The sequence below is a fragment of the Nocardia sp. NPDC049526 genome (assembly GCF_044465765.1).
GTDB lineage: Bacteria > Actinomycetota > Actinomycetes > Mycobacteriales > Mycobacteriaceae > Nocardia.
In genome coordinates, this window is record NZ_JBITMA010000005.1 from 627,160 (window position 1) to 679,882 (window position 52,723).

General features: G+C 65.9%; 52 protein-coding genes and 1 pseudogene (1 of these 53 cut by a window edge). 20 read left to right on the top strand and 33 right to left on the bottom strand.

The window, feature by feature from the left end; genetic code table 11:
• From ACIBW7_RS19480 to uraD, 17 genes and pseudogenes are all read right to left on the bottom strand, one after another.
• Positions 1 to 620, bottom strand: the 5' portion of a protein-coding gene (locus ACIBW7_RS19480) for a DMT family transporter (protein ID WP_397048019.1). 307 nt of this gene lie to the left of the window's left edge; only the first 620 of its 927 coding nucleotides appear in the window; the start codon lies at positions 618 to 620; its stop codon lies beyond the left edge, outside the window.
• Positions 621 to 729: 109 nt separating this feature from the next.
• On the bottom strand, positions 730 to 1,896 hold the full coding sequence (alc, locus tag ACIBW7_RS19485; protein ID WP_397048021.1) for an allantoicase: 1,167 nt from the start codon (positions 1,894 to 1,896) through the stop codon (positions 730 to 732).
• Positions 1,893 to 3,272, bottom strand: a complete 1,380-nt coding sequence (gene allB / locus ACIBW7_RS19490) for an allantoinase AllB (RefSeq protein ID WP_397048024.1) — start codon at positions 3,270 to 3,272, stop codon at positions 1,893 to 1,895. The genes alc and allB overlap by 4 nt, the downstream gene beginning before the upstream one ends.
• A 19-nt stretch (positions 3,273 to 3,291) precedes the next feature.
• Complete coding sequence (locus ACIBW7_RS19495) at positions 3,292 to 4,602, bottom strand: glycerate kinase (RefSeq protein WP_397048025.1); 1,311 nt, start codon at positions 4,600 to 4,602, stop codon at positions 3,292 to 3,294.
• A gap of 6 nt (positions 4,603 to 4,608) precedes the next feature.
• Positions 4,609 to 6,384, bottom strand: coding sequence for a glyoxylate carboligase (gcl, locus tag ACIBW7_RS19500; protein ID WP_397048027.1), 1,776 nt, complete (start codon positions 6,382 to 6,384; stop codon positions 4,609 to 4,611).
• 2 nt (positions 6,385 to 6,386) lie between these two features.
• The gene (locus ACIBW7_RS19505) at positions 6,387 to 7,316 is read right to left on the bottom strand and encodes an NAD(P)-dependent oxidoreductase (RefSeq protein WP_397048032.1); all 930 of its coding nucleotides are present in this window, start codon (positions 7,314 to 7,316) and stop codon (positions 6,387 to 6,389) included.
• Positions 7,313 to 8,113 carry a hydroxypyruvate isomerase family protein gene (locus tag ACIBW7_RS19510; RefSeq protein ID WP_397048034.1) on the bottom strand — a complete coding sequence of 267 codons (801 nt, stop codon included), beginning with the start codon at positions 8,111 to 8,113 and terminating at the stop codon, positions 7,313 to 7,315. The genes ACIBW7_RS19505 and ACIBW7_RS19510 overlap by 4 nt, the downstream gene beginning before the upstream one ends.
• Positions 8,110 to 8,490, bottom strand: coding sequence for a gamma-glutamylcyclotransferase (locus ACIBW7_RS19515; RefSeq protein WP_040699294.1), 381 nt, complete (start codon positions 8,488 to 8,490; stop codon positions 8,110 to 8,112). The genes ACIBW7_RS19510 and ACIBW7_RS19515 overlap by 4 nt, the downstream gene beginning before the upstream one ends.
• Positions 8,491 to 8,678: 188 nt before the next feature.
• On the bottom strand, positions 8,679 to 9,746 hold the full coding sequence (locus ACIBW7_RS19520) for an XdhC family protein (protein WP_397048036.1): 1,068 nt from the start codon (positions 9,744 to 9,746) through the stop codon (positions 8,679 to 8,681).
• Positions 9,747 to 9,750: 4 nt separating this feature from the next.
• Positions 9,751 to 11,192, bottom strand: a pseudogene (locus ACIBW7_RS19525) (NCS2 family permease).
• A 133-nt stretch (positions 11,193 to 11,325) separates the two neighbouring features.
• Entirely contained in the window at positions 11,326 to 13,659 is a 2,334-nt protein-coding gene (locus tag ACIBW7_RS19530) for a xanthine dehydrogenase family protein molybdopterin-binding subunit (RefSeq protein WP_397048038.1), read from the bottom strand.
• Positions 13,656 to 15,056, bottom strand: coding sequence for an 8-oxoguanine deaminase (locus tag ACIBW7_RS19535; protein WP_397048040.1), 1,401 nt, complete (start codon positions 15,054 to 15,056; stop codon positions 13,656 to 13,658). The genes ACIBW7_RS19530 and ACIBW7_RS19535 overlap by 4 nt, the downstream gene beginning before the upstream one ends.
• The gene (locus ACIBW7_RS19540) at positions 15,053 to 15,523 is read right to left on the bottom strand and encodes a (2Fe-2S)-binding protein (RefSeq protein ID WP_397034238.1); all 471 of its coding nucleotides are present in this window, start codon (positions 15,521 to 15,523) and stop codon (positions 15,053 to 15,055) included. Before ACIBW7_RS19540 ends, ACIBW7_RS19535 begins: the two co-directional genes overlap by 4 nt.
• Complete coding sequence (locus ACIBW7_RS19545) at positions 15,523 to 16,398, bottom strand: FAD binding domain-containing protein (RefSeq protein WP_397048042.1); 876 nt, start codon at positions 16,396 to 16,398, stop codon at positions 15,523 to 15,525. Before ACIBW7_RS19545 ends, ACIBW7_RS19540 begins: the two co-directional genes overlap by 1 nt.
• 2 nt (positions 16,399 to 16,400) lie before the next feature.
• A complete protein-coding gene (gene pucL / locus ACIBW7_RS19550; protein ID WP_397048044.1) occupies positions 16,401 to 17,276 on the bottom strand; it encodes a factor-independent urate hydroxylase in 876 nt (291 codons plus the stop codon).
• Positions 17,277 to 17,279: 3 nt separating this feature from the next.
• Positions 17,280 to 17,579, bottom strand: coding sequence for a hydroxyisourate hydrolase (gene uraH, locus ACIBW7_RS19555; RefSeq protein ID WP_397048046.1), 300 nt, complete (start codon positions 17,577 to 17,579; stop codon positions 17,280 to 17,282).
• Positions 17,576 to 18,088 (bottom strand): 2-oxo-4-hydroxy-4-carboxy-5-ureidoimidazoline decarboxylase, encoded by a 513-nt coding sequence (uraD, locus tag ACIBW7_RS19560; RefSeq protein WP_397048048.1) that lies wholly within the window; start codon positions 18,086 to 18,088, stop codon positions 17,576 to 17,578. Before uraD ends, uraH begins: the two co-directional genes overlap by 4 nt.
• 194 nt (positions 18,089 to 18,282) lie before the next feature.
• Between uraD and ACIBW7_RS19565 the strand changes: the two genes are divergently transcribed.
• The 8 genes from ACIBW7_RS19565 to ACIBW7_RS19600 all read left to right on the top strand — a co-directional run bounded on the left by ACIBW7_RS19565 (position 18,283) and on the right by ACIBW7_RS19600 (position 26,811).
• A complete protein-coding gene (locus ACIBW7_RS19565; protein ID WP_397048050.1) occupies positions 18,283 to 19,752 on the top strand; it encodes a PucR family transcriptional regulator in 1,470 nt (489 codons plus the stop codon).
• Positions 19,753 to 19,760: 8 nt separating this feature from the next.
• The gene (locus ACIBW7_RS19570) at positions 19,761 to 20,585 is read left to right on the top strand and encodes an alpha/beta fold hydrolase (RefSeq protein WP_397048052.1); all 825 of its coding nucleotides are present in this window, start codon (positions 19,761 to 19,763) and stop codon (positions 20,583 to 20,585) included.
• Positions 20,586 to 20,738: 153 nt separating this feature from the next.
• Positions 20,739 to 21,344, top strand: a complete 606-nt coding sequence (locus tag ACIBW7_RS19575) for a hypothetical protein (RefSeq protein ID WP_397048054.1) — start codon at positions 20,739 to 20,741, stop codon at positions 21,342 to 21,344.
• A gap of 149 nt (positions 21,345 to 21,493) precedes the next feature.
• Complete coding sequence (locus tag ACIBW7_RS19580) at positions 21,494 to 22,192, top strand: helix-turn-helix transcriptional regulator (RefSeq protein ID WP_397048056.1); 699 nt, start codon at positions 21,494 to 21,496, stop codon at positions 22,190 to 22,192.
• Between the two features lie 99 nt (positions 22,193 to 22,291).
• On the top strand, positions 22,292 to 22,669 hold the full coding sequence (locus ACIBW7_RS19585; RefSeq protein ID WP_397048058.1) for a VOC family protein: 378 nt from the start codon (positions 22,292 to 22,294) through the stop codon (positions 22,667 to 22,669).
• Between the two features lie 224 nt (positions 22,670 to 22,893).
• A complete protein-coding gene (locus ACIBW7_RS19590) occupies positions 22,894 to 24,522 on the top strand; it encodes an NTF2-like N-terminal transpeptidase domain-containing protein (protein WP_397048060.1) in 1,629 nt (542 codons plus the stop codon).
• A 70-nt stretch (positions 24,523 to 24,592) separates the two neighbouring features.
• Positions 24,593 to 25,309: a response regulator transcription factor gene (locus ACIBW7_RS19595; protein WP_397048062.1), complete on the top strand. Its 717-nt coding sequence runs from the start codon at positions 24,593 to 24,595 to the stop codon at positions 25,307 to 25,309.
• Positions 25,306 to 26,811, top strand: coding sequence for a sensor histidine kinase (locus ACIBW7_RS19600; RefSeq protein ID WP_397048064.1), 1,506 nt, complete (start codon positions 25,306 to 25,308; stop codon positions 26,809 to 26,811). The genes ACIBW7_RS19595 and ACIBW7_RS19600 overlap by 4 nt, the downstream gene beginning before the upstream one ends.
• Here ACIBW7_RS19600 and cqsA read toward each other — a convergent pair.
• Positions 26,805 to 28,037, bottom strand: a complete 1,233-nt coding sequence (cqsA, locus tag ACIBW7_RS19605; RefSeq protein WP_397048066.1) for an alpha-hydroxyketone-type quorum-sensing autoinducer synthase — start codon at positions 28,035 to 28,037, stop codon at positions 26,805 to 26,807. The genes ACIBW7_RS19600 and cqsA overlap by 7 nt on opposite strands.
• Positions 28,038 to 28,186: 149 nt before the next feature.
• Here cqsA and ACIBW7_RS19610 point away from each other — a divergent pair, with 149 nt between their 5' ends.
• On the top strand, positions 28,187 to 28,843 hold the full coding sequence (locus ACIBW7_RS19610) for a response regulator transcription factor (protein ID WP_397048069.1): 657 nt from the start codon (positions 28,187 to 28,189) through the stop codon (positions 28,841 to 28,843).
• On the top strand, positions 28,840 to 30,024 hold the full coding sequence (locus ACIBW7_RS19615; protein WP_397048071.1) for a sensor histidine kinase: 1,185 nt from the start codon (positions 28,840 to 28,842) through the stop codon (positions 30,022 to 30,024). The genes ACIBW7_RS19610 and ACIBW7_RS19615 overlap by 4 nt, the downstream gene beginning before the upstream one ends.
• A gap of 17 nt (positions 30,025 to 30,041) precedes the next feature.
• On the opposite strand, the gene ACIBW7_RS19620 is transcribed toward ACIBW7_RS19615, so the two are convergent.
• Both ACIBW7_RS19620 and ACIBW7_RS19625 read right to left on the bottom strand, forming a co-directional pair.
• On the bottom strand, positions 30,042 to 30,434 hold the full coding sequence (locus tag ACIBW7_RS19620) for a hemophore-related protein (RefSeq protein WP_051182880.1): 393 nt from the start codon (positions 30,432 to 30,434) through the stop codon (positions 30,042 to 30,044).
• Between the two features lie 90 nt (positions 30,435 to 30,524).
• Positions 30,525 to 31,160 (bottom strand): class I SAM-dependent methyltransferase, encoded by a 636-nt coding sequence (locus ACIBW7_RS19625; protein WP_397048074.1) that lies wholly within the window; start codon positions 31,158 to 31,160, stop codon positions 30,525 to 30,527.
• A gap of 60 nt (positions 31,161 to 31,220) precedes the next feature.
• Here ACIBW7_RS19625 and ACIBW7_RS19630 point away from each other — a divergent pair, with 60 nt between their 5' ends.
• On the top strand, positions 31,221 to 31,721 hold the full coding sequence (locus ACIBW7_RS19630) for a GNAT family N-acetyltransferase (protein ID WP_397048076.1): 501 nt from the start codon (positions 31,221 to 31,223) through the stop codon (positions 31,719 to 31,721).
• Here ACIBW7_RS19630 and ACIBW7_RS19635 read toward each other — a convergent pair.
• Together ACIBW7_RS19635 and ACIBW7_RS19640 are read right to left on the bottom strand one after the other, a co-directional pair.
• On the bottom strand, positions 31,718 to 31,996 hold the full coding sequence (locus tag ACIBW7_RS19635; protein ID WP_397048078.1) for a hypothetical protein: 279 nt from the start codon (positions 31,994 to 31,996) through the stop codon (positions 31,718 to 31,720). The two genes, ACIBW7_RS19630 and ACIBW7_RS19635, sit on opposite strands and share 4 nt — an antisense overlap.
• A gap of 5 nt (positions 31,997 to 32,001) precedes the next feature.
• Positions 32,002 to 32,139: a hypothetical protein gene (locus ACIBW7_RS19640; protein WP_397048080.1), complete on the bottom strand. Its 138-nt coding sequence runs from the start codon at positions 32,137 to 32,139 to the stop codon at positions 32,002 to 32,004.
• Positions 32,140 to 32,642: 503 nt separating this feature from the next.
• Between ACIBW7_RS19640 and ACIBW7_RS19645 the strand changes: the two genes are divergently transcribed.
• Positions 32,643 to 33,932 (top strand): helix-turn-helix domain-containing protein, encoded by a 1,290-nt coding sequence (locus ACIBW7_RS19645; RefSeq protein WP_397048082.1) that lies wholly within the window; start codon positions 32,643 to 32,645, stop codon positions 33,930 to 33,932.
• Positions 33,929 to 34,516, top strand: a complete 588-nt coding sequence (locus ACIBW7_RS19650) for a GNAT family N-acetyltransferase (RefSeq protein ID WP_397048084.1) — start codon at positions 33,929 to 33,931, stop codon at positions 34,514 to 34,516. Before ACIBW7_RS19645 ends, ACIBW7_RS19650 begins: the two co-directional genes overlap by 4 nt.
• A gap of 344 nt (positions 34,517 to 34,860) precedes the next feature.
• Here the strand turns inward: ACIBW7_RS19650 and ACIBW7_RS19655 are convergent, their stop codons facing one another.
• Entirely contained in the window at positions 34,861 to 35,886 is a 1,026-nt protein-coding gene (locus ACIBW7_RS19655) for an NADP-dependent oxidoreductase (RefSeq protein ID WP_397048086.1), read from the bottom strand.
• A gap of 384 nt (positions 35,887 to 36,270) precedes the next feature.
• Between ACIBW7_RS19655 and ACIBW7_RS19660 the strand changes: the two genes are divergently transcribed.
• Positions 36,271 to 36,669 carry a DUF4870 domain-containing protein gene (locus ACIBW7_RS19660; protein WP_397048088.1) on the top strand — a complete coding sequence of 133 codons (399 nt, stop codon included), beginning with the start codon at positions 36,271 to 36,273 and terminating at the stop codon, positions 36,667 to 36,669.
• A gap of 169 nt (positions 36,670 to 36,838) precedes the next feature.
• Here ACIBW7_RS19660 and ACIBW7_RS19665 read toward each other — a convergent pair whose 3' ends face one another.
• The 3 genes from ACIBW7_RS19665 to ACIBW7_RS19675 form a co-directional block, all read right to left on the bottom strand.
• A complete protein-coding gene (locus tag ACIBW7_RS19665; RefSeq protein ID WP_397048090.1) occupies positions 36,839 to 37,633 on the bottom strand; it encodes an SDR family NAD(P)-dependent oxidoreductase in 795 nt (264 codons plus the stop codon).
• Between the two features lie 175 nt (positions 37,634 to 37,808).
• Positions 37,809 to 38,192 carry a hypothetical protein gene (locus tag ACIBW7_RS19670; protein ID WP_397048092.1) on the bottom strand — a complete coding sequence of 128 codons (384 nt, stop codon included), beginning with the start codon at positions 38,190 to 38,192 and terminating at the stop codon, positions 37,809 to 37,811.
• A gap of 176 nt (positions 38,193 to 38,368) precedes the next feature.
• Positions 38,369 to 39,271: a LysR family transcriptional regulator gene (locus ACIBW7_RS19675; RefSeq protein WP_397048094.1), complete on the bottom strand. Its 903-nt coding sequence runs from the start codon at positions 39,269 to 39,271 to the stop codon at positions 38,369 to 38,371.
• A 150-nt stretch (positions 39,272 to 39,421) separates the two neighbouring features.
• Here ACIBW7_RS19675 and ACIBW7_RS19680 point away from each other — a divergent pair, with 150 nt between their 5' ends.
• Positions 39,422 to 39,733, top strand: a complete 312-nt coding sequence (locus ACIBW7_RS19680; RefSeq protein ID WP_397048096.1) for an EthD family reductase — start codon at positions 39,422 to 39,424, stop codon at positions 39,731 to 39,733.
• A 422-nt stretch (positions 39,734 to 40,155) separates the two neighbouring features.
• Here the strand turns inward: ACIBW7_RS19680 and ACIBW7_RS19685 are convergent, their stop codons facing one another.
• A complete protein-coding gene (locus tag ACIBW7_RS19685) occupies positions 40,156 to 40,344 on the bottom strand; it encodes a VOC family protein (RefSeq protein ID WP_397048098.1) in 189 nt (62 codons plus the stop codon).
• On the opposite strand from ACIBW7_RS19685, the gene ACIBW7_RS19690 reads away from it, so the two are divergent.
• Positions 40,343 to 41,614 carry a hypothetical protein gene (locus ACIBW7_RS19690; RefSeq protein ID WP_397048100.1) on the top strand — a complete coding sequence of 424 codons (1,272 nt, stop codon included), beginning with the start codon at positions 40,343 to 40,345 and terminating at the stop codon, positions 41,612 to 41,614. The genes ACIBW7_RS19685 and ACIBW7_RS19690 overlap by 2 nt on opposite strands.
• Before the next feature lie 436 nt (positions 41,615 to 42,050).
• Positions 42,051 to 42,965: a tyrosine-type recombinase/integrase gene (locus ACIBW7_RS19695; RefSeq protein ID WP_397048102.1), complete on the top strand. Its 915-nt coding sequence runs from the start codon at positions 42,051 to 42,053 to the stop codon at positions 42,963 to 42,965.
• A gap of 114 nt (positions 42,966 to 43,079) precedes the next feature.
• Here the strand turns inward: ACIBW7_RS19695 and ACIBW7_RS19700 are convergent, their stop codons facing one another.
• Complete coding sequence (locus ACIBW7_RS19700; RefSeq protein WP_397048104.1) at positions 43,080 to 43,973, bottom strand: NmrA/HSCARG family protein; 894 nt, start codon at positions 43,971 to 43,973, stop codon at positions 43,080 to 43,082.
• 112 nt (positions 43,974 to 44,085) lie between these two features.
• On the opposite strand from ACIBW7_RS19700, the gene ACIBW7_RS19705 reads away from it, so the two are divergent.
• Complete coding sequence (locus ACIBW7_RS19705; protein WP_397048106.1) at positions 44,086 to 44,655, top strand: TetR/AcrR family transcriptional regulator; 570 nt, start codon at positions 44,086 to 44,088, stop codon at positions 44,653 to 44,655.
• 594 nt (positions 44,656 to 45,249) lie between these two features.
• Here the strand turns inward: ACIBW7_RS19705 and ACIBW7_RS19710 are convergent.
• A complete protein-coding gene (locus ACIBW7_RS19710) occupies positions 45,250 to 45,975 on the bottom strand; it encodes a TetR/AcrR family transcriptional regulator (RefSeq protein ID WP_397048108.1) in 726 nt (241 codons plus the stop codon).
• A gap of 95 nt (positions 45,976 to 46,070) precedes the next feature.
• Here ACIBW7_RS19710 and ACIBW7_RS19715 point away from each other — a divergent pair, with 95 nt between their 5' ends.
• Together ACIBW7_RS19715 and ACIBW7_RS19720 are read left to right on the top strand one after the other, a co-directional pair.
• Positions 46,071 to 47,195, top strand: coding sequence for an FAD-dependent oxidoreductase (locus ACIBW7_RS19715; RefSeq protein WP_397048110.1), 1,125 nt, complete (start codon positions 46,071 to 46,073; stop codon positions 47,193 to 47,195).
• Between the two features lie 196 nt (positions 47,196 to 47,391).
• The gene (locus ACIBW7_RS19720) at positions 47,392 to 48,195 is read left to right on the top strand and encodes an LLM class flavin-dependent oxidoreductase (protein WP_397048112.1); all 804 of its coding nucleotides are present in this window, start codon (positions 47,392 to 47,394) and stop codon (positions 48,193 to 48,195) included.
• A 194-nt stretch (positions 48,196 to 48,389) separates the two neighbouring features.
• On the opposite strand, the gene ACIBW7_RS19725 is transcribed toward ACIBW7_RS19720, so the two are convergent.
• The 4 genes from ACIBW7_RS19725 to ACIBW7_RS19740 form a co-directional block, all read right to left on the bottom strand.
• Positions 48,390 to 49,595 (bottom strand): glycoside hydrolase family 76 protein, encoded by a 1,206-nt coding sequence (locus ACIBW7_RS19725; protein WP_397048114.1) that lies wholly within the window; start codon positions 49,593 to 49,595, stop codon positions 48,390 to 48,392.
• A gap of 216 nt (positions 49,596 to 49,811) precedes the next feature.
• A complete protein-coding gene (locus ACIBW7_RS19730) occupies positions 49,812 to 50,576 on the bottom strand; it encodes a MerR family transcriptional regulator (protein ID WP_397048116.1) in 765 nt (254 codons plus the stop codon).
• 65 nt (positions 50,577 to 50,641) lie between these two features.
• Entirely contained in the window at positions 50,642 to 51,544 is a 903-nt protein-coding gene (locus ACIBW7_RS19735; RefSeq protein WP_397048118.1) for an alpha/beta fold hydrolase, read from the bottom strand.
• Positions 51,545 to 51,614: 70 nt separating this feature from the next.
• A complete protein-coding gene (locus ACIBW7_RS19740) occupies positions 51,615 to 52,307 on the bottom strand; it encodes a GtrA family protein (protein WP_397048120.1) in 693 nt (230 codons plus the stop codon).
• Positions 52,308 to 52,723 lie beyond the last annotated feature (416 nt).

Here is a 52,723-nt window from a genome sequence, read left to right on the forward strand (position 1 = left end):
GTGACCAGTTGCCAGGAGAACGGCAGACACGCGACGGTTCCGATGACCGAGCCGAAGGTGACCACCTGCAATGCGGAGGCGCTGACGAGCGCCGGTTTCTGCGCGATGGTCGATGCCGCCCAGACGACGGCCGCGAGCAGGCACAGCACGATACCGAGCACCGCCGCGCCGCCGCCATCGGAGGTCGACAGTCCGACAACGATGGTTCCGGCGAACGACACGACCAGCCCGACCATCAGCCGGGCCGGAAACCCTTCCCGCAGGACCAATCCGCCGAGCACCGCGATCAGCACCGGACCGATGCCGACGACCATCGCCGCGGTCCCGGCGTCGACATTCCGCTCACCCCAGTTCAACGCCACCATGTAGACGCCGAACCACAGCACCCCGGAGATGACGATGCCCGGCCACGCGGCCCGCGGTGGCAGGCCGTCACCGCGGATGACCAGCACCGTCACCAGGGTGATCGATGCGGCGAGCAATCGCCCGAGTGCCAGCGCACCCGGGGAAAAGTCATGTCCCGCACTGCGGATGAAGACGAAGGCCGAAGCCCACAGGACCACCGTCACGACGGCGGCGACAATGGCTTGCCGCTCGACCGATCCCTCCGTACGCATCATGGGCCGAACGTAGATCAGTCGGTCGACAAGTGCCAGCGGTTTTCGGACGCGGGCCGAGCCGGTCGGCCGGACAATCGATGGGGGCTCCGATCGCCCGGCCGACCAGCGGCTACAACGCGAGCAGCGCGTCGATCACGGCCGACGGCACCGCCTCGGGGCTCGCAAAGGGCCGTTCCGCGAGCAACTTCCGTGCTTCGTCACGGGACAGCCCGCCATCGATGGTGAGCACCTGCAGCGCGTGCGCTTCGGGCAGGGCGCCGAGCCAAGCGACAGTGTTGCCGACCAAGGTCTCCGGATCGATCTCGCCGTGGACCCGCAACCGAGCCACGCCGCCGTCGGGGTACACATCGAGCCGCACATGGGTGATCGGCGCACCGGCCCCGATCCGGAAGAAGTGACGGGCATCCGGCTGCAGCCGCGTGCGTGGCAGCAATTCGGTCCAAGTCGACGGATCATCCAGATCCGCACCGGAATCGGCATCGGCCCCGCGCAGCACCGCCCAACCCGGCGCATTGCCGACATAATTCGAGGTGTCGATTTCCACGCGCCGAATCGCCCCGCGCGCACCCAGCCGCACCGTGACGTGATCATTGCCCGCATCGCGGCGGCGCGCCCCCTCCCAGCCCTCGTCCATCTGCCGCGACCGACCGGGCAGCAGGATATTGGTCGGCGCGGAGAAGAACATATCGGAGCAGTCGACCACATCGCCGCCGTGTTCCAGAGCCGCGAGATCGACTGTGCCACTGAGGAAACGGGGATCCGGCAGCGGGGTCCCGTGGACGCGGAAGCGGGCGACGCCGCCGTCCGGGTAGATCGATAGCCGGATGTGGGTGAAGCGGCGCTCGTCGGTGACCTCGAAGAAGTTGTCGGTACCGCCCGCGATATCCGACTTCGCGACCAGCGTGACCCATTCGGCCTGCTGGAGTTCGGCAGACGACGGCTGGCCCTCCACACTGGTCGCCTCGACCGAGGCGAAGGGCGGATAATTGCCGATGAACCAGGAGGTGTCGATGACGACACCGTGCACCCGCCCCGGCACACCCAGCCGGACAACCGCATAGTCATTGCCGGTTTCGCGACGCCGTCGCGTTTCCCAGCCGTCGTAGGTCTTACCCTTGTGGCCGAAGTCCTCGGTGCTGAAAACCGCACGGCCGGGCCGGATCAGATTCTCCCGCTCGGCGAACAACTCGTCATTGGCGTAGACCACACTGCCCGCGAGCGCGCGGGAGGCGAGATCGGGCAGTCGGGTGAAGTCGGGGGCGGATTGATCGGTCATACTTCTCCTCGGGCCAGGAGCCGCCCCTGCGGCTCGTTGTCGATATCGATTCGGTTGCCGCGCAACCAGGTACCGCGGACCGCGCCCGCCAGTGGGCGGGCCGCGTACGGTGTGACGGCGTTCTTGTGGTGCAGGCGATGCACGTCGACGACGAAGGCGTCATCGGGGGCGAAGACACAGAAATCCGCGTCGTAGCCGACCTCGATGGCACCCTTGCGCCGCAGGCCCGCATGTTCGGCGGGTGCGCGGCTCATCCAGCGCGCGACATCCACCAGGCTGAAACCGCGCAGTCGCGCTTCGGTCCAGACGGCCGAAAGTCCCAGCTGCAGTGAGGAAATGCCACCCCAGGCGCGGGCGAAGTCGCCGGTGTCGAAGCACTTCAGGTCGGGCGTCGATGGGGAGTGGTCCGAGACCACCATATCGATGGTGCCCTCACGCAACCCTTCCCAGAGCAATTCCCGATTGCCGCTCTCACGGATCGGCGGGCAGCATTTGAATTGTGTTGCACCGTCCGGAATTTCCTCTGCTGCGAACGACAGGTAGTGCGGACAGGTCTCGGCGGTGATCCGGACGCCGTCGCGACGGGCCGAGGCGATCATCGGCAGCGCATCCGAACTCGACACGTGCAGAATGTGCACGCGACAGCCGGTCCACCTGGCCAGTTCGATCACCTGGGCGACGGCCAGATTCTCCGCACCGCGCGGGCGCGAACGCAGGAAGCCGGAGTACTTGTCCCCCTGCGGAATCGGTGCGTGTTCGATGGCGTGTGCGTCCTCGGCGTGCACGATGAGCAGACCGTCGAACAAGCGGATCTCCCGCATGGCCAGCTCTAGCCGGCCCGCGTCCAGTGCCGGGAATTCGTCGACACCGGAGTGCAGCAGGAAGCATTTGAAGCCGAATACACCTGCGTCTTGCAGCTGCCGCAGATCCGCCAAATTTCCGGGGATCGCTCCGCCCCAGAATCCGACGTCGACATGCACCCGGCCCTGCGCGGTCTTGCGCTTCACTTCGAGCGCCGCGAGATCGCAGGTCGGCGGAATGCTGTTGAGCGGCATATCGATAATGGTGGTGACACCGCCCGCCGCGGCCGCCTTCGTCGCGCTGGGGAAGCCCTCCCATTCGGTGCGGCCGGGATCGTTGACGTGCACATGCGCATCCACAACGCCGGGCAGCAGCACCTCGTCGGCGGTCAGTTCGACGACCGTCTTCGCGGTCAGGATGGAGTCCAGCGGCTCGATCGCCACGATCCGGCCGTCGCGCACGCCGATCGAGCCACCGGTCTCCCCTGTCGTCCCGATGATCCGCTCCGCACGGATCACCAGGTCCAGGTGTGCGGGGACCGGCGAGATCGTCTGGATCTCGGAGTTCTTCCGCATCACACAACTCCATCGCACATCATCGGAATCTCCCGTCGAATGTCCTTGCGGCGCCGCTGCTTCGGGAGGCGGCGGCGACAATGTCATCGGCCAGGTCCGCGACGCCGCGCTCCAGCGTGGCTGCCTCGGCGGCGTAGCTTGCCGCCCCTTGGCCTGCAGCGGCCTGCGGCGACTGGTGCCCGGCAGGCGGCCGCTCGACCGTGGGATCCGGCGGCAGATGTTCGGCGGCAATCTGCATCCCCAGCCGCTCGAGTAGCAGCTCACCCTCCGCGAAGCAGCGCGCGACATCGGGTTCGATATCGGCGAGGGCGTATGCGGCCGAGAACCCCGCCTCATGCAATCGCTCGAGGGGCAGCGTATTCCGGCCACAGACAGCGATGACCGGCACGCCCGCGAACCCGGCGGCAGTAGCGACACCGGCCGGTGCCTTGCCGTACAGGGTCTGCTCATCGAGCATGCCCTCCCCGGTCACCACCAGATCCGCACCGGCCACCTGCTCCGCGAAACCGACCAGCTCCAAAACCAATTCGATCCCGGGACGCAGCCGAGCACCGAGCACCGCGACAGCCGCGAACCCGACCCCGCCCGCCGCACCGGCACCCGCGCGATCACGCAGATCGTTGCCGGTGGCGACCGCGATGCAGTCCGCCCAATGGGTCAGCGCCGCATCGAGCACTTCCACTTGGTCACCGTCGGCACCCTTTTGCGGACCATAGACGGCGGCCGCACCGCGCGCACCGGTGAGCGGATTGTCGACATCGCACGCGACGGTGACCTCGACGCCGCCCAGCCGTTCCCGCACCGGCGCAAGGTCGATCCTGTGCAGTCGAGCCAATGCCGCACCGCCGTCGACGATTTCGGCCCCATCGACATCGAGCAGTCGCGCACCGAGCGCCGCGAGCAGCCCGGCACCACCATCGCTACCCGCACTGCCGCCGATGCCGAGCACCACCCGCAGGCAACCCGCATCGATCGCCGCGGCGATGACCTCGCCTGCGCCCCGGCTGGTGGCCGTCATCGGTGCGAACTTCCCGCCCGGTAGCCGAACGAGCCCGGATACGTCCGCCAGTTCCACGACGGCGATATCGTCGCGGCGGGCATACGCCGTGCACACCGGCTCGCCGGTGGGGCCGGACGCGGTCACCAGGACCGCCTCGAAACCCGCGGCCAAAGCGGCGGCGACGGTGCCGTCCCCGCCGTCCGCGATCGGCACCACCGACACCTCGGCACCGGGCCGGACGCGGTGGATACCGGCGCGGACAGCGGCACCGACCTGCGCGGCGGTCAACGACCCCTTGAACTTGTCGGACGCGATCAGGACTCGAGTCATGTCGGGTCAGTCCAGCTGGGCGGTCGCGGTCGGGACGTCGGCTGCGGACTGCGCCAGTTCCTCGAATTCGACGATATTGTCGATCTCCAGTCCCATCGACACATTCGTCACCCGTTCGAGAATGACCTCGACGATCACCGGCACCCGGAACTCGGTCACCAGCTTCTTCGCCTCATCGAGGGCCGAACCGATCCACGCCGGATCGAATACCCGAATCGCCTTGCAGCCCAGCCCTTCCGCGACCTTCACGTGGTCGACGCCGTAGCCGGCGAGCTCTGGGCTGTTGATATTGTCGAAGGCGAGCTGCACGTAGTAGTCCATGTCGAACGCGCGCTGCGCCTGACGGATCAGGCCCAGGTACGAATTGTTCACCACGACATGGATGTACGGGATATTGAACTGCGCGCCGACCGCCAATTCCTCGATGAGGAACTGGAAGTCGTAATCACCCGAGAGTGCAACCACGGTGGCATCGGGATCGGCCGTCGCGGCACCGATGGCCGCGGGTACGGTCCAGCCCAGCGGCCCGGCCTGGCCCGCATTGATCCAGTGCCGCGGCCGGTAGACGTGCAGCAGCTGCGCCGCCTGGATCTGCGACAGACCGATGGTGCTGACGTAGCGCACATCGGGCCCGAATGCCTTGTTCATCTCCTCGTAGACGCGCTGCGGCTTGATCGGCATATCGTCGAAGTGCGTCTTACGCAGCCCAACCTGTTTCCGGTTGCGGCACTGCTCGGCCCACACACTGCGATCGGGCAGCTGTCCGGCCGCATCCAGTTCGCGCGCGACGTCGACGAAGACGCGCAGCGCGGCACCCGCGTCAGAGGTGATGCCGAACTCCGGTGCGAACACCCGGCCGATTTGGGTCGGCTCGATATCGACGTGGACGAAGGTGCGGTCCTTGGTGTAGGTGTCCACACCGCCGGTATGCCGGTTGGCCCAACGGTTTCCGATGCCGAGCACAAAATCGGATTCGAGCAGGGTGGCATTGCCGTACCGGTGTGAGGTCTGCAATCCGACCATGCCCGCGTGCAGCGCATGATCGTCGGGAATCGTGCCCCAGCCCATCAGCGTCGGCACCACCGGCACACCGGTGAGTTCGGCGAATTCGACCAGCAGCGCCGCGGCATCGGCATTCACGATGCCGCCACCCGCGACGATCAGCGGCCGCTGCGCCGCATTCAACATCTCGATGGCCTTGACCGCCTGCGCCCGGGTCGCGGCCGGGCGGTGCACCTCGAGCGGCTCGTAAGTCTCGATATCGAACTCGATTTCGGCGAGCTGCACATCGATCGGCAGATCGATCAGGACCGGCCCCGGCCGACCCTCCCGCATCAACTGGAAGGCCTTTTGGAAGGTCCCGGGTACCTGTGCGGGCTCGAGCACCGTCACCGCCCACTTGCTCACCGGTGCGGCGATCGAAGCGATATCGACGGCCTGGAAATCCTCCTTGTGCAGCTTGGCCACCGGAGCCTGACCGGTGATGCACAGGATCGGAATCGAATCCGCGCCGGCGGAATACAGGCCGGTGATCATGTCGGTGCCCGCGGGCCCCGAGGTGCCGATGCAGACGCCGATATTGCCCGCGGCCGCCCGGGTGTACCCCTCGGCCATATGCGAGGCGGCCTCGACGTGGCGGGCCAGCACGTGCTTGATACCGCCGTGCGCGCGCATCGCGCTGTAGAAGGGGTTGATCGCGGCACCGGGCAAGCCGAACGCTTGTGTCGCACCTTCCTTTTCGAGAATCAGAACCGCAGCATCTACGGTGCGCATCCGTGTCATGGTCAGTTCTCCCGACCCGACAGCGCCTCGGTCACCTTCAGCAGGCCCGAGTGGTCCAATGAGCCGTGACCCATCGCGCGGGCTGCCGCGATCAGCTGCGCGGTCAGCGCGCCCATCGGGATCGACACCTCGGCGTCGCGGGCCGCTTGCAGGATGATGCCCATATCCTTGTGGTGCAGGTCGATCCGGAAGCCGGGCTTGAAGTCGCGCTTCAGCATGGATGCGCGCTTGAGTTCGAGGATCTTGCTGCCCGCGAGCCCGCCCGCCAGCACGTCCAGCCCCTTCTCGGCGTCCGCGCCCAGGTTCTCCATCAGCAGGATCGCCTCGGCCACCAGGGCATAGGTGCCGCCGACGACGAGCTGGTTGGCGGCCTTGACCACCTGACCGGCACCATTCGGTCCGACCAGTGCGAAGGTCTTGCCGACCGCCTCGAAAATCGGTGTGGCCGCGGCGAAGTCGGCCTCGTCACCGCCGACCATGATCGACAGCGCGGCATTGATCGCGCCCGGCTCACCACCGGAGACCGGGGCGTCGAGCACCCGCAGCCCCTTCTCGATGCCCCGCTCCGCGGTCGAGCGCGCGGTCTTGGGCGTGATGGTGGAGAAGTCGATGTACAGCGTCCCGGGCGCGGCATGCTCGAGCACATCGGCGAAGACCGCCTCGACGTGCTCGTCCTGCGGCAGCATCGTGATGACGATGTCCTTGTCCCGCACCGCTTCCGCGACACCGGACGCGGCCGAACCACCCGCCGCCTTCAGCTTCTCGAGTCCGGCCGGGCCGATGTCGTAACCGGTCACCTCGTGCCCGGCGGCCACGAGGTGACCCGCCATCGGGCTGCCCATGATCCCCAAGCCGATAAAACCGATCCTGCTGACGGCTCCGCCGTGCCCAAGGGGCGCTGTGCCTTTGATTCGCTCGCTGCGCTCGCTCATGCCATCCACTTCCAATCCAGCTCGGGGTCTTTGTATTCGAGGCCGATCCAGCCGTCGTAGCCGCTCTCGGCCAGGGTTTCGAAGAGCGCGGCGAAGTCGAGTTCGCCGGTGCCGGGACGGCCGCGGCCCGGATTGTCCGCGATCTGGACGTGGCCGAGCTGCGCCGCGTGCGTGCGGATCACCGAGTGCAGACCCTCGCCCATACGGGCCAGGTGGTACAGGTCGCAAAGGAACCGCACATTGGGCTCACCAGTCTGCTCGATGATCCGCACGGCGTGCGCGGCGCTCACGACCGGATAGTCCGGTGACTCGAAGGAATTGAGCGCTTCCAGCAAGACGGTGGCACCGATGGCACCGGCCGCCTGTGCGGCGAGACTCAGGTTCTCCAGGGCGAGTTCGTCCTGCTTCTGCGGACTCTCGCCCTCGACGCGATTGCCGTAGAGGGCATTGAGCGCGCGGCAGCCCGTCTCCTCGGCGATACCGACCGCGACATCGATATTGTCGCGGAACCGGGTGACCTCACTCGGAACGGAGACCAGACCGCGCCCGCCAGCCGGGATCAGGTCGATGAAGTTCAGCCCGACCAATTCCACACCGGCATCGCGGATCGCGCGCACGAACGCATCGATCTCCTTGTCCCCCGGCATCGGATTCTCGCCGAACGGCCACCAGAATTCGACGGCGTCGAATCCGGCCTGCTTTGCCGCGGCGGGACGTTCCAGCAGCGGGAGATCGGTGAACAGGATCGAGCAATTGACATCGAATTTCGGGGCGACGCCCCGGGCCTGCTTACTCATTCAGCTCCTTGACGGTATTTCTTCCAGCTGCCGATGGCGGTGATATCGATCAGCTCCGGATACGAGGTCGGCGCGCGGCGCAGCAGCATCGATAGGACCGAACGGCCGTCTTCGAGTTCGATCGCGCCGAGTTCGAGTTCCGGTGGTTCGGCAGGCAGCAGCCGCTGTCGCAGTACTTCCATGGGGATATCGAAGAGTTCACCGGAGATCGAATCGCCGCCGTCGGCGACGGGATCCAGCCCCGGGAACCTATCGCCGACCGAATAGAAACGGTAGCGCGGCGCGGTTTTCGCTTCGCCGGCGAAAGGCGCGCCGTCGAGCAGATGATTGAGTGGTTCGCCGCGCATGGCGGAACCGTTCAGAAATATCAACGGCATTCGGTGAATCCTTTGTTCGCAATTTCGTCAATTATGTGAGCCGACCGCAGTGTCGGAATAGCGGCGATTACCCCGAAGCCGATCGGATATCCCGAAGTCGATTTCGTAGGATGCTCCAGCCGCCGACGCGGTGCCGAAACCGCGCGCCCCGCGTACCAGGTGTACAGATGCACGGCGAGGTGCGCGGCTCACCAGACCGGGAGCAGGTCCCGGTGGATCGGTCCGCCGGTGGCGGTCAGCGGTTGGGCCGAGCCGCCGCGGCGCACCGCGACGATCTCGGCGGCGATGGAGACCGCGGTCTCCGCTGCGGTCCGCGCGCCGAGATCCAGCCCGATCGGTGAATGCAATTGGGCCAGTTCCGATTCCGTCATACCGGCGGCGCGCAGCCCGGCCATGCGGTCCTCGTGGGTGCGACGGGAACCCATCGCGCCCACATAGGCCACCGGCAGGCGCAGCGCCACCTCGAGCAGCGGAATATCGAATTTGGCGTCGTGGGTGAGCACACACAGCACGGTGCGCGAATCGACCTGTGTGCGTGCGAGATAGCGGTCCGGCCACTGCACGACGATCTCGTCGGCATCGGGAAAACGCGCACGCGTCGCGAACACCGGACGGGCATCGCAGACGGTGACGTGGTATCCCAGGAAGCGGCCGATCCTGGTCACAGCGGCAGCGAAATCTATTGCGCCGAAGACGATCATGCGCGGCGGAGGTACATACGATTCTACGAAGATGTCGACTTGGCTTGCACCACAGCCGATCTCGCGCACTCCGGTGGTGCCGGTATCGAGCATGGCTCTGGCCTCGGCCACGACGACCTCGTCGAAGGCGGCGCCGACGGTCCACCAGGACCCGATCGCCATGGCAGCACCGGTTTTCAAGTCCCGTATCAGCGCGACCGCCTCGTCGGTGCGCAGGATCGCCTCGATCGCGACCCGCCCGACCGCGGTGATCCGCTGGACGAAGACCTCGAGTTTTCCGCCGCAGGTCAGCCCGACCGCGAAGGCGTCGTCATCGCTGTATCCGAAGGTTTCGCGCACCGGCTGCCCGGTACGCAGGACCTCACGGCAGAGTTCGTAGACCGCGCCCTCGACACAGCCACCGGAAATGCTTCCGATCACAATGCCGTCGGCGTCGACCGCCAGCGCCGCGCCGGGCGGCCGAGGGGCACTTCCGGTGACGCCGATGACGGTGGCCACGGCGTAATCCTTCTCCGCCGCATGCCATTTCCGCAGTTCTGCCGTGAGGTCGCGCATGGTGCTATCCGCCCAGGAGTAGTTCGATGGCCGAGATGCCGAAGTAGCCGGCGAAGACGAGGCTCACCACCCCGATCAGCCAATGGATTTCACGGAATTTGCCGCGCGCCAGCTTGATCACCACGTACGCGATCAGGCCCGCGCCGACACCGTTGGTGATGGAGTAGGTGAACGGCATCAGCACGATCGTCAGGAAGGCGGGCACCGCCACCTCGAGGTCGTTCCAATCGATCTTGCGGGCCTGGGTCATCATCAGCGCACCGACGATAACCAGCGCCGGGGCGGCGGCCTGGATCGGGACCACGGCCGCGAGTGGGGTGAAAAATACTGCGAGGCAGAACAATCCACCGGTCACCAGGCTGGTCAGTCCGGTGCGGGCGCCCTCACCGACACCCGTCGCGGATTCGACGTAGACGGTATTTCCGGCGCCGCCGCTGACACCACCGATGACCTGCGAGATACCGTCGATGGTCAGCACCTTGCCGATACCCGGCATGGTGCCCTTCTCATCGAGCAGTCCGGCCTCGTCGCAGACGCCGAAAACCGTTCCCATGGCATCGAAGAATCCGGTCAGCACCAGGGTGAACAGCACGACCCCCGCGACCAGCCCGCCCGCCTCGGCGAAACCGCCGAAGAGGTCGATATTCAGCGCCAGCCCGAAATCGGGTGCGGCGAAGAATCCCTTCGGCTTTTCCGGCACCACCGGCCCCCAGGCCTGCGGGTCGATCTTCGCCAGCGCGTTGACGACAATGGCGAGCACGGTCGAGATGGCGATGCTGATCAGAATCGCACCGGGCACCTTGCGGATGAACAGTGCCAGCATCACCAGCAGGCCGACCGCGAAAATCACTACGGGCCAACCGGATAGGTGACCTCCGGCCCCGAGGGTGACCGGCGGACCGGTCTGCGCGCCATGTCCGACCACCCCGGCCGAGACCAGTCCGATCATCGCGATGAACATCCCGATCCCGACGCCGATCGCATTCTTGAGACCGAGCGGGATCGCGTTGATGATCATGGTCCGCAGGCCGGTCGCGGCCAGGATCACGATGATCACGCCCATCAGGACGACCAGACCCATGGTCTGCGGCCAGGTCATATGCGGTGCCGCCTGGAAGGCGACCACCGGAACCACACCGAGTCCGGCGGCGAGCGCCAACGGCACATTGCCCGCCACGCCCATCAGGATCGTGCTGAGTCCCGCGGAAAACGCGGTGGCCGTGGTGAGTTGAGCGATGCTCAGCTTGTCACCATTGACATCCGCGACGCCGCCGAGATCAGCGGCACCAAGAGAATGACGTATGCCATGGCGACGAAAGTGGTAATGCCGCCACGGATTTCGCGGGACACGGTGGTTCGGCGTTCGCTCAGCCGGAAGAACCGGTCGAGCGCAGACCTACCTGCTACCGGCTCTGGTGTGCTGGGCTTGGTCTGAATCTGGGTCATTGGCGTGCCCTCCTCGGGGCGTAGCCGACCTACGGTCCGGCGGCTGTCCTATTGGACCGGGGCCGGACCGCACGGTTCGGGTACTGCTGTTGTGGAGTCTCTCCGGCCCATTGGAACCGGCTGCCCCTGTTGATCAACTGCTCCGGATGATGTCTTCCGGTCGCACCGGCACTCGGTTGATGTGCCCGTTTCCACCCCGTGATCGGCAGGCGTCACGGATCGCCGCGGCGATCGCGGGGGTGGAGGAGAGCGTGGGCGGCTCTCCGGCGCCGCGCAGCCCGTAGGGGGCGTGCGGATCGGCATTTTCGAGAATCTCCAGCCGCTGTGACGGCGTATCGAGAATCGTCGGGATCAGGTAGTCGGTGAAGGACGGGTTGCGCACCTTACCGTCTTTTACCTGGATTTCCTCCATGACCGCCAGGCCGAGCCCCTGGACGGAGCCGCCGTGGATCTGCCCCTCCAGGGACAGGCGGTTCATGATCTTGCCCACGTCCTGGACCGCGTCCAGGGAGACGACCTTGACCAGGCCGAGGTCTGTGTCCACGTCCACCACCGCGCGGTGTACGCAGAGTGCCAGTTGGGTGTGGCTATTGCCTTGTCCTGTAACGGGATCCATGCCGGTGGTCGGCCGGTGGTGGTACTCGCGGGTCTCCTCGATAACCCCCTCATCCAGGACATCGACGATCGCCGCGAGCACCTCCCCGGTGCGCGAAACCACCTTGCCGCCGACCAGTCGCAATCCCGACATGGCACCGAACTCGGCCTGGGCCAAGGCGAGTACGCGCTGGCGCACGGCCTCACAGGCCGCCTTCACCGCGCCACCGGTCATATAGGTCTGCCGGGAGGCGGACGACGAACCCGAGTCGCCGACCTGGTTGTCGGCCGGGTGAATGGTGACCCGTTCGATGCCGAGTTCGGTGCGCGCGATCTGCGCCTCGACCGTCACCAGGCCCTGACCGACCTCGGCGGCCGCGGTGTGCACCAGCGCAACCGGTTCTCCCGCAATGACTTCCAGCCGCACCCGAGCCGTCGAGTAGTCGTCGAAGGCCTCGGAGAAGCAGATGTTCTTGATGCCGACGCCGTAACCGACACCACGCACCACGCCCTCGCCGTGCGTCGTCTGCGATGCGCCGCCGGGCAGGTTCCGGATATCCGATGCGTCCAGTTCCGGGGGCATCGGCATATCGCGCAGTTGTCCGAGCATTTCGGCCATCGGCGTCGGCGCGTGCAGCACCTGGCCGGTCGCCAGCTTGGACCCCTGCGACACCGCATTGATCTGGCGCACGTGCACCGGATCCAGATCCAGCGCCTCGGCGACCTTGTCCATCATCGACTCGTGTGCGAAACAGGCCTGTACCGCGCCGAATCCGCGCATCGCACCGCACGGCGGGTTATTGGTGTAGATGCCGTACGCGTCGATCTCGATATGCGGAATCTCGTACGGCCCCACCGCGAGCGAGGATGCGTTGCCGGTGACATTCAGCGTCGCCGAGGTGTACGCGCCACCGTCGAGGACGATGAGAACCTTTGCGTAGGTGAGCTTTCCGGCATCATTGGCACCGTATTCGTAGAGCATCTTCGCCGGGTGCCGGTGCACGTGCCCGAAGAACGACTCCTCGCGGTTGTACATCATCTTGACGGGCTTGCCGGTGCGCATGGCCAGCATGCCCGCGTGAATCTGCATGGACAGGTCCTCGCGGCCGCCGAAGGCACCGCCGACACCGGCCATGGTCATGCGGATCTGGTCCTCTGCCAGGCCGAGACACGGCCCGATCTGGGACAGATCGTTGTGCATCCACTGAGTGGCGACGTAGAAGTCGAGTCCGCCGTCCTCGGCCGGAATCACCAGGCCGGATTCGGGGCCGAGGAATGCCTGGTCCTGAATGCCGACCTCGTATTCCTCGGTGATCACCACGGTGGCCAGCGCGCGGCCCACGGTGATATCTCCGACGCGCACCGGCTGATGCCGGGCGATACCGCCGCGCTCCTGCACCGCGAGCCGTTTCGGGGCGGAGAGCACCGCCATCGGATCGGTGATGGGTTCCAGTACCTCCCAATCGATTTCGATGGCATCGAGGGCGCGCCGGGCGATCTCGGGGTGGTCGGCGGCGACCAGGGCGATGGGCTCACCGTGGTGGCGCACCTCGCCGATGGCCAGGACCGGCTGATCCCAGGTGTGGTCGAGGCCGTACATCTTGCGGCCGGGCACATCCTCATGGGTGAGTACGGCGTGCACACCGGTCATGGCCAGTGCGGGCGCGATATCGATGCTGCGGATGATCGCGCGCGGATGCGGGCTGCGCAGGGTCGCACCCCAGAGCATGCCGTCCATCCACAGATCGGAGGCATAGGCGAACTCGCCCTTGACCTTCAACGTGCCGTCGGGGCGCAGCGGGCTCTCCCCGATGCCGCCCTTCCCCGGCGCGGCGACCTCTTCGGGGAAGCGGGTGGTCCGTGGAACAGTCATCGTGCCTCCTGTCGCATCAACCGTTTCCGGGCCGCAACACCCGCCCGGCCGACGACATCCTGTGCGACGGTGCGCAATTCGTCGTTCTCCACGACGGTGCGCCCGCCGACGAGCAGCCGGGTAAGTGGCGGTGTCGGTCCGAAAACCAAGGAGCAGACCGGATCCTCGATCGCCGAGCGGAAGCCGTCGACGCGCCAGATGGCGAGGTCGGCGAGTTTGCCGGGTTCGATACTGCCGATCTCGTGGTGGCGGCCGAGATTACGGGCGCCGCCAAGGGTGCCGATCTCGAGCGCCTGGCGGGCGGTGAAGGCGGTCGGCCCGTTGACCGCGCGCTGGAACAGCATGGCCTGCCGCATTTCGCCGGCCAGGGAAGTCAACTCACTCGACGCGGCGCCGTCCACGCCGAGTCCGACCGGCGCACCGGCGGCCACCAGATCGCTGACGCGGGCGATACCCGCACCGAGTCGGGCGTTGGAGCTGGGGCAATGGGCCGAGCCGCTGCCGGTTTCGGCGAAACGCCGGATATCGGCGTCGTGCAGGTGCACCGCGTGCGCGAACCAGACGTCCTCGCCGAGCCAGCCCAGCTTTTCCATATATTCGACCGGGGTGCAGCCCATCTGCTCGATGCAGTGCTCTTCCTCATCGAGCGTTTCGGCGAGATGGGTATGCAGCCGAACACCTTTGGCGCGCGCCAGTGTCGCGGAGTCGATCATCAGCCCCTCGCTCACCGAGAACGGCGAGCACGGGGCGACCGCGACCCGCAGCATCGAATCGAACGACGGATCGTGGTACTTATCGATGACTTCGGCAGTGTGGGCGAGGATTTCGTCTCGACTCTCGACCACCTCGTCCGGCGGCAGACCACCGTCCTTCTGCCCGCGGTCCATGGAACCGCGGCACGGATGGAAGCGCAGGCCGATCTCGCTCGCCGCGCGCACCTCGGCCTCGAACAGGTCGCCGCGCCCCTTGGGGAAGATGTAGTGGTGGTCGCTGCTGGTGGTGCAGCCGGTCAGCGCCAGCCAGCCCAGGCCCGCGGCGGCCGCGCCGTAGACCACGTCGGCGTCCATCCGCGCCCAGGTGCGGTAGAGGCCGGTCAGCCATTCGAACAGGGTGGAATCCTGGAACAGGCCCTGGCTCGCCCACTGATAGAGGTGGTGGTGGGTATTGACCAGGCCCGGGGTCACCAAACAGCCTGTGCCATCGATCTTTTCGGCACCCGGCACGATCGGAGCCGGTCCCGCGCCGAGGGCTTCGATGCGGCCGTCGGAGATGACGACATATCCGGACGCGATCTCGTCACCGACCACCGGTGCGATATAGGCGTTCTCGATAACGGTCTGCCTGCCAGTCACCCGGCCACCGCACCGCACCGAATCGCTTCGCGATGCTGTACTCATCGGCCCGCCTTACGTGCCGCGGCCAGTCGTACCGCGTCGAGGATCTTCTCGTATCCCGTGCAGCGGCAGAGATTTCCGGCGAGCGCCTCGCGGATCTCCACATCGGAGGGATCGGGATTGCGTTCGATGAGATCGTGCGCCTGCACGATGAGTCCCGGTGTGCAGAAACCGCATTGGACCGCACCGGCCTCGACGAATGCCTCCTGCATCGGATCGAGTTTCGCGCCGTTGGCCAGCCCCTCGACGGTGCGCACCGAGCGATCCTGCACCTGACCCGCGGCAACGAGACAGGAACACACCGGCGTACCATCCAAATAAACTGTGCACGAACCACATTCGCCTTGCTCACAGGCGTTCTTGGAGCCGGGCAGGCCCATGCGCTCGCGCAGCATATAGAGGAGGCTCTCGCCTTCCCACACATTATCGACGGTCTCTTGCGAGCCGTTCACGTCGAAGGTCACACGCATCAGGCTGCCCTCCTTCTTTCTGCTAGGTAGTCCGTCCACGCCCAGGACAGGGTGCGGCGGGCCAGTACCGTCAGGGCGTGCTTGCGGTATTCCGCGGTGCCTCGAATGTCATCGATCGGCTTGGCGGCGGCCGAGACCAGCTCACCGAATTCCCGGACGACATCGAATGGCAACGGGACCGGGTCATCCCAGTCCAGCGCATCGGCGAGGAACTGCTCGGCCGATGTCGCGCGCAGCGGCGTCGGTCCGGCGGATCCGATGCCGGTACCGACCGTGCGGGTGTCGGGTTGCAATGCGATCGAGAACGCGCAGACCGCGATGACCATGGCATTGCGGGTGCCGACCTTGGAGAAGTACTGGGGCCCGGTGGCGGGCTGGATCCGGATGGCGCGGATCAGCTCGTCGGGCTCCAGGGCGTTCTTCTTCACCCACACGTAGAAGTCATCGATCGGGATCAGGCGGGTGCCGCGCGCGGCAGACTCCACCTCGATCACCGCATTGCCCGCCAGCAGCGCGGGGTGGGCGTCACCGGCCGGGGACGCCCCGCCGAGATTGCCCCCGACCGTGCCGCGATTGCGGATCTGCGGCGAACCGACCGTGCGCGAGGCCTGCGCCAGACCGGGCAGTTGGTGGTTGAGCCGGTTGATGATGCGCACATACGGGACGCCCGCGCCGATCCGGATCCAGCCGTCGGGCTCGGTCGAGTAATCGAACAGGTCGCGACAGCGGTTGAGATCGAGCAGTGCCGCCGGACGGCCGTGGTCGAAGTTCATCTCGACCATGACATCGGTGCCGCCCTGGATGGGTTTGGCCGCCGGATCAGCGGCCTTGAGCTCGAGCGCCTCGGCCCAGGTATCGGGTCGTAGGAAATCCATCGTCACTCCCAGGCCGGTCCGGGCGCGGGGGCGTCCTCGGTGAGTACGGTGCCCTCGATCAGGCCGTAGGGGCGGTCGGCGGCGAAGAACACCTCGTTGTCGTTCTCCAGTCCGAAGCCGGACAGATCCACGACGAAGTGGTGCTTGTTGGGCAGCGACAGCCGGACCTCACAGACCTCCGGGACCGCACCGATCACCCGGTCGCCCATGGCGTAGAGGGTCTGCTGCAGCGAGTAGCTGTAGGTATCGGCGAATGCCTCGAGCAGCGCACCGCGAATCTCGCGGTAGGCCTTGTCCCAGTCCCCGGGCTCAGTCGCGAAACGCCACTCCGCATTGACCTCGGTGGCCAGTACGCGGTCGTAGGCCTCCTGCAGTGTCGTGTATCTGTCCTTGATGTAGCCGTGGAACTCCGAACCGGTGGAGTTCAGCACCACCAGACCCGTCAAACCCGAGACCACCCAGGCGTTTTCGCCGTCGTAGTGCACCCGCGAGGTGCGCGTCTCCTGGCCGGCGCGTACGAACGAATACTGCTTGTCGCCGGGTCCGACCACGATGCGCTCCCAGGCGTACTCCTCCAGGGAGACCCGAGCGTGGTGGATGGGCGGCTGGGAATCGACGAAATGCCGTGCCAGCAAAAGACCGAATGCTTCCGGCGAGGTGATGCCGTGTTCCTTGGCGAAGGCGAATACGGTGTTCTTCTGGGTGTCGGTCGGCAGGACTGTCGCGTTGTCACCGGTCAGGTGGACCTCGTCCATATCACCGGATAACGCCACACCGACGTTCAGATCCCGGATCTCGTGGACGCCACCGGTTTTCGTCACCCGGACGACCCGGCTTTCCGCTTTGCCGTATCTATTCGGCCCGAGCTTGATCGACATGGTTCAGCTACCTCGGTAGGTCGAGTAGGAATAGGGACTGAGCAGCAGCGGCACGTGGTAGTGCTCGGCTGGGTCGGTGACGCGGAAGTCGATGGTCACCGACGGGTAGAACGGACTGAGGTCACCGGTTTCGAAAATCAGCCGGTGGACACCGATTTCGGGCGCGGGCAGATCCTTGATGCGCCCGTCGTCGTCGGTGCGGCGCTCGGCGAGCACGGAGCCGTCGGCCTTTTCCAGCCGCACCGGCAGCCCCGCCGCCGGGCGACCGGATGCCGCGTCGAGCACGTGAGTAGACAGACTCACCTGTCCTCCAACAGCTTTCGGATCCGCAGCCGGGTGATATCGGCGAGTTCGCGTTGGGTCGCGATGCGCTCGCCCTCGGCGGTATTCGCCAGGCGCCTGCGCAGTTCGGCGCGGATCTGCTCAGCGGAGCGGCCGGCGGCGCGAATCAAGAAGACGTGTCCGAACCGCTGCTCGTAGGCCAGGTTGCCGGCGGCGATGTCGTCGAGTGTCTGCCGGTCGGCGCTCGCGGTGCCGGACTGCTCACCGGCCGACCATTCGGCCTCGCGCTCGTGCGTGCCGGCCTTCGCCCGGTCACCGATGCGCGGATGCGCGGACAGCGCCTCCTCGATATCGGGCCAACTCAGCTCCCGTACCCCGGCGACCGCGGCGGCCATCAGGCTCGTGATGTCCACGTAGGGCCGGTGCGCCGCCACCTTCTGCGCCCAGACATAGGAGGCGCAGCAGGTCAGCAGTTCCGCCTCGGCCTGGTCTGGAGGCAGCGAGTTGAGCCATCCGATCTCACCGGACATCCGATCTCCCATCGAGCTTGTTCTGGTGCTGGGAGTAAGTACACCCGCCGTTCATCTGCGCTGCTAGGACCCAGAAATCCGAAGTGTGCGTCAGTTCACAAGGGCTCGTTTGTGTGAATATCCAAAGCGTCGCCGGGAGTGCGCGACCTGGGCTGTTAGCCTCGGCAACTGTGCGACTTAGATCACTTCTGACCATGAACCTCGGTCTCGAGCTCGTCACCGGCGAAGAAGAGCTCGACCGCTTCGTGCGCTGGGTAGTGACCACCGACATGCTCGATCCGAGTCGCTACCTCTCCGGCGGTGAGCTCGTCCTGACCGGGCTGCAATGGCGACTTTCGCCGCAGGACAGCGAGATCTTCGTGCGCGCGCTGGCCCAGGCCGGAGTCGCCGGACTCGCTGCCGGTGACGCCCGTTACGGCGGCGCTCCGCCCGACGTCGTCGAGGCCTGTGAGCGGCATCGGATACCGCTGTTCCGTGTCCGCGAGGATATCGCATTCGCCCAGGTCACCGAGACATTGACCCGCAATCTGTCGACCGGGCGCGCTGCCGACCTGACCGCCATCCTCGACCGCCACCGTCAGCTCGTTTCGGGTACCGGGCTGGGCTCGGTGCTCGAGCTGATCGAACGTGATCTCGGGATGCGCTGCTGGGCCGTCGCGTCCACCGGACGCGTGGTGGCCGGACCCGCCGCACCGCCGCCGGTCGAGGTCACGGCCGCGTTCCTGAACGCTCGCCGTCTCCCCCACGTGCTGGTCCAGGACAAGGCGCGCTACTCGCTGTTCGCCGTCGACGAGCACAGCACCTCCCGCGCCGCCGACTGGTTCCTGGTCTTCGAAGGCGACTTCAAAGACTGGCCGGAGGAACGTCGCGCACTGACCGGCGAGCTCGCCGCGGTCGTATCGCTCGAACGCGCCCGACTCGACGACCGCCAGAGCGCCGAGGGCCGCCTCGCCCAGGAACTCATCGAACTGATCGTCTCCGATGCCAAACCCGCCGAAATCATTTCCCGCCTCGAGCTGACCGGCCTCGGTCCCGCCGAAACCTATATCGCGGTGGCGGCTGGAGCAGATGCCTTGCGCCCCGGCGAATTACGCGTTCTACTGCGCGAAATCCTCTACGGTAAAAGGCCGGCCGCTGGTGTGGTCGACGGTGAAGCCATCGCCCTCATCCCTGCAGACGGCTCCGTCATCAGCGAAATCCACCGCGCCGTAACCGCTTTGGAGCCCGGACTACAGGGGGCTCACCTCTCGATCGGTGTCAGCGGCATCGTCGACGGCGAAGGTCTGCGCGGTGCGGTAGAAGAAGCCCGCTACGCCCGCCGCCTGGCCGCCGACCGCCCCACCCCCACCACCGTCGTCGGCCACGACGAACTCGCCACCCATATGCTCCTGCTGGCCAGCGTCCCCGACGAAGTCCGGCGCATGTTCCGCCTGCGCCTGCTCGACCCGTTGAGCAGCTACGACCAGGAAAACCGCGCCGACTTGGTGCACACCTTGGAAACCTTCCTCCAGGTGTCCGGCTCGTGGACCAAATGCGCTGAGCTACTTCACGTTCACGTGAATACCTTGCGCTACCGTATCCAACGCATCGAGGAACTGACGGGCCGCGATCTGTCCCGCCTCGAAGACCGCGTCGACTTCTTCCTCGCCCTCGCCCTCCGCTGAAGGAACCCATGGACAGCACGGATCTATACATCCCGACTCGGCTCGGAACCTTGCACGTCGTCACAACCGGGCACGGCGATCCGCTGGTGATGTGGCCGAGCCTGCTCATGGACGCCGGGCTCTGGGACGCTCAGATCGCCCACTTCGCCGAGAATTACCTGACCATTGCGGTGGACCCGCCCGGCCACGGAAAATCCGGTCCGCTCACCCGCGGCTTCACCTTCGACGACTGTGCGGGCTGTGTGGTCGACATCCTCGACCACCTCGAACTATCGCGGACCCACTTCATCGGAAACTCGTGGGGCGCCATGATCGGCGGCACCTTGGCCGCTGAATATCCGGACCGCGTCCGATCCGCCATCTTGATGAACGGCACGGCCTCACCGGCTCCGAGCAGTCAGAAACTGCAGTACAGGGCGCTGCTGATCATCGTCCGCATCCTGCGCGGCATCCGCCCGCCGCTGACTCGATCGGTAGTGAGCGCCTTCCTCGGGCCGACCACCGAAGCCACCCGCCCCGATGTCGTGCGCCGGGTCCTCGATACCGCACGCCGCAATGATCCGAAATCGGTCGCTCACGCCGTGCGATCCGTGGTGATCGAGCGCCCGGACCAACGCGATCGCTTCGCCGCGATCACCTGTCCCACGCTGGTCGTCGGTGGCCGCGAGGACCGCACCTTTCCGGTACCCGAACTGGAGACCATGGCTCGGTCCATTCCGGGCGCGGAGCTGGCGGTCATCGAGGATGCCGCGCACCTTGCCGCCGCCGAGGTTCCCGAGGTCGTCAACCAACTGGTCGAAACCTTCCTGCCGAACTGCGCCGAGGCGCACTGACTCGCGCCGGTCTTGCGTACCGCCGCGCTGCGGCGAACTATTAGCTGTGCGGTGGCCGTGTTCGCGGGCCGTGCGGTCCGAGCACCCTCGGTGGACCACGACGCGTCAGCCTCGCTTCAGAGCGGAGTGATTCCTCCGCACTAGGAGGACTCGATGTTCATCCAAGTTATTCAAGGAAAGGTTTCCGACGCCGATCGGCTACGTCGGTGTATGGATCGGTGGACCGAGGAATTGCAGCCGGGAGCCGTCGGCTATCTCGGGACGACCAGCGGGTTGTGCAATGACGGAACGTTCATCGCATTGGCGAGGTTCGATTCCGAAGAAGCGGCGCGCCGCAATAGCAATCGCCCGGAGCAGGGCGCGTGGTGGGCCGAGACCGAGCAGTGCTTCGACGGACCGGTGCAGTTCATGGATTGCCCCGAGGTAACGCAGTGGCTGGGCGGTGGCTCGGATCAGGCCGGGTTCGTCCAGGTCATGGAGGGCCATACCCGCAATCCGCGCCGCATGCGCGAACTGCTCGCCGAAGGCACCGAGCGCATCCACGAACTGCGCCCCGAAATTCTCGGCGGCACCCTGGCGACATATGGCAGCGACGGGTACGTCGAGGCCGTCTACTTCAGCTCCGAGGCCGAGGCCCGCGCCCACGAAAAGCTGGAGATTCCAGACGATCTGCGCACCCTGTTCGAGGAGGAAAGCGATCTCATGGGCGAAGTCGAATACTTCGACCTACACGAACCGATGCTGGTCTCCCGCCGCTGACCCGAGCCGTCGCATATCCAGTGATACCCGCGCACGGGCCGCTGTGCGCGGCGCCCACTGGCTATGCGACACCCTCAACCGATGCCCGCATTGCGCCAAGACAATTCGGGCAGGCGTTCGATGTCGGTGGTCGGCGCTAGCGTGGCGGTGTGAACCGTACGGATCGGCTGTATGCGATCGTCGAGGAGTTGCGGGCGGTGGCGCCGCGGATGCGGACCGCGCGGGAGTTGGCGCAGCGTTATGAGGTGAGTGTTCGCACGATCGAACGCGATATCGCGGCCTTGCAGCAGGCCAGTATTCCGATCTACGCGGATGTCGGCAGGCGTGGTGGGTACGCGTTGGAGAAGAGCATGTCGCTGCCGCCGCTCAACTTCACGGCGGCGGAAGCGGTCGCACTCGCCGTGGCTTTGGCGCGCAGCGAGGCGACGCCCTTCGAGGAGGCGGGGCGCAGCGCGCTGCGCAAGATTCTCGGCGTGATGTCCGAGCGCAATGCGGCCGCCGCGCGCGACCTCGCGGCGCGGGTTCGGTTGCTGGATCCGGTGGATGCGCCACCCGTCCAGGCCATTCCGTCGGTCATCGGGCAGTCGATCGAAGCGGGACGGGTGCTGCGGATCAGCTATTCGGATCGCTTCGGCGCGGTCAGTGAACGGGAGGTCGAGCCGACGGCATTCCTCAACGGATCGCACGGCTGGTATCTCATCGCGTGGTGCCGGTTGCGTGCGGAGTCGCGCTGTTTCCGGCTGGACCGCATTCGAGCGGTGACCATGACAGACACGCCGATCTCGCCGCGCCCGCTCACCCCTTCGGATATTCCGAAGGACCTCGAACTCCGAATCGTCGCGCTGTGAGACGAAATCGGCGGGAAACACCGACAGGGGGTTGTCGCCGCGCCGGGTGATCGTGATCGGGCAAGACACACCGATACCCGAACGCGAGGAGACGACACGGTGAGCACTCCCCCTTTCAACACGGTTGCCTGGTTCCAGGTCGGCAGCGATAAGCCGCAGGAGGTCGAGAAGTTCTACGGCGATCTGTTCGGCTGGAGCTTCGCCGCCGATCCGAATGCCGATGGCTACAACTTGGTCAGCTACCCCGCGAGCGAGGCGCCCAGCGGCGGCATCTCGCACACCCCCGACGCCTCGGCCAATCACGCAACCTTCTTCGTACTCGTTCAGGATGTGCCGGCTACGGTCGCCGCCGCCGAAAAGCTGGGCGGAAAGGTGTCGGTCCCACCGGTCACCGGCAAGGACGGCCTCGTCTTCGCGCACATCCTCGACACCTCCGGAAACGACTTCGGCATCTTCAGCCCACCGCCGCAGTCGTGATCCGACGGGACCTCGGCCATCGGCCGGGGTCCCTCGGTCGGCTCGAACTTTGTTGTGGGGAGCCAATATAAGGCCACATCTCGAGTCCATCGCAATTCGGCAGCTATCCGGCTTATCGAATGGATAGCTGCCGAATGCGCGGGCTAGCCTCGAAGTCCATTGCGCTGCGCTATCGGATGCTGACGACCATCAATCGCGGTTGAACTCGAGAATCGAGGATCCCGATGAGCAATTCCCCGGGCTTCGGACCGCACGTGAGCCGCACACGATGGTCGGCGGCACTCGGCGCAGTGATTCTCGCGGCGGCCCTCAGCGGGTGCGCCTGTTCATTCGACGAGTATCCGGATGACGCGAGGGTGGCGGTCGAACAGTTCACCGAGCTGCTGAACAAGCGGGATGCGGATAGCGCCGCGAAATTGACCTCCCAACCGAGCAATGCCGCCACATCGCTGCGACAGGTTTTCGAGGGATTGGGCCCTGGCGCTCCGGACTTCCGTTTGTCGCAATTCATCGCATTGGATTCCGGGGAGGGCATCTTCGCCTTGCAGGGCGCGTGGGCATTCGGACGCGATCGAAACTGGATATATGACGCGCAGGGCACGGTCCGAAAGTTGGCTACCGGCTGGCGAATCTCCTGGGACCCCACCATCGCCATGCCACAGCTGGACAACACTCGCAAGGTCCACCTGGTAAAGGCCTACCCGACGCCGCCGCCCGTGGTGAAGGACAGTCTCGGACAGGCGTTGATGACCGAGCAGATCATCGCTGTAGTCCGGCTCGATCCCGCCCGCATCACCGATCCGGTTGCCACCACCGACGCGCTGGCGAAGGCCATCGAGCCGGTCGCCCCGCTGATCACCGGCGCGTCCTTGCGCGCGCAACTCGCCGCCGCCAAAGGTCAACCGGTCGTCGCGGTGAATCTGCGGCAGGACGACTTCGCGGTTCTCGAACCGGACATCACGCCGATTCCCGGGGTGGTGGCGCAGCCGCAGCCCCGGCTGATCTCTGCCGACCGGCGCATCCAATCCCCCATGCTCGACGCACTGCGCACGGTGTGGCAGGACAACCGGGACCGGACCGCGGGCTGGGCGGTGCAGCTATCGGGATCCGACGGGCTTCCGATCGCAAACATCGCCGGACAGCAGGGCACACCGGCGCCGGATGTGTCCGCGACCCTGGATCCGTACTGGCAGCGCGCCGCCCAGGATGCGGTCAACTACCTCGGGAATCCGGCGGCCGTCGTCGCGATCCGACCCGCGACCGGAGCCATTGTCGCCGCCGCCGAGAACAATGCGGCCGGCACGAACGAACCGGTGGCCTTCGCCGGGCTCGCCCCGATCGGCGGCACTTCCGAACTACTGCGGACGGCCGCGGCCACCATCGCGCACAAACCGCCCCAGAACGTATCCCTCGACGAGATCACCCAGGCCGCCCGCGCGCTCGGCCTCGGGGTCGATTTCGAGCTGACGGGTCTGGACAAGGTGAGTTCGCGAATCCCGGCCCCGGGGACCGAAGAGACCCGACGCGGCGGCCGGGCGAGCGAAATCCAGGCCAGTCCCTACGGCATGGCGATTCTCACCGCCGCCATCGCCAATGGACGCATCACCCCACCCATGATCGAAATCGGCCGCCCGGCAGCGACTTCCGCTGAATCGAGTCCCCTGCCCGCCGCGGTGGTCGACCAACTCCGCGGCCTGATCGGCGGCGGCGGATATGTCACCACAGCGGGCGGACAGGGCTGGCTGCTCGCCAATACCGGCGAGTTGGTCTTCGCGCTCCATGTCGAGGATCCGGACAGCAGCACCAGCCTTCGGAAAGCGGCCGAACGCATTTTCCATCCGGACCTCGGATAGGTCGACGGCTCACAGCCAACACCCAGCTTGTCCTGAGCTGCGACCTGGCTCGGCCCGTCACGCTAGTGGAATGAGCAGAGCAGAGCCGGAAGCACGCATTCTCGTCATCGATGATGAGCCGATGATTGTCGAGCTCCTTGCGGTGAGTCTGCGATTTCAGGGGTTCGAGGTGGTCACCGCGATCAGCGGGACCGACGGGCTGGACAAGGCACGCCGGTTCCGGCCGGACGCGCTGATCGTGGATGTGATGATGCCGGGCATGGACGGGTTCGGGCTGTTGCGGCGGCTGCGCGCGGACGGGATCGATGCGCCGGTGCTGTTCCTGTCCGCGCGCGACGAGGTCGACGACAAACTCACCGGACTGACCCTCGGCGCCGACGATTACGTCACCAAACCGTTCAGCCTCGAAGAGGTGATCGCCCGGCTGCGGGCCATCCTGCGGCGGTCGGGCAGGGATGCCGTAGCCGACCTTTCCTCCCGCATCGCGGTGGGCGATATCGAACTCGACGAGGACAGTCACGAAGTCTGGAAAGCCGGTGTCCCGGTGGCATTGTCGCCGACCGAGTTCACGCTGCTGCGGTATTTCATGGTGAATTCGGGCAAGGTGCTCAGCAAGGCGAAGATCCTGGATCACGTGTGGCGCTACGACTTCGGCGGCGATGCGGGGGTGGTCGAGTCGTATGTGTCGTATCTGCGGCGCAAGGTCGATACCACCGAGCCGAAGCTCATCCACACGCTGCGCAGCGTCGGCTACGTGCTGCGCGCACCGCAGCCGAGTCGGATATGAGACTGCGCGAATCACTCGCCCGGCGGGTGTCGGCCATCCCGCTGCGGGTGGGACTTGTTGTCGCCCTGGTCTTCCTGGCCGCCATGGTGCTGCTCGCCACGGGCATCGCGGTGACCTCCGCCTTGAGTCGATCGCTGACCGCGCGCACCGACGAGCAGCTCTACGATGCCGCTCGCTCATGGGCCGAACCACGCGAAATGAAGCAGGTCGTCACGAATGACGGTGCGACGGTGTGGGTTCCGGCCGACCTGCCGCAGGCGCCGACACCTCGGCTGTTCACCGATCAACCCCGCCGCTTCTACGAGTTGCACAAAGGCCCTGAGGGACAGACCTATCCGGGCACCTCGGTCACGGTCGCCGGCATCGGCACCACACCGGATATCGACGGAAAAACGGCATCGGTCCCCACGACCGTCGGCTCGACCGACGGATCCGAGGTGCGGTGGCGCGCCCTGACCACCAGCAACCGGTACGGCTCGACGACCATCGCGCTGCCGCTCACCGATAACCAGGAGACAGTATCGCGCTTGATCTACTTCGAACTCGGCATCGGTGCGGCCGGGCTGATCGCGCTCGGTGTGGTCGGGTATTTCGTCGTGCGGCGCAGTCTGCGGCCGCTGCGCAATGTCGAGAAGACCGCGGCGGCGATCGCGGGCGGCGATCTGCACCGGCGCGTTCCGGTGCGTGATGTCGATACCGAGGTCGACCGGTTGGCTCGGTCGTTGAATGCGATGCTCGCGCAGATCCAGCACGGCGTCGCAGCCACCGAGGCCTCCGAAGAGGACGCACGGCGCTCGGAACGCCGGATGCGCCAGTTCATCGCCGACGCCAGCCACGAATTGCGCACTCCGCTCACCACGATTCGCGGTTTCGCCGAGCTCTACCGCCAAGGCGCGAGCACGGATGCGTCCATGGTGGTCGGCCGCATCGAGGGCGAGGCCGAGCGCATGGGCCTGTTGGTCGAGGATCTGCTCATGCTCGCGCGGCTGGATGCCAAACGCCCACTCGACCGCCGCCAAGTGGATCTGCTGGCGCTCGCCGGCGATGCGGTGCACAATGCGCAGGCCATGGCGGCGCGGCAGCAACCTCGACGTCCGATCACCCTGGAGGTTCGTCCCGGCGTCGGCACCATGGACGTGACCGGCGACGAACCGCGATTGCGGCAGGTGCTGGCCAACCTGCTCGGCAACGCCCTGGCCCACACTCCGGCCACCGCCGCGATCACCGTGCGGCTCACCCCGTCCACGGATGACGTGCGCATCGATGTCATCGACACCGGCCCCGGCCTGACACCGGAGGCCGCCGCCCGCGTCTTCGAACGGTTCTATCGCACCGACGATTCGCGCACCCGGGCCAGTGGCGGAACGGGTTTGGGGCTATCGATCGTGCAGGCCCTTGTGGCGGCGCACGGTGGTCGGGTGAGCGTAGACAGCGAGCCGGGCAACGGCGCGACCTTCACGGTGATCCTGCCGCGTGCGACGGCCCCCCAGGTAGCTCACTGAGTCGGCACGAGTTGCGCTGGAGTCGGTGCGGGCCTCGGCCTTTCGTGAGGCAGCGGCGCCATCGCGCCGAAGTTGTTGCGAACCTCGGTGCACACCTGGATGAGTCGATCCACCTGCATATCGGTGAGCCCCGCGTGCAGCGAGAAGCGGATGCGCGCGCGGTCGGGCGCGGTAGCGGGCCAGCACAGGACCGAACCGAAAACGCCATGGGCCTCCAGGAAGTCGCGGATCGCGATGGTGCGCTCATCCGAACCGGTCTGCAGCGCGACGATGTGGCTGGCCGAACCCTCCAGATCGAATTCCAACGCCATCAGCGCACGCCGCACGACAGCGGAGATCTCGCGCAGCCGGACCCGCCGCCACTCGTCGATGCGAATCACATCGAGCGTCGCGGCCAGACCGGCGATATCGTGCGGCAGCAGTGTCGCGGAGAAGACCGCGGGATCGGATTCCATCTTGAAGTAGTCGACGAAATCGATATTGTTCGCGGCGACGAATCCGGCGCGTCCTGCGAAAGCCGTTGCGAGGCTGGCGATCCGGAATGGCACCCGGTCGGTGAGGCCGAGCGCGACCACCATGCCCGCACCGTACGGCCCGTCGGTGCCGAGCGAATGCGATTCGTCGACCACCAGCACACTGCCGGTTTCATCGGCGACATCGCAGATCTGGGTCAGCGGACAGCGACTCCCGTTGCTGCTGTAGATCGAATCCACCGCAACGATGCCGGGCCCGTGCTTGCGGATCTCGTCGCGCAGATGGCCCGGGAAATTGTGCCGGAACGAATATACCGGCGCGCCAGCGGTTTTCGCGCCGTGCCACAGCGACATATGCGCAATGTGATCGACATAGACCGGCGTATGCGAGTCGGCGATCGACTGCATCAACCCGGCATTCGCATCCCAGCCCGACTGACACAGAATTCCGCCCGCCGCCCGCATATGTTCGGCAAGCGTCGTTTCCAGCGCGATCTGCGGATGGTCGGGGCCGTGCAGGAAGACGCCCGACGGCGGCGCTCCCCCGCTCGCGTACTGCAATGCCGCGCACATCGCGCCGACGATATGCGGCTCGTGAGCAAGCGCGAGATAGTCATTGCTGGTCAGCACGACGTCACCCGGCCTCGGCTTACGGCCGTGCAGAATATGCCGTCCGCCCCATGCGATCGCGACCCGTTCCCTATGGAATCGGTTGACGCGAAGGAATATGCGGTCGGCGACCGACATTGTCATCCGAACTCCTTTCACTGCTATCAGCTACTACAGAGCACACCGAGCAGATTGAATCACTCCGCATGGCCGGATGAGCCGAAATCGCCAACTCGACGCGGGTTCTGTCGCACTAACAGCGGCCTAACAGCGACAACAGGCACGATGGTCGGGTGCGGGTACTGGTGGTCGAAGACGAGCAGTTGCTGGCCGACGCGATAGCCGATGGGCTGCGGCGGCATGCGATGGCGGTCGATGTGGTGTATGACGGCGCGGATGCGCTGGAGCGGGCCGGGGTGAACGACTATGACGTGATCGTGTTGGATCGCGATCTACCGACGGTATCCGGAGACATCGTCTGCACCTCGCTCACCGAGGCAGGCAGCGACGCCAGGATTCTGATGCTGACCGCCGCCGCGGCGGTGGCCGAGCGAGTCGCGGGGCTCGGTCTCGGCGCCGACGACTACCTGACCAAACCGTTCGCATTCGCCGAATTGGTGGCCCGCATTCAGGCGCTGGGACGGCGCGCGCGTCCCGCGACACCGCTGGTGCTGGAGCGGGCCGGGATTCGGCTCGACCCGCATCGGCTGACCGTCACCCGCGACGGTGAGCCGGTTTCGTTGTCGCGCAAGGAGTTCGCGGTACTGGCCGAATTATTGCGTGCCGACGGCGGGGTGGTCTCGGCGGAGCAGCTACTGGAGAAGGCATGGGACGAGAACATCGATCCGTTCACGGGGGTGGTGCGGTACACGATCATGATGGTGCGCCGGAAATTGGGCGATCCGCCGGTGATCGAGACCGAGGCGGGCGTGGGGTACCGCGTCCGATGAGGGGCCGCACCATTCGGCTCCGGCTCACCCTGCTGTATGCGGGCGCGTTCTTCATCGCCGGGGCGATTCTGGTTGCGCTGATGTATTTCTACCTCGATCGGTCGCTGGATCGGCGACACGGCATGGGTGCCCAGATCCTCGTGCGCGAATACCTGGCCAAACGGAACCGGCCGATCGTCACCGAGGAGTTGTACACGGCGCTGACCGCGCAGGCCGCCAAGGAGCGCCGCGACACCTTGGAGGCGATGCTTGTCTGGTCCCTGGTCTGCCTGGGCGCGATCGGGATCGTCGCGGGCGGACTGGGTTGGCTGCTGGCCGGGCGGGCCCTGCATCCGCTGCAGCAGATCACGGCGACCGCGCGTCGGGTGGCCGATCGCAGCCTGCACGAGCGGATCGCGCTGACCGGACCCGATGACGAAATCAAGGATCTGGCAGACACTTTCGACGCCATGCTGGAACGGCTGGATCGCGCCTTCGACGGTCAGCGGCGCTTCGTCGCCAATGCCTCACATGAACTGCGCACACCGTTGACTATCAATCGCACGTTGATCGAAGTGGCGCTGGACGATCCCGACGCACCCGAATCGACGCGCCGGCTCGGGGCAACGCTTTTGGAGGTCAATAATCGGCACGAGCGGCTGATCGACGGATTGCTGGTGCTCGCGAGCAGTGAGCAGCGGCTCATCGAGCGCAGTCGGGTCGATCTGGCCGAGGTGGTCCGTCGGGTGGTCACTGTCGCGGGTGATGCCGCCGACCGGGCCGGTATCGAGATCCGCACCGATATCGAGGCGGCTCCGGTCTCCGGCGATCCGGTGTTGCTGGAACGGCTGGCACAGAACCTGGTGGACAACGCGATTCGCTACAACGTCAGCGAAAAAGGTTGGGTCTCGATCAGATCGGTGAGCACCGAGGGCAATGCCCAGCTCGTTGTCGAGAACATCGGGCCGGTGGTGCCTGCCTTCGAGGTCGACGGACTCTTCGAACCGTTCCGCAGACTGGCTTCCGGCGAACGGGTCGCCGAATCGGCGCACGCACCGAACAGCCGGGGCGCGGGGCTGGGCCTGTCGATCGTGCGATCGGTAGCGCACGCCCACGGTGGCGAGGTCCGGGCGACCGCGCGGCCCGAGGGCGGACTCACCGTCACGGTCACCATCGAGAACCGAACGGGCGACGCCGGATAGCGCCGCCCGCGTTCGACTCAGTAGTTGTGGCAGGTGTTCGCGATCTGGCGCAGCTTGTCGATCTTCTGCTGGCCCTCGGGCGAATTGCGCTTCTCCTCGATCTTGGTCCGCGCATTCGGGTGGTTATCGATCCACTGCTGGGCGCGCTGCTTGCGCTGCTCGACCGGCAGCCCGAGGAATTCCTGCAGCTTCGCCTTGCGATCGGGATGACTGTCCAGGCGTTCGGCGAGCTTGGGCGCCTCGGCGTGAATGGCCGCGTCCACCTGCGCGAAGCTGCATGTCGTCTCGATCAGTCCGCCGCCGATGCCCGGTTGCGCCGAAGCGGTTCCAGGAACCAGTAGCGCCCCCGCCGCGAGCAGACCGCCGAGTGCAACAGCGGTTCGCACGAATCCGGTACGGGTGTATGTCATGACGAATGACCCTTTCCATTGGCGATCGGATCACGGCAGGCAGTGTCGCGACCCGATGCACAGTCCATCAGGCAGGGTGTTTGCACAGCGCTAGGAACGGCGCACGCGGGCGAGCCAAGCTGCCTCATCGACAATGCTGCCCGGGGTGAGGTCGAGTTCCTGTGCCTCGACGACAGCCTCGCTGACGCGTCCGCGATACCGTGCGGGCTTCAGTTCTGCCAAATCCCAGCCCGCGCCGAACGCGTCGGAGATCGCGGTGCGGCTGATGCGCGGACCGAAGCCGGGTTCGGCATCCGAGAGCGCGAGGAGGTGGAGGTACCCGCCGGGCTTCAGAACCCGGTGCAGGCTGCGCAGATAATCGGTCGGATCGCCGTTGTCGTGGGCGAAGACATGGAACAGCGCACTGTCGAGAATGGTGTCGTAGCGCGGCTCGTCCCCCAGATTCAGCGCATCGGCCACCTCGAACCGCGCGGCCACACCGCGCTCCCGCGCATTGGCCCTGGCGTATGCGATCGCACTCGGCGCGAGATCCACTCCGAGCACGTCATGGCCGAGCTCGGTCAGCCGAATGGTGTGCTCACCTGCGCCACACCCCACATCGAGCACCGCACCCCGAATCCACCCCTGCTCGATCAGTTCGAGCACCGCGGGCTGCGGCTCCCCGATCACCCACGGCGCGGACCCGTTGTCATAGACGGCATTCCAGAATTCAGGCGGTCGATTCATATCCCCAGCCTTCAACCTCAACCAGGGTTCATGTCAACCCCACCGGGCTACATTGCGTTGATGACCGATTCCCCATATCTGCGCCCCGCCCGCCCTGAGGACGCCGAACCCATCGCGACCATCTGGTACGAAGGCTGGCGCGACGCCCACCTCGGCAATGTCCCCAACGAACTCATCGCCGTCCGCCCTCAGGAATCGTTCGGCGTTCGCGCAGCACAGCGAATCGACGACACCACTGTGGCGATCATCGATAACGAGGTAGCCGGTTTCGTCATGACCCTCGACGACGAAGTCGACCAGGTCTACCTATCCCGCCACCACCGCGGCACCGGAGTCGCCGCAACCCTGCTCTTCGCCGCCGAGCAGCGCATACATGCAAACGGGCATCCCCGCGCCTGGTTGGCTGTAGTTCCGGGCAACACCCGTGCCCGCGCCTTCTATGCCCGCCACGGGTGGATCGATGCGGGCCTGTTCAACCACCAGGCCCCCGGACCCGATGGCCCGGTGTCGGTTCCCGCCCACCGCTACGTCAAGCAGGTCGGTTTCTCGCCGAAGAACTAGACGAGACCGTCCGTCCCGAGCTGTGGTTCGCCAGATAGGTCCGGACGCATCGGGCTCCGGCTGTCCTCACCCGTGACCGCGGCGCTCTTGTCCAAGTCGGCGTCCAGGAGCCAGCCGTCTTCGCCGACTCGACACAACCAGCCATCGACTGCGCGCTCGTAGATCGGCATGCTGTGGACGGGGGCGAGGTCGAGCTTGAAATGGGTTTCTTCGTGAAAAGCGGCGAGCAGCGCGCGCACAGACGGAGCGATCGCGCCCCGAGGAATCTCGGACATCTGCCCTATGCCTCCAATGAGTTCGGCAGGCCATTCGAATTCATGAGCGCCCCCCAGTAGTCGTCTCGAAGCGCGTCCCACAGATCACTGTGCTTGGGCAGCAACTCCCGAGCGGCGGCCAAATCGAGATACGGATCGAACATGACCGTTCCGGGTTGAACTCCCGTCAGCGGCGCGCGCGACGGCAAGCAATACGCAGCGAACGATTCCGAAGTGAGTTGCACGCACAACACCCGCGCGGAGCACCCGACCAATTGCCACACCGCAACCTTGCGCCCGTCTCGAGTTTGCGTGGTACGCAACCGATCTCGTCGCATCACAGCGCCTCACGATGCGCAGCTGCCGGGAACTCGATACCTCGGCGCTCCGTTTGCCCAGACTGTCCAGCCCACTCGCGAACGGCATCCGCGAACCGCTCGACCACATCGGCCGTAGCACCGCTGTACGCGACTGGCGGCCCGACAATCGGATACCGCTGCGGCAGTTTCGAATTCGTCACGATCCCTCCCCTTGACTGCGGTCGACACCCGAGACCTCGGATGCCCATAAAGCGTCGCCGACCAGCCACTTCGATCCCAGCCACAAAACCGCACGCAAGTAATACGCTTCCGATACCGAGCGTTGTGGACGCGAAACAGGGGTGGCCATGATCGTCAACAGGTGGACGGGTGTGGAGGTGAAAGCTCTTCGCATGGCGGCACTGCGGATGACGCAGGACGAGTTCGCCGCGCAGGTCGGCTACGAGCCTCCGACAATCAGGAAGTGGGAGAAGGCGACAGCATCCCGCCCGGTACGAGGGAAGTCTGCCCAGGATCTGGACTCCGAACTTGCCCGTCTAAATGATCAGCAGGCGCAACGGTTTCGGGCAGCGGTTGCCGACGATAGCCTGACGATGGGTGCACCGCACATTGCACGGGAAGTCGAGGGCGACGAAGTGAAGCGCCGGGAGTTCGGAGTCCTGCTCGGGACCGCGATTGTACTTCCTGCCGTGAATTCCGCCCCGTTCCCGAGTCGGATCGGAATTGCCGACGCGCAGCGACTCGCGGCGAACGTCGAGGACATTGCCCAGCGCGAGCAGATCGTGGGTGGCACAGCACTGGTGCAGACAGCCGTGGACGAACTCGAACGGGCGAAGGCCGTCCTGGAGACATGTGCCTTCGAAGAACAAGCGGGCAAGGCTTTCATGCGCGCGGCGGGCGAGCTCGCAACAATCGCCGGTTGGTTGGCCTACGACTCCGAGATGCACCCGCTCGCGCGCCGCTGTTATGCCGATGCGTTCGCATTGGCCAACCAGGCCGGCGACGAAGAACTAACCGTCCACGTATGTTTGAACGCCGCACATCAGGCGACCACACTGTCACGCTCCGGCCAAGCGAACCCGCACCGCGCGCTCGGGCTCATCGGACGTGCGCAGGATCTGAGCCGTGGTCGCCCGCCAGGCCGCGTCCATGCTTTGATGGCCATCCGTGAAGCCCAGGCATACGGCGTCCTCGGTGACCGCACCGGATTCGGCAAAGCCGTTGCCACTGCTTGGCGTGAACTCGATTTCGCGTTCGAGCACGAGTCGTCCGGGGAGTGCCCCCGATGGCTCCAGTTCGTCACGACCACCGAGATCCGATGCCACGAAGCCCGCGGTATCGGAGACCTCGGCGACTTGGCGAAGGCAGCAACCCTATCGGCCGGACTCGCGCTGGAGCAGGCAGGTGCCCGCAACGCCGCGAACTATCGAGCAGGCTGGGCCGCGGCCTTGGCGAATGTTGGAGATATCGAAGGTGCGGCCGATCAAGGGCTTTCGGTCATCACCGACCTCGAACGAGAGATCTCCTCCACCCGCACCCTCAAACTGCTTGCGCCAGTCCGTGATGCGTTGCAGGGATATTCCGACGAATTTCGGCAACGATTCGACGAACTGGAGAGAAGGGGCACCACCGTATGAATCCAGACCGGAAGGCGACCGCTCTGACGTTCCACCATCTTTCAGCCGAACAGGCCCGCGAGCGACGAACGGAGATCGAGGACGTATTCCGCGGTTCTTACGTTCATGCGATCGAGGCTGGCGAGAAATTCGAGGCGCCGGAGGCATTCATGCACCGCTTCGACGCATACACCGACCCCAGTCGCGCCGCCGGGTTCGAGCTGGTGATCGCGGAGCTCGAGGGACGCGCATGCGGCCAGGCGTGGGGCTGGCCGCTACATGAGAACACCGCATGGTGGGGTGGCCTCCAACTGGACGAGGGCAACGCAGCCGATTTCACCGCCGAGAATGGTTCCCGCACATTCGCACTCAGCGAAATCATGGTGCGGTCCGAGCTCACGGGCCGCGGCATCGCCCATGCCCTACACAACGAGCTCCTCGGCCACCGAGCAGAACAACGCGCGACACTGCTCGTCCGCCCCGACAACACCCGCGCTTACACCACTTACCGGAACTGGGGCTGGTATCGGGTAGGCACCCTTACGCCGAGTTGGCCCGACGCACCCACATTCGACGTACTGATCCGCGATCTGCCTATTAGCTGACCGGGAACGCCCGGCATGAATCACTTCCGCCGGCAGGTGCGGCGCAATTGGGAGGCTGAGCGCCCGATATACCGCCACAACCGTTGCAGCACCGACGATCTCACCGCGGTCGACCAAGTCGACCCGCTGGGCGAGCTGAATCCAACGGATGTCCCCGGCCTCGTTGAGGCCCAGTGCTTCGCACCAATGTCGTTGCGCAATGCGGCATCAGCGCCGGCTCTCGAACGCGCGGTAGCCGAATACCGTGCGTTCAGCAGGAGTGGAGTGATGAGATCATCGCCGCCCATATGTTTTTGGCGGTCGTGTCGGCGAGCGGCCGAGACTGTGGGCCAGTTCGAACAAGGTCAGTGCCTCGACAGTGGGCCGGGTGTGACGCGGAGTAGTTGTTTACCGAGGTTGCGCCCTTCGAAGAGGCCGCGCAGCATGGTCGGCGCGAGTTCGAGGCCCTCCTGGACATCTTCGGCGTACACGATGTCGCCCTGGCTCATCCATTCGTGTAGTCGGCCGAATGCCTCCGGGAATCGGTCGAGGTAGTCCAGAAAGATGAACCCCTCCATCCGTGCCCGCTTGAGTCCGAGCTGCATGTAGTTGCGTGGTCCAGGAGGCGGTTCGCCCGCCTCGTAGCCGGAAGAGATGGCGCCGCAGAGCACAATTCGAGCTCGCTCGGCGATATTCGCCAGCCCGGCGTCCAGGATGGCGCCGCCGACGTTGTCGAAGAACACCTGGATACCATCGGGAGCCAATTCGTGCAGCCGCGCCTCGACGTCGTCGGTCTTATAGTCGATGCACGCATCGAACCGGGCGATCTCGGTGACCCAGGCGCATTTGGCGGTTCCGCCCGCGATCCCGATCACCCTGCATCCCAGCGCTTTCGCGATCTGGCCCGCGACGGACCCTGTCGCGCCGGCGGCTCCGGACACCAGCACGGTATCCCCGGCCGAGGGCCTGCCGATATCGATCATGCCGAAGTAGGCGGTCAATCCAGTGGCGCCGAAAATGCCGAGCATCGCCTTGGGGTCGATGCCTGGCGGAACGACATTCAGTCCCAGCAACCCCTGGCCCGAGGCGATCACGTAGTCCTGCCATCCGACCATCCCGCAAACCCAGTCTCCCACTGCGTAGTCAGCATTGCGGGATGCCACCACCTGCCCGACGCCACCGGCCCGCATCACCGCACCGAGTGGCACTGGATCCAGGTAATTCGGGCCGTCATTGAGCCAGCCACGCTGAGTCGGATCGAAAGCCAGCCAGACCACCCTGACGAGTGCCTCATCCGGGCCCGGCGTAGGGACAGGGCCGCTCCTGAGCTGGAAGCTACTGTCGTCAACCATGCCTGCCGGTCGTCGAACAAGAATCCACTGGCGATTCACCTGGCGACGCTAACCCGCCCATCCGACCACTGTCATCCGAATTTCCTGGTCTCGCACCTGCCGCGGGGCACCGCGACGGCGCGACACCCAGATTTGGAGTACGGAGGATGTCGAAGCGGTGGCTGTTCGCTTCGAGGCCGACCGAACACCGCTGCTCGACGATGACCGTGCAGCGGCCCTTGCTCGGAGTCCGACTCGGCTACTCTGCGGCTTTTCGGTGCTCGATTGTGTAATGAGCCATCACCCCAGGCGTTTCGAGGTCGTCGGCAGTCATCTCGTCGAGAGAACCACATCCAGGATCCCGGTCGCCGAGGGGCCCACGACCTGTGGGTTCGTGCTGAAACCTGGGATCGGTAGGTGGTGCGCGGGGCATCTACTTACCCCATGACATCTTCTCAACCTCCCGCGAACCAACCGCAGTCCGCCGGCTTGGACAAAAAGACCAGCGCGATCCTGTCGTACGCACTGGGGTGGCTCACCGGAATCATCTTCCTATATGTGGGAAAGAACGATCCCGATGTGAAATTCCATGCCTCACAATCGATCGTCTTCTTCGGGGCGGTCTCGGTGGTCAATATTGTTCTGAGCATCGTCGGCTCGCTCCTCGGAGTCCTGGGGATAATCTTCAGCCTCGCCGGACTCGCAGTCGCGGTCTTCACAGTCGTCGTCTGGATCATGGCCATGGTCCAGGCGAACAACACCGGCGGTGTCCGCGCAGAGCTTCCCATCGTCGGAAAATTCACCGCACCATATGCCGATCAGCTGGCCAACTCGATCAAGTAGCGGCATATTCGAAGTCCCCAGCTGAATTTCCTGATCGAGGATGCTGTCAGCAGCCCTACCGGCGGCCAGATGCGACAGTCCGAATATCAACGGCCCGAGGCTACCTCGGGCCGTTGGCGTCCGCGCGGAACGTCCGAAAATGCCGACTTCAGGATGCCGCTCTGCTCAGCTAAGGGAGGATGGAGTCTATGTAGCCGCCGTCGACTCGAAGGGCGCCGCCCGTCGTGGCCGACGCGAATTCCGAGCTCAGGTAGACGATCATGGCCGCGATCTCGGTCGGCTCGATCAGACGTTGGATCAGCGAGTGTGGACGATGGTCCATCATGAATTGGTGTTCGGCCTGGTCCCACGGCAATTCGTCGCCCACCAACTCGTGGACGAAATCCTCGACGCCTGGCGTGTGTGTCGGCCCTGCCATCACCGAGTTGACGGTGACACCGGTGCCCGCCGCCGCTTTCGCGTAACCACGGGTGACCGCCAGCAAGGCAGTCTTCGTAGTGCCGTAATGAACCATCTCGATCGGGGTCACGACCGCTGAGTCGCTGGCGATATTCATCACTCGCCCGAACCCGCGGTCCATCATTCCTGGCAAGTACATTCGGATCAGCCGCACCGCGGACAGGACGTTGACCTCGAAGTAGCGCCGCCATTCGTCGTCCTCGATCTCGAGCACCGGCTTGGCGCCGAAGATGCCGAGGTTGTTGACGAGAATGTCGAGATCGTTGACCTGCTCGCGCAGCGTCGCCGCACCGTCTGCCGAGGCGAGATCGGTTGCCACGGCAGTAACCTCGGCGCCCCGCACTTCGCTGGTGATGCTCGCGCGGGCTCGCTCGGTCTTGTCGCGGTCCCGTCCGTTGACCACCACCGATGCCCCCGCCCGGGCCAGTTCTGTCGCAATAGCCAACCCGATGCCCTGACTGGATCCTGATACCAATGCGCGTCGTCCGGAAAGGTCTATGTGCATCGCACCATCGTGCCGCAGCTCTCGGATGTGGAGTTTCCGCCACGCCCGAATCGGCGAACTCGACCAGCAGAGAGAGCAAACATGGCGACGCCGAACTGTGCCCGGCGGTGCGGCTCGAGACATCGGTATTGCCGAATACACGATGGCTTTGAACCTGCCGGTTCTCGGGGAGGGTTCACTCGTCCCAGTCCCAGTGCAAATAGATCTTCTCGGTGAGGTTCGACTTCCGCACGCCGGGGGTCTGGTCGTGAAAGGGGGTGCGGGTGTCGAGGGAGTGAGTGAGGGCGTCGAAGAATTCGAGCAGCGTGTTGGCCCGCAGGGTGCCTTCGAAAGCACCCGAGCCGATACCCGATTCGATGATGTGACCGTAGGTCGGTCCGGGGCGGTGCTCGACGAACAAAGTCCCGGCGTCGATGGAGCGAGCGATCGGAACCCATTGGTGGGCATGGCCGTAGAGGGTCTCCTCGCCCAAGCCCAATGCTCGATTCTCGGCGCTGAAGGTGGTTCGCCACTCGTGACCGGCGAGGATCCGGTCGACCGGGTCGAGCATGTACCCCATCGGCAGGAATTCGGCGCCTTCGGCGGCATTACTGCGCCTGTACTTCTACTGGTGCAGCCACCACCAACTCACCCACTCGCGGTGCCGGGCGACAGACGGGGCGTATCCGGACCTGGCCGACTTCACCATCGATGACGCCGGGCGGCCGACGTCCGTCTCGCGTGACCTGCTGCGCGTCAGTCCGGCAGCCAGTGCAGCTCGTGTGCCAGGGTTTTGGCGACGGTACGGATGCGGCGGTGTAGTGGTGACTGCACGCGCGGGAGGACCAGGTGGATCGTCAAGGTGGGTGCGCCCCGCAGCGGTCGCCACGTGAGACCGGCCGGTTGTGTTGTGACCGCGGCTTCACCGGCCGGGGCGAGGGTGAGCCCGTCGCGTAGGTCGCGCTGAGACATATCGAAAGAGACTGGGGGCGTGTGGAATCGGGGGTTCGGCCGGGTGTCGCGGAACAGTGCGGACAGCTGATCGTGGATCACGGGGTTGGCCGTACGGTCGGGGAGTCGCAGCGGATACGCGGCCGCATCGGCGATCTCGATCTCCGGGTGTTCGGCCAGCGGATGATGCTGTGCCAATTGGACCCCGACGCGCAAACGCCGCAGCAGGAACCGGCGCACGCCACGACCCGGCTGTTCACCGCGGGTGATCCCCGCATCGATGCGGCCGTCGGCGACCGCGGGGGAGATCTCCGGTGTCGCCATGGGGACCGCGCCGACCTCGAGTCCCGGGCTGCTGCGAATGAGCCTGTCCACCAGGGCCGGTGCCGTCTCGGCCCCCGCGCTGAGGCTGTATCCGATGCGCAGCGTGCCCAGTTCACCGGCCCCCGCATTCCGGGCGGTGTCCCATGCCCGGTCCAGCGCCGCCAGCGCGGGCGGCGCGGACTCCGCCAAAGCCGCACCGGCCGTGGTCAATACGACGCTACGCGTGTTACGAACCAGCAGGCTCGTACCGAGTTCCGCCTCCAATCGGCGTATCCGGGCACTGAGTGCGGGCTGCGCGATACCGATCCGTGCGGCCGCGCGGGTGAAGTTCAACTCCTGCGCCAGCACCAGAAAGTACCGCAGACTCACCGTATCCGGCGCCACATGCCCTCCCGGTCGATTGATAACGATCCGTTCTGAGTCTATTCCGTCCCGGTCTTTCCCTCGACCACACATCAAGCCCTAACCTGCGCATATGACGATTCAACCGACCGCGGTACTGGACACCGCACGCACACACACCGGGAGGCAGTCATGCATAAGTTGGTAGTCCTGTACCCCAAGCCCGTCGACCCTGACCACTTCCGCGACTACTACGTGACCAACCACCTTCCACTGGTCATGAAGATGCCCGGCCTGCTTGCGTGGCGCTACAGCTTCGACGTGGCGGCGACCAACGGAGAAGCGCCGTATTTCGCGGTCTTCGAAGGCGACTTCGCTGACGCCGCCGCCATGGCCGCGGCGCGGGCGTCGCAGCAAGGCCAGCGGGCGGGCGCCGATGTCGTCAACTACGCCACCGGCGGTGCGGTCATCATCGACTATCCGGTGCAGGACGGCACCAGCTGAGGCAGGAGGAAACGTTCCGGGACGCGTTCGGTCGGCTGTTGCGGCCAGGTCCCGGCTATCGGCGGAACGCCGTTCCCAGTTGCCGTTTCGTAGAGCGTCGAAGGTGGGCCGATGTCCTGGCCGGCGAAGACGAAGTTTTCCCAACCAAACTGGTCAGCCTTGGGCAAGGGCATCGTCGCTTTCAGGATGAATAAGCAACGCCCAACTCGCTAGGTCACCCAGGCCGGTGATCTGGTGGGTTGCAGACAGGGTTCAAGGTTGACCGGTTGACCACGGCTCTCACGGGGCGGGATTGCAGGCGACAGGCGGCACCAGTTGCAGGTTGCTTCTGTCACCGGAGACCGGACCGAGCTTGCCGCCTTTTCCTCTCGAACGTCCGGAAATGCCGATGAGCGTGCGCACAGGGCAGTACGTCCGCGACTTCAGTCGAGAGTCAGGCAGAACGGGTGTCCGGCAGGGTCGATAACCACACGAGCCCTTGCGCCCGCTGGCTGGTGTTCCGGCACGGTTGCTCCCAGCGCCTGCCGCGGCAGCTTCGAGGGTGGTGGTTTTCTCTCCGTATCCGGCCGAGTGTGCAGCATATCGGTACCGGCAGACACAATGCAGAACATGGAAAACGGTGATCACAAGGACGCGGCCCAGCCCTCCCCGGCTGCGAACAGATGGACGGTGGGTTTGACCTGCGCCGCGATCGTCGCGACCGGCTACCTCATCGCCTGGCTGCTGCACGAGCCGGAGCCGTCGGAGCCCACGGCTCGGGCCAAAAACTCCTATGTCACTCCGCCGGTCGCGTTTCCGGTGCAGATCCCGGGTTGTGATGTCGTGGAACCTCCACGGCAAGGGCAATCGTTCGGGATGGTTCACTCCGACACGGATAGATACGACAATCCGTCCTATCCGTGGTTCTCCGGTCCCAAGGCCCTCGCGATGACGCAGGCGCTGCAGGATGCGCTGCCCGGTGATATCGAGATCGCCTTCGCCTCGCTGCGGGACTCGCTGGTGTTCCAGCCGATCCTGGGGGATCCCGCGCAGAACAAGGGATTCGGCGGTTGGACCAGGGCGAACGCCACGCTGCTGCGCGGTGATCGAGCGGGCGCGCTATCGGTGACCGTGCGCCAGTCCACCACGCCGATTCCACCGTGCGTCGCCGGCGATCTCGATGAGCGGCGGCACCTCCCCGACGGCACGATCGTCGATACCGATGACACGTGGTCGGAAAGGAATGGGGTTCGCACCCTTTCGCGCGACGCCACCGCTTATCTGCCCGACGGATCCGTCGCCTACGCGAACGCCACCGATCAAGCCGCTGACGGCAGCGGCCGTACCCGAGCCCTCCCCCTGGCCATCGACGAGCTCGTCGCGCTCGTGGCCGAACCCGAACTGCGCATCAGCGCACCGGTACCGCCCGGAACGCCGAACCCGCCCGAGCGCTGCCTGCGCTTCTCGAAATCCGGCCCGGTGATCGATCAGGTCCAAGCTCGTCGATGGGACGAGGTACTGGCGCAGATTCCGCTCGAAGGTGTGACCCTGGACCGGCCGCTGGGGGCGCTGCTGCCAGGGGAAATGGGCGGCGGCGTGTGCCAGACGGTTCGAGTAACCACGCCCGGCTGGCAATCACGGTTGAGCGTCGTGGTCAGCACCGGGCAACCCCTCCCGCAGGGGCCCGATACGTCGTCGTACGACGGCGCGACGCGGCGGCTGCCGGACGGGGCGGTGGTCGAGTCCAGCGAGCGGCGAGGCCCGCTGTCCCGCACCGTCACCGTCACTCGCCGGTCCGGGGTGCAGATCCAGGTCAGCTCCACCGATGCCTCCGTTGAGCCTCTGCCGTTCACGGTGCTGGAGGAGATCGCCCTGGATCCGGGACTCGAGGGGTCGCGATAAGGACGATCCCCGGGCTGCGCGATCTCGTGCTCGCCACCGCGAGGGGCGTAATCACCAGCGCCGGTGCGGTGGTGGTCCTCTCGCAACCCGAGGACAGTACGCGCAAGATCACCAGAACCACGCGGATTCCGCTCCGGGTTCCGCCGTCAGTTCCTGCCGGTATCAACCGAGTCGGACCTGCACAGTGAGCGCGGTGGGCGGCGAGGCCGCATGCGGCGCAGGAACATTCACTATTGCTGCAACCCGGGAGTTTCGAACCAGCCTGTGCGGACAGGTCGAAGATCGACATCCTGAGCGACTTCCGGCGCCGGTAGTGCGCGCTCATCAGCGTAAGGCGTTCTGCATCGCACTCATCCAAGCTGACTTCAGTCAGGGCGAGTGAGCGATAATGCCGCGACCCGAGCGAATTCGGGTGGTGTTCTGGGCATCGTGGAGCATGGGTACTTCATCGGATATCGACGTCACCTTCGCCGGTGACGATCTCGTACTGCGGCTGGCCAGTGCGGCCTACCTCGCCCGGTTCACCGGCAGCTCCCGCATCCATTGCGGATCGGATCTGCGCCTGTACTTCACTTGGTGCACCGAACGTCATCTCCTACCGCTGTTAGCGGTGCGCGCCGAGATCGAACGGTACGTGCGGTGGATGCAGGAGACCCGCCGATTCAAACCCTCCACCGTCGCCCGCCGTACCGCGGTAGTGACCGGGTTCTACCGCACCTGCGTCATCGACGGCGTCATGGACCACTCACCGGCCGAGTACGTCCGCCGACCCCGAGTACCGAACGAATCACCGACACTAGGACTCTCGCACCTACAGTTCGAAGCACTGCTCACCGCCGCACGCGATTCCGCGAACCAATTCGACTTCGCACTCGTAGCAATGCTCGGACTGCTCGGATTGCGGATCTTCGACACCTGCAAATCCGACGCCGAGGACATCGGCGAGGAACACGGCCACCGCGTACTGCGCGTAGTCGGCAAGGGCTCGAAGCTCGTTCTGATCCCGTTGCCGCCAGCGGTCGGACGAGCGATCGACCGCGCCACCGGTGACCGCGACCACGGGCCGATCCTGCTCAATACTCGAGGACGGCGCATGGATCGGCCTTGCGTCACACGACGACTGCGCCGCCTGGCCCAGGATTCGGCGATGCGGCTACCCCGGATGCACCCGCACATGCTGCGCCACACCTTCGTCACCACCATGCTCGACGCCGGAGTCGACCTACGAGACGTTCAAATCGCTGCCCGCCACGCCGACCCTCGCACCACCATGCGCTATGACCGTGCTCGGACCAATCTCGACCGCCACCCGAATTACATCCTCGCCGCCTACATGGCCTCGGGCACATAACAACTCAACACGCGCACATGCCGATGAGCGTGCATATCTCGGGCGGCGCGTGCGGACCCGGCACTACGCAGTTCCGCCGATCGAGTTGCCCGCGCATGTCTTCGGCAATGTTCATCAGGGTCGGGCGGTGTAAGCGGAGTACTGCCGTGCACCTTCACGCTCCAGCCAGGTGGTGAAATCCAGCAGTTCCGGATGGCATCGCCGCAGCGCCACGATGTCGGCATTCCAGCCTCCGCCCTGGTTGGCGAACCGGTAGCCGGCGAGGGCGTCGGGGTCCTTGTCCGACAATGCTTCTCGTGGGATCGCTCGGTATTCGATCGATTGTCCGAGGGACCGGCTCATGGCCTCGGTGATCTCGGTCATGGTCAGCTCGTCGCCCGCCAGTTCCACCGCGGCTCCGATGTATTCGTCCGGGTGAGTGAAAGCCCGTGCAGCGAAGACACCGATGTCGGTACCCGCGATCAGCTGCACGGGTACGTCCGGATGGATGACATCGGTGAGTACTCCCTCGCGCAAGCCGAAGCGGGGGTCGAGCTGGTTCTCCATGAAGCGCACCGGGCGTAATGCGGTGGTCGGCAGGCCGAGCCGAGTCGAGTATCTCTCCAACTCCGCCTTGCTCTGCCAGCGGCGAATGCCGTGATCGGCGTCCGCAGCGCCGACCGAGGCGTAAACGAAGTGAGCAACACCCGCTGCCGCGGCCGCATCCGCGACATTGCGGCCGAGCCTCAGTTCATCGTCGACGGTGAAGCCGGGAGGTGTGCCAGGGTAACCCGCGGTCGGTTGCACGCTGAACACCCCGTGAACACCCGCCGCCGCCGTATCCAGCGTGGTTCGGTCGCCCATATCGCCACGCGCCAGTTCCGCACCCGCCTCTGCCAACACCCGAGCACCCGCCGTGTCCGGGTCACGCACCAGCGCACGCACCCGCCAACCCGCCGCCAGCAGTGCGCGAGCCGTTGCGCCACCCTGGGTGCCCGTCGCTCCGGTAACCAACACGATGTCCGACATCGCAGCCTCCTCGAATAGCGCTGTTCGCCTGTATCGGCAATAAGTGGGGATTGTCCCCGTTTAACCGTCGGCTACAATACGGGGACTGTCCCCGTATTGCAATCGGAGTGTAATGACACCAGCCCCGAGCAGACCGGCCCGCGCCGACGCGCTGCGCAATTACGAGCGGCTCATCACCGCCGCCACCAGTGCCTTCGCCGAACACGGCCCGCAGGTGCCGCTGGACGACATCGCACGCGCCGCCGGGGTCGGCAATGCCACGCTCTACCGCCATTTCCCGACCAGACAGGCACTACTGGAAGCGGTCCACCGCGACCACATAGAGGCACTGGTCCACCGAGCCGGCGACTTGGCCACGGCACACGCCCCCGCCGAGGCGCTCAGGTTGTGGCTCGACACCGTTGTCGCACAGGGCAGCGCCACCCGCGGCCTCGCGGCCTCGCTGCTCGCAGTCATAGGCACATCGACCGAATCTTGGTGCCGGAAAGAAATATTCGCCGCGGCAACGGGCCTTTTGCAGCGCGCTCAGGACGCGGGCGAGATCCGTTCCGGGCTGACCGCACCCCAGTTACTGAAGCTCGTCAACGCGATAGCCCTTGCCACTGAAGGAGATTCGGACCGAGCCCAGCAAGCCCACACACTGCTGGACTTCCTCTTCGACGGCCTTCGCGTCCAAGCGTGACACTCTGCACGCGACAGTTCGCCACGTTGTCGAATGTGCCGGCCTGGTAGAGCCGCCTGTGGTCTTGGTGATCACCAGCAGCCGGTTGTGGCGTTGATCATGGCGACCAGGTAGACCAGTGCGGCGATCTGGTCATCGTCGTAGTGCTTGCGCACCAGGAACTCCCGCCGACTCACAGCAAAGATCTCACCGTGACGGACATCGCCTTCGACTCAGCAATTGGGCGGGAAACATCCTCTTCTGCCGCATGTCGCGCGTTCGCGAACGTCCGCATCTGCCGAATACCGGAGGTTTCGATGTTTCCAGGAACTCCCGCGAACATCATCTATTGTGGTCCAGCAACTCGTAGTGATCAGTTCTGCCGGGCCTGAACTTGGGCGCTGATCCGGTTGGTGGGCAGGTCGGCGACGGTGCGTGGTTCGCGGCCCAGAAGCTCGCCCAGGAGTGGGTCGGTGTCGGCGGGAGCAGGCCTTGCCGGGTTTCCGGTGGTAGCCGGACGATTCACCGACATTGTCTGGCAGGGGCTCGATCGCCGTCGGCTAGATCGAACTGTCGTTCCGGTGGTCGGTCCATGCGGCCACCGCGCGCCGCGGGTCAATCGGATGCGGGCCGCAGATTGTTCATGAGCAGCCCGAGGGTGAACTCGAACCGGTCGTGTCCGGTCCCGGAGATCAGCTCGGCGGCATGGCGTCGAGTCAGCGGGAATTTCTCGGCGGGCAGTGCGGTGAAGCAGTCCAGCAGTTCCTCGTGGCTGAGCACCCATTCCTGATCCTGGCGTTGGCGCCGTTGCTGGACCAGCGACTGCTCCAGTGCATAGGCGCTGACGTAGAGGGACAGCGCGTCGCGAGCCCATCCAGCCGTCCTCGGTTCGATGCCGCCTGTGAGCAGGATCGCCAGGATTCCTTCACCAACCCGCAGCGTTTCCAGATTGGTCGAGACCGTGGCCAGCGCGGCACGTGAGATGCCGGGGTATTTCAGGTACAGGTCGCGGATCTGCGTGTACACCCCGAGCAGCTGCGCACGCCATCCGGCCGGGTCCGGTTCGGGGAGCACGATCTCGGAGTAGAGCCTGCCGATCAGCAGATCGTCGATGTCGTCCTTATTGACGATGTGTGCGTACAGCGACGACGGACCGGTGCCGAGCACTGCGGCGACCCGGCGGATGGTCAGGGCGTCGTATCCCTCGGTGGCGACGACTTCCAGGGCGGCGTCGGTGATCCGTTCGGCTGTGATCGGCGTCTTGCCTCGCGCCGGCGCGGCGGCCTCTGCTGCGGGTTGGGCGTGGCGAGCTGCGCGGCGTTGGCGAGGATCGGCGGGCATGTCGGCCACTATAGCTTGACGCGAACTAAGTTCGTCCAGTAGAACTTAGATCGCTATAACGAACTAAGTTCGTACCGATGGTCCGGAGGTGTGCGATGCGAGTTTCCGTTGTCGGAGCCGGTCTGGGAGGTCTGGCTCTCGCGCAGGGTCTGCGTGGTGCCGGGATCGAGGCCGACGTGTTCGAGCGCGACCCGGGGATCGTCGCACGGTTCCAGGGCTACCGGCTCGTGCTGAACCTGACCGGTTTCCAGGCGGTGCGCGACTGCCTGCCGACGCGCTGGCACCCGCTGCTGGACGAAATCGTCATGGACGCCTCCGCCGAGCAGCTGATCCTGGACCCGCAACTGAACGAGATCGGCAAGCTCGGCGCGGGCCGGACCGGCATCGTGGTCGACCGGCAGGTGCTGCGAAACCTGTTGCTGACCGGCCTCACCGTGCACACCGATGCCACACTGACCGGCTACGACGTGCTGGCCGACGGCAATGTCCAAGCCCGGTTCGCCCGCCGTGACCCGGCCACCGCCGACCTGCTCGTCGGCGCGGACGGCGTCACCTCGGCGGTCCGCGGGGTGCTGTCGCCGCAGACAACCCCGACCGACACGGGCGTCCGGTTCGTCATCGGCCGCACCCCGCTGACCGACGAATTCGCCAACCTGTCCAAGGCCTACGGCTCGAAGATCACCGGCGACGGCGTCAGCCTGCTGCTCGGCGCGATGCGCTTCCGCACCCCGCCGAAGCAGGCCGCCGAACAACTGGCCCCCGAAGTCACGCTGCCCGACATCGGCGACTACGTGCGCTGGGCCATGATCCTGCCGCCGAACGGCTCGCTGGAGGACGTGACCGCGCAGGACGCCGTGTTGTCCAGGATGGAAGGCTGGCACCCGGAGCTGCGCGCGCTGATCGAACAGGCCGACCCGGACAACAGCACCCTGCTGTCCATCCGGGTGGTCGAGCCCGGTGCGCGCTGGGCGTCCGGCCCAGTCACGCTGCTCGGCGACGCGATCCACGCCACCTCCCCGACCGGCGGCAACGGCGCGAACACCGCGCTGCGCGATGCCGATCTGCTGCGCCGCTGCCTGATCGAGGCCGACGAAGGCCGTCGGGATCTGCGCGGCGCGGTCGACGACTACGAGCGGCAGATGTTCGAGTACGGGTCGGAGGCGGTGTGCAGCAGTCTCGAGAAGCTGCCCGCCTTCGCCCCCGAAGCGAAACTGTCCTGAGGCCGAAATTTCACCTCGCGGAACAGCGGTGCGGTCCTCGCACCGAGGGACTCTCATGAAGCCGGTCGGAACGCACGCACATGCCGAGTTCAGGGCGTTCGCGGGAACGCGTGCACACGATCTCGGCTGCACCGATGAATTTCGGGTGGATCCGTCGTCGATTCCTCTGGATAGACCGAAAGACAGGAGTCCCGACATGACGAGACAGTTTCGATTCGGGGTCGTTGCCCCGCTCAGAACCGACCTGCCGACGTGGCGAGATCGCGTGCGCCGCATCGCCGACAGCGGCTACTCGACGCTGCTGGTGCCCGACTTCCCGCTTACGCAACCCGCGCCCGGGCCCATGCTGGCCACCGCCGCGGCCCTCACCGACCTGCGCGTGGGCACCTGGGTGTACGCCTCCCCACTACGCCCGGCCTGGATGACCGCGTGGGAAGCGCATTCGCTGTCGCTACTGACCGACGGCCGCTTCGAGATGGGCATCGGCACCGGCAGACCCGGAATCGAGGACGAGCTCCGCGACAAGGGACTGCCCGTCGTCCCGCCGAACGAGCGGCTGGCACAAATAGGTGAGACCGTCAAAGCGCTGCGCGATCTCGACGGCCCCGATCTGCACACGCCCGTGGCGATGGCCGTACTCGGTCCGAAGGCCCGGGCGCTGGCGGCCGAGGTCGCAGACACGGTCACCTTCGCGTTGGGCGATCAGCCTCGAACCGAAGTCGAGCGGCTGGCACACGACTTCCGCGCCGTTCCCGACATCGAGCTCGCGCTCGCCGTGCCGGTCATCGGCGACACCGTCGCGCCGCACATGGCGCCCCCCGACACCGACCCTGCTGCACTTCGCGCGGCGGACGCACTGACCATACTTCCGGACGACCCGGCCGCTGCCGCCGAGGAAATCCAGCGGCGACGGGAGGAGATCGGCTTCTCCTATTTCATCTTCGGCGCCGACTTCGCCGAAAGGTTCGCTCCGGTCGTCGCCGAACTCGCCGGACGGTAGTGGGCAGCGAGGATCCGTGAAGGTTCCGGATGGGGGTGCCGCGCCAGGCACCCGCCATGCCGCCTTCTTCCACGTTCGACCGACCGTGACTACCGCTGCCCCGGCCCATAGCGTGAACGTCGGCTTCTGCCGCATGGCGCGTGGTTCGAAACGACCGGCATGCCGCCAGCCCAGTACGCCCGGCTGTCGTGGGCTCAGCGTCCCGCGGCGGTGAGCTGGTAGTCCGCTTCGAGCAGCATCCACCCGCTCAGCTGTACCGAGAGATCGCGGCTCAGGTTCGCCGACGAAGCGGCGGACGAGCGTATGAGCGGGGGAAGGGTTCCCGGAGACTCCGGCACCGCGACCGCGCGGGTCCAGTCCGGACCGAACAGGGGTAGCCCGTCCACCTCGGCGCGGTTTTCCCAGGCCGCCCGCGCGGAAGCATGCACGATATTCGCGGCGGCGGTGTCGTCCAAGGCCAGTGCGGCTTCGGCGAGATACCTGGCGAGGATCCCCATGAAGAGCCCCGAGTCGTTCCCAGACGCCGCGGCGATCACCCCCGCGTCCGTGAGCCGGTCCTCGGTTGCGGCAACGAGTGCTGCCACGCGGCTGCGATGGCTCGATTCGCCGGTACGCACTGCCAGCTCGGTTTCCAGCCCGACGGTCACGCCCTGACTGTAGGTGTGGACGGTCCGGTCCACTCGTCCGCCGGGCTCATGGACACCGTCGAGGATCAGGCCGCTGTCGGTGTCGCGCAATCGGGTGTACAGGAAATCGGCAAGTTGGCGGGCGCGGGACAATTCGCCCAAACGCGCCATAGCGATACCGGTCGGACCGATCGCGGGGGTGTTGTAGAAATCGTCGCCGGACCGCCAGGGCACCGCACCGACGACCGGGTTCCAGCCTTCGATCAAGGCCGCCCGCAAGTCCCCGATGGCGTCGGCGAACCGGACACCGAGCAGGCGATCGGCGCGTTCGAGCGCCAGCGCCAGCCACGACATATCGTCGTAGTACCGGTTGGTCCAGCCGGTGAGATTCCGGGTCAGAATACCGCGTGCGAGGGCCACGACCCGGTCGACGCGTTCGGGAGTGCGGGTGCGGTACGCGGCGTCCACCGCACAGTCGAGAAGGTGGGCTTGCCACCAGTAACACCATCGCACGAACGACTGGTCCAGCAAGGATGCCGGCCAGACGAGCGCGCCCAACCGTATCCCCGGCTGCCCCCAGAGCGTGCGCACGTGCCGCTGCACGATCGCCTGTTCCGCCAGGTCAGCCCGCTTCCCGGGCTCCTCGGGGCCGACTGACACCTGCCGCGTAATCATCCCTGCCTGCGTCGGCTGCGCCATTGCGGTGAGTGCGATCGAGGCTCCGCCCGCCAACAACACACCGCGCCGACTGATCACCTTGTTCCGGCGATCCATCCGCTCGGACTCCCTTTACTGAACAACGATCACCGGAGCCGGAAACCGGCAGCTACACCCTATCCCGCAAAGACCACCACGGCGCGGCACCGACCGGGTGCGGGCGTCAACTGCCGAGCGGGGCTTCTGCCGCTCCACCTGAAATCTCTGATCTCCGAACCGATTCCGCAAAGGCAGGGCCTTGAGATATGCAGTGCGTGCGGCCATCCGCCTGCGTCACGGGCGGCGGTGCCCGGCGGTTCGGCGCCGCTCGGCGCGGTGGGTGAGCGCAGCGATGATGCGTTGCCATGCCGGTGACGCCTCGGAGATCCGGGAAGCGATCAGCTGCAGGCTCTCTGGTCGGCTGCTGTCTCGTTCGTGTTCGATCTCCCATGCGTCCAGGTCGTCGATGAGCCGGTCCAGGCGTGGATCGTGCGGATCCCAGTCGACTGCTCGATCGCAGGCCAGGTAGAGGCGTGTGGTCTCGAGGTCGTCGAGGCCTGCGGTCTTGTCCCGTATCCGCTGCGGCATGGCCTGCGGGTCCAGTGCCTGCAGCAGGATCCACGAGTCGCGCTCGAGCCGAACCCGCTGTTCGCTGACGCCGAGACTGCGCATCCGGTTCAGGATGGCGACCACCTCGGGAGGCAGGACAAGGCTTTCACCGCTTGCCAAATCGGCGATGCGGCTGCGGTATTCGGTGAGCTGGTCGATCTTGCGCTGCAATTCGGCGTCGATGTCGGTGATGGCCGAGGCGAATTCGCTCGGCTGGGCGTGCAGCAGCGCGTCGATACGGGCCAGCGGAACACCGGCGTCGGCGAGGGTCCGGATCCGGATGAGGTCCACCGCGGCTTGCGCGCTGTAGCGACGGTAGCCGGAGGCATCGCGCTCGGGCTCGGGTAACAGGCCGACGTGGTGGTAGTGGCGAACGGCGCGCACGGTCACGCCTGCGGTCGCCGCGAGCCGGCCGATGGTCAGCACCGTTCCCCTGTTGTCGTCGGACATGGTCGTGCCGAGTCTAGGGGGATGGCACGTCGGCGGAGCTTGCGGAACCGGCGGGGTGGGTGAACTCAGTGGCGCGCTACCCCGTCGACGACGTCGCGGATCGCCTGGACCACGGCATCGGGGCGGTCGAAGCAGAGCCGGTGGTGGAGGGTGTCGGCGAGGATGCGTTGTTCCCCGTGCGAGACCGCGCTCACCAGGGCGGCGTCCATTCTCGTCTTGGCGTCGTTCATCTCCGGCGAGGTCAGCGCCTGCTGGGTAGGGTCGTTGCCCACCACGGTGAGCGCGACCACCGGGACGTCAGGGATGCTCGGCCCCGCTCGCAGTTCACTGGCGAGGTCGGTCAAGGTGGCACGCTCGGCGATGCCGACCCGCGTCCATTCGTCGCTCACCTTGGCATCGATCAGTGGTTGCCGTATGTGCTCCGGGTAGTCCGCGAGCAACTCGGCGTGTATCTCGCGCAGGGCCGGGCGCATCTGTCGGAGCTGCTCCGGATCAGGTCCCATCTGCTCGACGGCGGCCAGACTCACTGTGGGAGGCATGAAGTCGTCCCAGTCCCGGTGCAGGACGTCCAAGCAGACCAGTCCCGCCACGTCCTGCGGATACAACTGCGCGAACCGATGCGCGTAGAAGCCGCCGAGGGAGTGTGCCGCGAGAACGTAGGGAGCGGTGACGTTCTGGGCGCGCAGCAGCTCGCGCAGTTCCGTGGCGACCGCGGCGGCAGTGCGCGGTAGCGCCAGGGAATCGCTGTAGCCCGTGCCGCCACGGTCGTAGACCACGGCGGTGGTGAATTGCGAAACCTGTTGCTGGACACCGAAATAGTCCAGGCCGACCGCGCTTGCGCCGGGCAGGAACACGACGGCCGGTCCGCCGCTGCCCGACCGATGCACGAAAACACGGCGGCCGTCGATTTCCTGGAACCCGCCGATCGGCGGAGCGAGCCGAGTCGAGGAAGTGATGTCATTCGTCATGTGACAAGACTCCAACCCTGACGCAGGGTCAGGGTCAATCCCTTCCGCCGCAGTACCCGAAACGTGCTGATCAACGCGCTGCCTGCGACAGATCGGATGGCTGAGTCCGGAAATTCGGTCGTGGATGCGGGGTGCCGCTGATCGGTTGTGAACCAACGGATCCCACGCGGTGAGAGAGCTGGACCGTGGATGCTTCGGGAGTCACCCGTTCATCCGTCCTGTGCTCGAAGACGAAGCCGCGCAGTACCAGGAAGCGCATAACGCCAACCGCCGCCATGATGGCGACCACGGCGCCCACCTGTGCGATCTCGCCGAGGCCGGGTGCCAAGAATTCGAGACCGGCCAGCGCTGCCGTGCTGATCAACAGGCCGATCAGCGCCAGCCCGCCGCCTTCCCACTGTGCGGTGAACCAGCCGACCCGTCCGGCCGCGTGGAAGGTGAGCTGCCGGTGCAGTTCGTTGGCGATCACCGTACTGACGATCGAGCCTGCGATATTGGCGACCAGCGGGCCGATCCCGTTCAGGGCCATGAACAGCAGGATGTAGGCAACGTTGCTGGACCCGCCGACCAGGGCGAAGCGGATCAGCTGGGCGAAGGCGTGATCACCGCGCAGATACCGCATCACGCGGGCGAGTCGCTCGAGCCGTTCCGTGCGCAGCATCGGGTAGCGGCCGACACCGATAGTCAGATCGATGCCATCGAGGATCGTCCTGTCCCCGTATGCCTTCCACAACCCGGAAACTGCAATTGCTGTGCTGTTCACATGAATACTGTCGCCAGCCCGGCTGATACCAACCTGACGCCAACCTGACACGCCCTCTGATGCGGTGTTCGGCCTCGTCACTGCGGACAAGTCTCGATGCCTGGCACCCACCGCCGACCGGAAGCGCGATGGCGATTGTCCCCGGTCGCCGAAGTCTTCGTCTCGAACGCATGTCGGAGCGATGAGTTCGGGGGCGGATCACGTCGGAACTGGCATGACTCGAATCATCGCCGACATCTCGGTCTCCCTCGACGGCTTCGTCACCGGGCCCGATCCCGGCCCGGACAACGGTCTGGGCACCGGTGGCGAGGCCCTGCACACCTAGGGCGTGTTTCATAAGTGCTGAGGGGTGATCGCCGCTGTCACGATTGCGGCTGAAAGTCGTTGCCGGAGTGGGTGTGTCGATGCCGTGAGAT

Coding starts and splice junctions, on each gene's coding strand:
- alc (WP_397048021.1), bottom strand. CDS start 1,896: ATGACCGATCAATCCGCCCCCGACTTCACCCGACTGCCCGATCTCGCC.
- allB (WP_397048024.1), bottom strand. CDS start 3,272: ATGCGGAAGAACTCCGAGATCCAGACGATCTCGCCGGTCCCCGCACAC.
- ACIBW7_RS19495 (WP_397048025.1), bottom strand. CDS start 4,602: ATGACTCGAGTCCTGATCGCGTCCGACAAGTTCAAGGGGTCGTTGACC.
- gcl (WP_397048027.1), bottom strand. CDS start 6,384: ATGACACGGATGCGCACCGTAGATGCTGCGGTTCTGATTCTCGAAAAG.
- ACIBW7_RS19505 (WP_397048032.1), bottom strand. CDS start 7,316: ATGAGCGAGCGCAGCGAGCGAATCAAAGGCACAGCGCCCCTTGGGCAC.
- ACIBW7_RS19510 (WP_397048034.1), bottom strand. CDS start 8,113: ATGAGTAAGCAGGCCCGGGGCGTCGCCCCGAAATTCGATGTCAATTGC.
- ACIBW7_RS19515 (WP_040699294.1), bottom strand. CDS start 8,490: ATGCCGTTGATATTTCTGAACGGTTCCGCCATGCGCGGCGAACCACTC.
- ACIBW7_RS19520 (WP_397048036.1), bottom strand. CDS start 9,746: ATGCGCGACCTCACGGCAGAACTGCGGAAATGGCATGCGGCGGAGAAG.
- ACIBW7_RS19530 (WP_397048038.1), bottom strand. CDS start 13,659: ATGACTGTTCCACGGACCACCCGCTTCCCCGAAGAGGTCGCCGCGCCG.
- ACIBW7_RS19535 (WP_397048040.1), bottom strand. CDS start 15,056: ATGAGTACAGCATCGCGAAGCGATTCGGTGCGGTGCGGTGGCCGGGTG.
- ACIBW7_RS19540 (WP_397034238.1), bottom strand. CDS start 15,523: ATGCGTGTGACCTTCGACGTGAACGGCTCGCAAGAGACCGTCGATAAT.
- ACIBW7_RS19545 (WP_397048042.1), bottom strand. CDS start 16,398: ATGGATTTCCTACGACCCGATACCTGGGCCGAGGCGCTCGAGCTCAAG.
- pucL (WP_397048044.1), bottom strand. CDS start 17,276: ATGTCGATCAAGCTCGGGCCGAATAGATACGGCAAAGCGGAAAGCCGG.
- uraD (WP_397048048.1), bottom strand. CDS start 18,088: ATGTCCGGTGAGATCGGATGGCTCAACTCGCTGCCTCCAGACCAGGCC.
- ACIBW7_RS19565 (WP_397048050.1), top strand. CDS start 18,283: ATGAACCTCGGTCTCGAGCTCGTCACCGGCGAAGAAGAGCTCGACCGC.
- ACIBW7_RS19570 (WP_397048052.1), top strand. CDS start 19,761: ATGGACAGCACGGATCTATACATCCCGACTCGGCTCGGAACCTTGCAC.
- ACIBW7_RS19575 (WP_397048054.1), top strand. CDS start 20,739: ATGTTCATCCAAGTTATTCAAGGAAAGGTTTCCGACGCCGATCGGCTA.
- ACIBW7_RS19590 (WP_397048060.1), top strand. CDS start 22,894: ATGAGCAATTCCCCGGGCTTCGGACCGCACGTGAGCCGCACACGATGG.
- ACIBW7_RS19595 (WP_397048062.1), top strand. CDS start 24,593: ATGAGCAGAGCAGAGCCGGAAGCACGCATTCTCGTCATCGATGATGAG.
- ACIBW7_RS19600 (WP_397048064.1), top strand. CDS start 25,306: ATGAGACTGCGCGAATCACTCGCCCGGCGGGTGTCGGCCATCCCGCTG.
- cqsA (WP_397048066.1), bottom strand. CDS start 28,037: ATGACAATGTCGGTCGCCGACCGCATATTCCTTCGCGTCAACCGATTC.
- ACIBW7_RS19615 (WP_397048071.1), top strand. CDS start 28,840: ATGAGGGGCCGCACCATTCGGCTCCGGCTCACCCTGCTGTATGCGGGC.
- ACIBW7_RS19620 (WP_051182880.1), bottom strand. CDS start 30,434: ATGACATACACCCGTACCGGATTCGTGCGAACCGCTGTTGCACTCGGC.
- ACIBW7_RS19625 (WP_397048074.1), bottom strand. CDS start 31,160: ATGAATCGACCGCCTGAATTCTGGAATGCCGTCTATGACAACGGGTCC.
- ACIBW7_RS19630 (WP_397048076.1), top strand. CDS start 31,221: ATGACCGATTCCCCATATCTGCGCCCCGCCCGCCCTGAGGACGCCGAA.
- ACIBW7_RS19635 (WP_397048078.1), bottom strand. CDS start 31,996: ATGTCCGAGATTCCTCGGGGCGCGATCGCTCCGTCTGTGCGCGCGCTG.
- ACIBW7_RS19640 (WP_397048080.1), bottom strand. CDS start 32,139: ATGTTCGATCCGTATCTCGATTTGGCCGCCGCTCGGGAGTTGCTGCCC.
- ACIBW7_RS19645 (WP_397048082.1), top strand. CDS start 32,643: ATGATCGTCAACAGGTGGACGGGTGTGGAGGTGAAAGCTCTTCGCATG.
- ACIBW7_RS19650 (WP_397048084.1), top strand. CDS start 33,929: ATGAATCCAGACCGGAAGGCGACCGCTCTGACGTTCCACCATCTTTCA.
- ACIBW7_RS19660 (WP_397048088.1), top strand. CDS start 36,271: ATGACATCTTCTCAACCTCCCGCGAACCAACCGCAGTCCGCCGGCTTG.
- ACIBW7_RS19665 (WP_397048090.1), bottom strand. CDS start 37,633: ATGCACATAGACCTTTCCGGACGACGCGCATTGGTATCAGGATCCAGT.
- ACIBW7_RS19670 (WP_397048092.1), bottom strand. CDS start 38,192: ATGGGGTACATGCTCGACCCGGTCGACCGGATCCTCGCCGGTCACGAG.
- ACIBW7_RS19680 (WP_397048096.1), top strand. CDS start 39,422: ATGCATAAGTTGGTAGTCCTGTACCCCAAGCCCGTCGACCCTGACCAC.
- ACIBW7_RS19690 (WP_397048100.1), top strand. CDS start 40,343: ATGGAAAACGGTGATCACAAGGACGCGGCCCAGCCCTCCCCGGCTGCG.
- ACIBW7_RS19685 (WP_397048098.1), bottom strand. CDS start 40,344: ATGTTCTGCATTGTGTCTGCCGGTACCGATATGCTGCACACTCGGCCG.
- ACIBW7_RS19695 (WP_397048102.1), top strand. CDS start 42,051: ATGGGTACTTCATCGGATATCGACGTCACCTTCGCCGGTGACGATCTC.
- ACIBW7_RS19700 (WP_397048104.1), bottom strand. CDS start 43,973: ATGTCGGACATCGTGTTGGTTACCGGAGCGACGGGCACCCAGGGTGGC.
- ACIBW7_RS19705 (WP_397048106.1), top strand. CDS start 44,086: ATGACACCAGCCCCGAGCAGACCGGCCCGCGCCGACGCGCTGCGCAAT.
- ACIBW7_RS19710 (WP_397048108.1), bottom strand. CDS start 45,975: ATGCCCGCCGATCCTCGCCAACGCCGCGCAGCTCGCCACGCCCAACCC.
- ACIBW7_RS19715 (WP_397048110.1), top strand. CDS start 46,071: ATGCGAGTTTCCGTTGTCGGAGCCGGTCTGGGAGGTCTGGCTCTCGCG.
- ACIBW7_RS19720 (WP_397048112.1), top strand. CDS start 47,392: ATGACGAGACAGTTTCGATTCGGGGTCGTTGCCCCGCTCAGAACCGAC.
- ACIBW7_RS19725 (WP_397048114.1), bottom strand. CDS start 49,595: ATGGATCGCCGGAACAAGGTGATCAGTCGGCGCGGTGTGTTGTTGGCG.
- ACIBW7_RS19730 (WP_397048116.1), bottom strand. CDS start 50,576: ATGTCCGACGACAACAGGGGAACGGTGCTGACCATCGGCCGGCTCGCG.
- ACIBW7_RS19735 (WP_397048118.1), bottom strand. CDS start 51,544: ATGACGAATGACATCACTTCCTCGACTCGGCTCGCTCCGCCGATCGGC.